Source organism: Bacteroidota bacterium (assembly GCA_019637975.1).
Taxonomy (GTDB): Bacteria; Bacteroidota; Ignavibacteria; order UBA10030; family UBA6906; genus CAADGV01.
In genome coordinates this window covers 1-54678 of sequence record JAHBUR010000025.1, presented here as the reverse complement: position 1 = coordinate 54678, position 54678 = coordinate 1, and the positions used below count along the sequence as shown (strand labels likewise).

Genomic DNA, 54678 nt, shown 5'->3' with positions numbered 1-54678 from the left:
CGTAGTCGATGGAACGGGCGGCCTTCATCAACACTATATCGAAGATTGCCAGATCTGCTGCAGGCCGAATGATCTGCACATTGAGGTTGATGAAGAAATGACCGAGGCCGATGTTCAAGCGGAAACAGCCTGAGTCACCGCAGATTCTGAACTCATGCTGAAGCGTCCGGATGGGCCATGGACTTCGAACATGAGACCCGCCTTGCGGTACTCATTCTGCAATTCAACGATATCCGAGAAAAACTTCGACCGGTTGATGATCGGAATTTCATATGACGCTTCAAGTATTGTCTTCCAATCTTCCGAGGTACCGTTTCCGATGTTGACAAGTAACGACACCTCGGATGAGAGGCTCACGCCTGTTAGCAGTGCATGAATTGACTCTGCTACGGTTCGCTCGTGCTGAAGGAGTTTTTCAAGCGTCTTCACATCCGACCGTTTTGACGGCCGTTTTTCCTCCCGCCCCCGCTCCTGAACCTTTGTCGCAGGAGCCACCCCTGAAATCACTTTGGTGACGCGTGCATCGTGAGCACGCAACCGGACGAGCCACGTACTCGATTTCCCTTCCGAGGAAATGCCGGGCCGCAACGCGGAGGCCAGAGAAGCAGCTTTCCGCTGGAGATCTTCCTTTCCCCGCACAACCGTCCCGAACTCAAAGGGGACAATCATCTCTTCGTTCCGGAGTCTGTTGATTATAACTTCATGTTCTTCCCGATAGTGAAGCGATCCCTCCTTATTCAGCAGAAGCATACCCGACCGGGTGACACTGAGTTCCTCTTTTTGCAGTTTACTCACATAGAGCCTGAGGCCATGAACATCGAAGGAAAACATCGGCCCGCTCGCGTCAATGCCTTGGATCGCATCGATCGGTACGATACGCGCGGTGTCGGTTGTTTCTTCAGCCAACGCTGCACCGTGGAGATACAGCAAATCCTCGTCCGAAAAATCCGGCGGGGAGGGCATTACAACTTCCGGTTGTTGAGGCTTCGCTTCTGCAGGCGGACGGAACACAACCGGCTTGCGCAGGACTTTCTGTACCGTTTTGAATTCTTCCGCACGCGTTTGCACGTCGCCTGATTTCGCCTCCCATTCCTTTTCGATTTCAGATTGGATGAGATGCTCCGCTTCATCCAATTGCTTGCGCAGGTGCTTCTTCCGTGTCTCATCTTCACGTTTGGCAACCAATTTTCTTGCTGCTTCATGCACATCTATGGATGGAACTTCGATCTTTATCGGCTTGATGTGCAGTAATTGCGGGTCACCCGTGGACGTAGCCGGAGTACTACCTCGTTCCGCCACGCTGTATGACAAGGAAGGAGTCTTCACCTTCTCCGATTCGATTCTGCGTACCTGCCCCGCAAACTCACTCCAGGAGGAGTAGCGGTCGATGACATACTCGAATTCTCTCACCAACGTATCAACGAGATTGTCCACAGGCAAATGCGATGTATCGGCAAGCAGGGCCTGCAGCCTTTTGTGTTTCGCAAGTCTGTCAATCAATTGCTCAAGTCGCATACCGTTCCTTCTCTTCTCCTTCGGGACTGTGACGCCCCTCAACACAAGAATCAACAACCATGCCTTTACCTGATTTCAGCGCTTCGGGGGGTTTTTGTTGATGGGAGATATTGGTTATACAGAACCGCGCGTTCGTTTCGCCAAATTACATTTGTGCAGCGACGTTGCAGACGAGACGGAGTTTTAGTAGGTTGATGCTGACACCTTTCACTTTTCACATCATCATATCAGTGAAAACAGTTCAGACGGCATCAGACGCTCAACTTGTACTCGAGGCAAAACGGGGAAACAAGGCCGCGTTTACATCCCTCGTCAAGCGCTACGAAGAGACAGTGTACCGATTCTCCTACAAAGTGTGCAGGGATAAGGAAAAAGCGGAAGAAGCATTGCAGGATACTTTTATCAGCATGTATCGCAGCCTCGACTCCTTCGACGGACGCTCGAAGCTGACGACATGGTTGTACAGGATCACGGCCAATCATTGTTTGATGAAGCGACGGCGCCGGAAGATGGATGCGGTGCTTGAATCGTACGACCATCCGCCGGTAACCGATGATGGGACACACAGGCATACCACCCCCCGGTGGGAAGAAACGCCCGCCGACACACTGCTAAAGCGTGAATTGAAAGACGTGCTGGACGATGCGATTCTTAAACTCCCTGTCGACTATCGTGTGGTGTTTGTGTTGAGAGATGTGGAAGGAAATACGAATGAGGAGACGGCGAAGATTCTCGGTATCTCGGTTGAAGCGACAAAATCACGGCTGCGAAGAGCTCGGGCGTTTCTGCGGGACCGGTTGAACCCGTATATGATTTCGGAGGAGACGTAACATGAAATGCAAAGGAGTGTACCAGTACATTTGTCTGAATCTGGATGCGGACATGAACAGCCCGAAATGCCGGGCGATCAAAAAACATCTCGACTCCTGCCCGAATTGTACTGCATATCTCGATTCTCTGAAGAAGACTATCCTTCTCTACAAGAAACAGGAAGGTCCGTCTATCCCGCTCAAAACACACCGGAAATTGCATAAGGTTATCGACCTTGCTATTCTCGAGGCCGCACACGGCAAACCTGGAGCGGGAAGAGGCCGTAAGTCATAGATTTCTTGACCCTTTCGGCGAGCCCTCGTCATCTTATCCGCAGAATTCACCCGGCGTTTGCCGGATCTCACCACCAGATTGGAGTAACAAATCATGCAAAAGAACATGGGAACAACTGACCGCATCCTACGTGTTGTTGCGGCTCTCATACTCGGATTCCTTCTTTTGAATGGAACCATCAGCGGCACGCTCGGCGTTGTACTTGGCATCTTGGCGATTATTCTTCTGGCGACAAGCGCCATCGGCTTCTGCCCGTTGTACATGCCGTTCAAGCTCTCTACAACCACGAAGAGCAAGTAGAATAAGGCTAAGCGATGGGAACCCTTGTTCATAAACCGCCCGACCCCCAGCAAGAACTGCTCAAACAGTATTGTGCCGAGGCAGAAACGATGCTGAGAACATCCACCTCGGAGGCCGACGCACGGAAAGTGGGCGAGACACTGTGCAGCAGATTTGAACAAGAGTGTTCGAGCGCCCTCGTTATGCAGGCAACGAGGGCGTATATTGGAGATGTCATCCGTCGTATGTTCGGAGAAGAACGTGACTCGCATAGAACGAACGATCAGCATTGAAGAGCTCATCGACCTGTTTCCCGGATCGGTGAAGTTTCTCATCAGCCGGAATCTCCCCTGTCTGGTTTGCGGCGAGCCGACATGGGGTACGTTGGAGGAACTTGCGCTTGATAAAGGGTGGACAAGCGAAGCTCTCGATGCCCTCGTTTATGAGATGAACAGAGAACTTGTTGAAAAGGAAATGGCATGAACATTTGGCTGAAACGTACACTCGTCGCGCTTCTCGGCGCCATCGGCGGGTACGCGTACTACTACTACATTGGGTGTCTCGGCGGCTCCTGCCCGATTACTTCCAACCCGTACATCAGCACGGGATACGGCGCATTGATCGGTGCGGTGGCCGGCTGGTCTTCCAAACCCAGAGACTCTGAAAAGCCGTCGGCATGACCGGCATATTCGCCATACTCACTACTCTCTTGTTGTTGCTCCTCGCTGTGCAACTCTATGCCCTCTGGAAATCAAAACGCAATACAGGAAAGAGGATTGAAGGCATCACGGGCCCGCTCGGAGAAGCGATAGCACGAGGCGAAAAAGTGTTGGCATACTTTTTCAGTCCGACATGCAGTCAATGCAAGAAGCTTACCCCTACTATTGACAGACTCAGGATGGAACTGCCGAATATATTCAAGGTAGATATTTCCAAAGACAAGCCGACGGCCAGTGCATTTGGAGTGATGGCTACACCCACAACGGTGATTGTGAGCGAAGGAGTTATCCGGCGGGTGCTTCTGGGAGTCAAAATGGAAAGCGAGCTGCGGAAACAGATGCTGTAGGGGCGACCGGAGCGTCGCCCCTACGCGCAACGCGATTCAATTACTCCGCCATTCTGTAGACCCGAATTTCATCTTTCTCGAGCATGTACAGGAACTTGTTATTCGGGGGAATGATCGGGGTGGCATCGTAATCATCCTCTTCCTTCCAGTGGATCTTCCCCGTTTTCTCATCCATCAATTGGATATCTTCCTTCACCATATACACAATCTTTCCGTTGTTCAGAAATTGAGGAGGCAGCGTGACCTTCTTGCCTGCCCACTTCCATTCCGTGCGCCACTGAACTTTGCCGTCCATGCTCACAGAAGCAACGCCATCCGGACCGAATACAACAATGTGATCGCCGCGAAGAACGGGATACAATACGTGCTGGGCAGTTGCTGAGTAGCTTGTTGTCGTCGTCGTGTAATTCCACCCAACGGAAGTTGATGAGGAGGATGTCCGGGTTACGGCATAACAGTCCTCGTGGTCAAGTTCCCCTACTTTCAGGTCTTTGTCAAAGTTCAGCGACCAGAGCTTCTTGCCGCCGGCATCCCGGGTGAGACGAACCGCAAACAAATGTTCCTCGTCGGCACCGATCATTGTTCGCGTAACAGGATCAATGCTGACCGAGCCACCCTTCATGGCAAGTCCCGGATCATACTTGAAATCTATCTTCCAGATTGTTTTGCCGTTTGATGCATCAATGGCATAGATGCGGTACGGATCTTTGTTCCACGATTTCTTCGCATCAATGTTTCCGCTTTTCGCATTAATGGAAATATCGAATGCCTGATACCCGACTTTGAGGTATATCGTGTTATCGATGATACCCCAATCAACGGGGAAGCCGAGATCGTCATCAATCTTCCAGTTTATTTTCCCTGTTTTCAGATTAGCAGAAACGACCCGCTCGGCACCCACAAGGTAGATGTTGTCCCCTGCAATTTCCGGTTCAGGCGCCGCGTTGATGTCGAAATTCGCCTTCGTCCAAAAGGAGCTTTCTTTGTTGAGCGGGAAGTAGGACCGGTAAGCCACCTTTCCGCTGTTGAGATTGATGCGCACAAGCCCTTCCCCATCTCCCTTGCGACTGAGAGGATCCGCCATATCGCCGGCCCCTTTTGTTCCACGAATCAGGAACACGACATCTCCGTCAACTTCGTATTCGGAGAAGACAAAACCATAGTCCGCTGCCTCAAATGCCTTCTTGCCTGTCAGCGCTTTTGAGAGGAAGTTGGCGAAGCCGGTGGCAGGAGCCCATTCCGTAAAGGCGATTTTCTCCTTGTAGTTCACCTTCCCTGTGGCAATTTCAATGTTGTAAAGAACCAGATAGGTGCCTCGTTCCTTCGGCGCATTCTTCTGTTTGAAGTAACACACAACATTCCTCCCGTCACCCATCACGCGATACTTGGTAAGGATGCCGACCAGTTGATCGGGTTTTGTTTCCCACGCAATTTGGCCTGTGGTAAGATTGATCATTGTTTGGGTATCGTCAAGCGAGAGCAGGAGGTAATCCGAGCCACCGGCGTTCTCAATGGTCGAATATCCTTCGATATCACCGATTTCCACCTTCCTCGTCCAAAGTTCCTTGCCCCCTTTCAGGTCGAGAAATCCAATCATATCATTATCGTACATCAACAGCGCTTTCGAGCCGTAGAAATTCACTGCATCAATCTCTTCTTTGTCCGAAAGCTCGCCGTCTTTTTCTTTCTTCCACAATTCTTTTCCTGTTTTTGCATCCAGCAATAGCATGCCGTCTCTTGTGGCAAAGAGGAATCTGTTCCCAATCTCATCCCCCCACGTGTACCACAGGGTCGACAAGCCTTTGTCGACACGATTCTTGTCAAATCGAATCTCGCGGCGCCAGAGTTCCTTTCCGCTGCTGAAATCAACACACAACGCCATATCGTCGTAATATAGAAGGGCGCCTGCCTTGGTGTTGTCCATGTCGTTGTAGTCATCCTGATCGATGTCGGTATACTTCTGTTGCCACTTCACTTTGCCTGTGTACACATCGTAGCAGACGAGTTCTTCGTTTTCATTGCTCACGATGTAATCCTTCTCATTCCAGAGCATGTGAAGGCCCGCCGGTTCGTAATCAGGAATCCGCAGCTTCCAGAGTTCCGTTCCGTTTTCTCCGTCAAAGAAATGCATCCAATCCTCCGCTCGAACAAAGAAGTACTTTCCGTCTTCCAAAAAGTACTTCGCCTCGACATCTTCTTTCGTCTCCAGAGTCCACACATTGTGGGGATTCTTGCCACCGTACGTGAGGCCGCTTATCAACAGAATGGAGAAAAGAAGTAGCGCCGGCAAGCACGCCATGCGTTGTCCTGCTTTCATAATGAATCCTTGGGATTGTTATTGGTACGGTGAATTGTGTCACGCGGAGCACGCTAAAACCCCATCGAAGAAAAGGGAGGAACATCACCCGCTGGTCCGACGGTTGACCCCTCCCCTCCGCTACGATGAGGTTTGCTGGAATTCTTCTGATAACCGACTATTGCAACGTAATCTGGTTAATGGCAACCGCCTCGCCGACGATCACCGCATCATTCGAATTCACAAGGTTGAAATTGTAGGTCAGCGCATACACCCAAGCCGTGCCCGCACTGAAGCCCGCAAGTTCGGCTGCCGAGAATGAACCCGAACCGTTGGCAACGCCATCCTTGAAAAGTGTGTGTCCCTGTGCATCAGCAATGAAAATCGCATGTCGGGAACCTGCACCGCCGCTGACTGTCCATGTTACATTCAGCGTGGCGTTGCGAGGCACGCTCGCATTGACAGCCGGTGCCGTCAGCGTCAACTGTCCCGGGACTGCGACCGTACCGTTGGGCGAAAGCGCATAATTTGCCACGGCAAAGGTTACCGCTTGAGCACTGCCACCCAGTGTGAGAATAGCCGTCGGGTTGGCCGGATCGGGGAAAATGTACGACACGGCTCCGCTTACAGTCAACTTTCCGAGTTGCGTAGCAGACCCGCCGACAGTGACGGTGACGTTGCCTTTGTCCGTTCCCGGACTTCCAAACACTGCCGTGGCGGCATTTGCGTCAACGGTAATTGTCCCGAGAACAGGAACCGTTTGCTGCGTGCTTGTCCGAACAACCGCCATCACATTGGTGGGCGACGTGCCGTTATACGACGTCGGAGTGGGTGCTGCCGGTTGTGTCGGCGTTGTGGTTCCAGGCCCTGCCGGATTGCCTTCATCCTTCTTGCACCCTGCAACTATGAAAAGAAATGTTGCAGAAAGAATAGTCAGAAATTTGAGTTGCTTCATGGGTTCCCCCTTTTAGTGGTTTGAATATGCTCATCCCCCTTGCGATGCGGACCATGCAGGGAATTATTGCTTGCCTCTGTTGGTAACAAATTTAGCATTGAGGGCTTCCTGCTCAATACCCCATCCGTGGTATTTTTACGGGACCTCGTGCCGACTGTGCATTGATTTTCCTACTCAATTTTGATATACTATGCACACATTTTTTCGGAACGAGATGGCAGAACCGGAAGAGGAAAAACTCGTCACCACAAATCGCAAAGCCCGACACGACTATACCATTCTCGACACCTACGAAGCAGGTCTTGTACTCAAAGGAACAGAAGTAAAATCGCTGCGACAGGGAAAAGCCAACCTCACCGACGGCTACGCAAGTCTCAAAAACGGGGAGATGTGGCTTTTTGGCATGCACATTTCCCCTTATGAACAGGGAAGCTATTCCAATGTTGATCCTGTGCGAACACGAAAGCTCTTGTTCCACAAGAGTGAAATTCGAAAACTTGTCGCAAAAATGCAGCAAAAGGGGCTTACACTCGTCCCCCTGAAAGTGTATTTCAAGAACAATGTGGCAAAAGTCCTTATCGGCGTTGCGCAAGGAAAGAAATCGTACGACAAGCGTGCAGATATTGCCGAACGTGAAGTAAAGCGTGATTTACGAAGAAAGTATGCAAGGTAACCTATAGTGTCTTTTCCCCCCCTCAATGAACAGATGGATATCATCCGGCGCGGTGCCGCCGAGGTAATCCCTGAAGAAGCTCTCGTCCAGAAAATCGAACACTCTCTCAAGACACAAGTTCCGCTCAGAGTAAAACTCGGTTGTGACCCGAGCCGGCCGGATTTGCATCTCGGGCATTCGGTGGTGCTTCGAAAACTCCGCCATTTTCAGGATATCGGGCATCAGGCAATTCTGATTGTCGGCGATTTTACGGGAATGATTGGCGATCCATCGGGACGGAACAAAACGCGTCCGACATTGACCCTTGAAGAGACGCGCAAGAATGGACAGAGCTACTTCGAGCAGGCAATGAAAATTCTCTCCACCAAGAAGGTGCAGATGCTCTACAACTCCGAGTGGCTCGGCAAGATGAGCTTCGCCGATGTTATTTCGCTGGCAAGCAAATATACCGTGGCGAGAATGCTGGAACGAGACGAATTTGAAAAGCGGTTCAAAGCTCAAGAGCCGATTAGTGTTCACGAGTTCCTCTACCCCCTCGCACAGGCAATGGACTCTGTTGCGGTTGCCGCGGATATTGAGTTGGGCGGAACCGACCAGAAGTTCAATCTTCTTGTCGGCAGAGATATTCAGCGTGAGTACGGATTGCACCCGCAAGTCGCTGTGACGTTACCGATCCTTCCCGGCACGGACGGGGTTGAGAAGATGAGCAAGTCGCTTGACAATTTTATTGGCATCAACGAACCGGCCAAAGAGATTTTCGGCAAAACCCTTTCCATCCCCGACAGCCTGATCTACGATTACTTTGTTCTTGCCACCGATGTCAGCTTGACCGAGCTCGGCGAAATCAGGTCGTTGCTCAGCAATCCGAAAACGAATCCGAGAGATGTGAAGAGGCGCCTCGCCAGAACGCTGGTTGCAATGTATCACAGCGAAGAAGCAGCCCAGAATGCCCAGGAGGAATTCGACCGGATTTTTGTGAAGAAGGATGTGCCGGATGAAATTCATGAAGCAACCATTCAGACAGAAAACGGATCGGTCGGGATACTCAAGCTCTTGACCGATACGAAGCTCGTCGCTTCCAACGGCGAGGCCCGGCGGATGATCGAACAAGGCGGCGTGAGTATCGACGGGGTGAGGATCGACAGCGACAAGGCGGTTGTCACGATTCGAACAGGCGTGATTGTTAAAGTTGGAAAAAGGAAGTTCCTCAAGGTAATCAAAGCAGAGTAATCAACTGCAATTCTATTTATTTACTATCAGAATGGAGATGAGAACGTGTACGTTCCGGGTAAGATGTTTTTCACGAAGGGAGTGGGCCGACACAAGGACTATTTGCAATCCTTCGAGCTTGCGTTGCGGGATGCCCGCATAGAGAAATGCAATCTGGTAACGGTTTCAAGCATCTATCCGCCGAACTGCAAACGCATTCCGGCTGATGATGGACTACGGCTGCTCCAGCCCGGTCAGATTACATTTGCCGTCATGGCCCGCAATGCGACAAATGAGCCGAACAGATTAATCGCGGCATCCATTGGCGTGGCCCAGCCGGCAGACCCAAACCAGTACGGATATCTTTCCGAACACCATCCCTTCGGCGAAACCGATGAACGGGCAGGCGACTATGCCGAAGACCTGGCGGCAACAATGCTGGCAACAACACTTGGAGTCGAGTTCGACCCCAACATTGCATGGGACGAACGTGAAAAGCAGTATAAAATGAGCGGCAAGATCGTCAAAACATACAACGTCACACAGTCGGCAGAAGGCCACAAGGATGGCATCTGGACGACGGTTCTTGCGTGCGCTATTCTCCTTCCGTAACTTCAGCCGAAGAGCAAAAAAAAGCGCCCGCTTTTGGCGGGCGCCTGCGCTTAGTACACTTCCTCTCTCGACTAATCCAATACCAAGCGATACTCGTCGTAATAGTTCATGATCTTCTCTACGTACGTTACCGTTTCCCGGTGTCCGCCAAACGAACCGGATTTCGGTCTCCTTTCAGGCCACACATTTTCGTGTAATGTGTAGTACCGGCTCGAAAGTAAGGGTAACGCGTCCCGTACCGACTGCCAGCGTGTCGGGTCACTGTTCAGATACCGTGCAACTTCTTGGGCATCGAAGACCCTTCCGGGACCGGCATTATATGCAGCGAGAGTGAGACGCAGCCGGTCGTTCTCGTCGGCATCCTCAAAGTACCTGTAGAGACGGCTCAGGTAGAAGATTCCCGCCCTGATGTTGTTCCGTGGTTCAACCGCATTGTCGATTTCGAGAACTCTCACAACGTATTCCTGCGTTCCGGGCATGATTTGCATCAAGCCCTGAGCCCCCTTCTCGCTTTCCGCAGAATCGATGAAGCTTGATTCGGCCTTCATAACCGACAAGGTCAAGCGCCAATCGAACCCGTAGCGCTCTGAGTACTTCTTGATGGTATCGCCGTAGCTCCGGATGATGTTTCGTGAAGCCCAGTCCAGCTTGGGTGTATTTGCCACGGATCCGGCGTCTGGTGACGCAACAACGTTTGCGAACCCCACTCCCACACCTTCTATTCCATCCACCACACCAGCTCGCTTCACCACGCTTTCTGTGGTCGGCGTACAACCGACCAACACTAAGGCGGCGAATGCCAGCAATATGTTGGAATGTCTTTCCATCAAAATCCCTTTTTTGCTGTTTCTGAATGCAACTTCCAAAGAACGTTCCAATTTGTTTTGAGTGAATTATTATCCAGCCCTAACTATGCCAAATAACTGCTTTCACTTGACGTGGTTCACATTCTGAAACCGTACCAAGATAAGAACTCTGGGAGAGTATAATCAAGTTAGCATTTGTTAACCATGTTACCCATCACAGGTGACATTCTGACAACAAAAAAAGGCCAGCCGGCGACTGACCTGAACAACCTCCAATGAAAATTCTTCAATTCCGCTTCAAGAATCGTGTCTCAACTTCATCAATTTTTTCCACCCTCTGCTTGTGTCTGCCACCTGAAAACCACGTTTCCAGCCAGATTTTGAGGATTTCCTTGCATACCTCGGAGCCAACAACTCGACTTCCCAGTGTCAGAACATTGGTATCGTTATGCTCCCGTGCATTGCGCGCAACGAACTCGTTATGGCAGCAGGCGGCTTTTACCCCTGGAACCTTGTTAGCTACAACACATGAACCAATACCAGCCCCGTCAATCATTACGCCCCTCCATGCCTCGCCGGAAGATACGGCCTGTGCAACGGCATAGGCGAAATCAGGGTAGTCGCAAGGCTCCTCATTAGATGTCCCCACATCCAGAACCTTGTAACCAAGCCCTTCGGCGTGTTTCTTCAGTTGTTCTTTGAGTTGGAAACCGCCGTGGTCACTACCAAACGCGACCACAGCGTTCTTTTTTGATGATGATTCCAGGGTAGGGCTGACGGATTCAGGCGTCTTGAAGGCCGGTTGGTGTTCTGCCGAAGAAGAGAATTCGATGCCCTTTGCCAATGCCAATTCTCTGGCGAGAGGGGTAATAATCGCCTCTTTCGGTACGTTCATCTTCTTCTCACCGGAAGAAATCGCCTGCCGAACCATTGCTTCCGTTATGAGGCTTTTCGCCATAGCGTATTATCTTCGGGTTGGAGGGCCGAGTTCAAGAATTTCAACTGTTACCGGGGCGGTTCCGTTTAGAATCAAGCCGATTTCTTTCGCTGCTTTGTATGAGAGATCAATAACACGCCCGCCTTTGAACGGTCCGCGATCATTGATCCGGACTTCGACATTTCTGTTGTTGTCGAGATTCGTCACTCGAACCCGTGTATTGAACGGCAAGGTCGGATGAGCCGCCGTCAGAGTGTTCATATCATAAATCTCGCCATTCGCGGTTGTGCGGCCATGAAAGTCATGAGCATAGTACGATGCAATACCCTGCTCGACGCCATCATCTTCTCGGGAAGAATATCCCGACGAGCACGATGAAAGGAAGAACGAAATCGAAAAAACGATACCGAAAACCGCAAAATTAAGCGCCGGCTTCATGGCTACAAGTACTCGTTCATTTGTTTTCGTTTCAGATAATCCGCAATATCCTTTACCTCCTGCGACATTCCTCGTTTGCAAATGAGCAAAGCGTCCCCTGTGTCAACCACGATCAAATCCTCAACACCCACAGTCGCAATGACCTTGTTTTGGGAGTAGATATAGCAATTTTGGGTGTCTTTCTGAATAACGCTGCCTGTAATGGAATTGCCCTGTTCATCCTTCCCCGACATCTTGAACACCTCATCCCAAGAGCCTATGTCACTCCAGCCGAAGTTGCCGGGAATGACATAGACATCTTTCGCCTTCTCCATAACGCCGTAATCTATTGAGATGCCGCGAATAATGCCATACACCTTTTCCAACGTTGCGTTGTATTGGGTCGTGCCGATTGTCTCATCGACTTTCATCAACTCTGCATAGAGATCGGGCAGGAATTCCTCTAATTTCTTGAGGATGAGATCTGCGCGCCACACAAATTGGCCGCTGTTCCACAGAAAATCGCCGCTGGCAAGAAATTTCTCGGCGACATGCAGGGTAGGCTTTTCGGCAAAAGTCTTTACCTTGAAAACTCCGCGGGAGAAGAACGGATTGTGCTCGCCTTCCTCGTTGAACATCTGAATATAGCCGTACCCCGTTTCGGGATATTGCGGTTTGATTCCGACCGTAATCAGATTGTCGGAATCCTGTGCAATTTCCACCGCCAGCCGGATTACCCGCTCATACTCAATTGTGTTCTCAATGAGATGATCGGCAGGCAGAACGATCATCACTCCGTTAGGGTCACGCCGACGTATATGCAAAGCCGCAAGCCCTATACACACGGCGGTGTTCCGGCCGACCGGCTCCGCAATAATCTGATCTTCCTTGATAAGTACTTCCTCCAGCTGCTTTGCAGCAAGTGTCTTCTGATTCCGGTTGGTAACAACAAGGATATTTCCCTTTGGAACGAAGTTGTTGAAGCGCTTCGCCGTGTTTTGAATCAGCGTTCCTTTGCCGATGATTTCAAGCAGTTGCTTCGGTGACTTTTCGCGGCTGCGGGGCCAGAACCGTGTTCCGATGCCGCCTGCCATGATAACCGGATAGATATTACTCATACGCTTCTCGCTTCCGTGTTCTCGAATTTTCCATTTACTAATGAGAAAAAGCCCCATCCCGCTTCGAACGGAATAGGGCTTCCTCGTCGTCTGTCTTTGTCTCTCATTAATCCTTTTGAGTGAGACGTAACCGGTTCGTTGCCCGGGCCAACGCCAGCCGAGCGCGCTCCAGGTCAACATCCATGTGCATCGACTTCAAGCGTTGCTGGGCCCGTTCTTTCGCAGCGTTCGCACGCTCGACGTCAATCTCGTCGCTTCGTTCGACAGCATCAGCCAGCACAACAACATGATTCTGCTTCACTTCAACAAAGCCGCCACTTGTTGCATAGGATACGTCGGAGCCGCTTTTGTCCTTCACCTTGATCTCGCCAACATCAAGCGCGGAAAGAAACGGAGCGTGATTGAAGAGTACCTGAAAGTTTCCGGCAGCACCCGGGGCGCTAAGGCTCGACGCCTCGTCCTTGAAAACGACTTTTCCGGGCGTCAGAATTTCCAACTGAAACAGTTTTTCGTACATGGCTAGTTCTGCATTGCCTTTGCTTTTTCCACGGCCTCCTCAATGCCCCCGACCATGTAGAACGCATTCTCAGGCAGGTGATCGTATTCGCCATTGATGATGCCCTTGAAGCTGCGGATCGTGTCCTCCAACTTCACATACCTGCCTTGGATGCCGGTAAACTGCTCGGCAACATGGAACGGCTGCGAGAGGAATTTCTGAATTCTGCGGGCGCGGGATACCGTGAGTTTGTCCTCATCCGAAAGTTCATCCATACCGAGGATATTGATAATATCCTGAAGGTCTTTGTACGTCTGAAGGATTTGCTTTACAGATTTGGCAACTGCATAGTGTTCCTCACCCACCACAAGCGGGTCGAGGATACGCGATGTAGAGTCGAGCGGATCGACTGCTGGATAAATGCCAAGGTCGGAAATCTGGCGGCTCAACACCGTAGTAGCATCAAGGTGGGAGAATGTGGTTGCCGGTGCCGGGTCGGTCAAGTCGTCAGCCGGCACATAGATTGCCTGCACCGACGTGATGGAGCCTTTCTTGGTTGAAGTAATGCGCTCCTGAAGTTCTCCCATTTCCGAACCGAGGGTCGGCTGGTATCCCACTGCAGAAGGCATACGCCCGAGCAGGGCCGAAACTTCAGAACCCGCCTGCACAAACCGGAAGATGTTGTCGATGAAGAGCAACACGTCCTTTCCTTCTTCTTCGCGGAAATACTCCGCGATGGTAAGCGCTGTCAACGCAACACGCGAGCGCGCTCCCGGAGGCTCATTCATCTGGCCAAACACCAACGCGGTTTTATTCAACACGCCAGACTCTTTCATTTCAAGCCAGAGGTCATTTCCTTCACGAGTACGCTCGCCAACGCCGCCAAACACAGAAAAGCCGCCGTGCTGCTTTGCAATATTGTTGATGAGCTCCATGATGATAACCGTCTTGCCGACACCGGCGCCGCCAAAGAGTCCTGTCTTCCCGCCTTTTGAATAGGGTTCGAGAAGATCAATAACCTTGATGCCGGTCTCGAACAACTCCTTCTTCGTGGAGAGATCTGAAAATTTCGGGGCGGGACGATGAATGGGATAGCGTTGCTTGGTATTGATCGGTCCCAACTCGTCAATGCCTTCGCCGGTTACGTTAATCAACCTGCCTAATGCTTCAGGACCAACAGGAACCGTAATCGGTCCGCCGATATCAATAGCCTTCTCGCCGCGCGCCAACCCGTCCGTGGAATCCATGGCAACCGTACGAACGATGTTATCGCCCAAATGTTGCTGCACTTCTACAATCAGATCTTCGGTTTTTCCATTTGAAACCGGCCGGGGAATTTTAAGTGCGTTCAGAATTGCGGGAAGTTTTCCGCCGGAGAAGTCGATATCAACCACCGGTCCGATAATCTGGACGATTTTGCCTTCGTTCATTCAGTTCCTTTCTCGTGGAGATAATGTGGGTTGGATGAATTTCTGGCGCACAAATTAGCCAAAAAGAGGGTCAGAATCAATGAGTGGTCGGATATTGCCGATGAGATCCTCTTGCAAGAATCACGCTTGGTTTTCGTGCTGTTTCGCAAGAATAGCCGAAACGATAACAGCGCCGTGCAGTCTGCCGTTCTCAACAAAAATCTTATTGTTGTTTCTCCCGGCGACAATTGAGCCGCAAACATAGAGTCCCGGCACATTAGTCTCCAGCGTGTTGGGAGTGTGAACCGGGGCAAGGTTGTCGGGATTGATCTCAACTCCGTACTTCTTGAGGTGCATTGTGCTCGGGTGGAAGCCAATTAGGACAAACACGAAATCACTCTTCAGTTCTTCGTATTTGTCAGATGTTTGCACTGTAATGCAATCTTGCCCGATTTCCTTTACGGTTGTATTGAAAAGAGCGCGAATCTCGCCATTCTTTATTCGATTTTCGATATCGGGAAGAATCCAGTATTTCACGCCGTTGCTGAGTTCAGGCCCGCGGTGAATCAATGTTACGCGGGCTCCATGCCGGTACAGATCAAGAGCCGCCTCGACAGCAGAATTCCTCCCGCCAACGACTGCAACATCCATCCCGAAGAACTCAAACGGCTCGCGATAATAATGCGCGACATTCGGCAATTCCTCGCCCGAAACTCCGAGCTTGTTGGGATTATCGTAGTAGCCGGTCGCAACCACGACATGCCTGGCTTCATACACCTTGCCGCGTTGTGTTGTGATGGTGAAGTGGGATTCTTGCTTCTGCACCTTCTCGACTCCATCGAGAGTTCGCACATCGAGACGATAGTGGAACACAACGCGTTGATAATAGTTAATGGTATCGACCCGTGTCGGACGTGTTGACGGAATGACGAAAGGAACATCGCCGATCTCCAGCAGCTCGGGGGTCGAGAACCAAATCAGACCGGTCGGGAAGCGACGGATAGCATCTACAACGCTGCCCTTGTCCAGCACAACCGCAGATAGGCCGGCCTTCTTGGCTTCTATTGCGCAAGCAAGTCCGGCGGGGCCTGCACCGATAATCACAATGTCGAACATATTCTCTTCTCCAAAAACACGTAGAGACGTTCATTCGAACGTCTCTACATTGAGATACAATACCTGAGCTGGCGGGCGGACTTGAACCGTCGACCTGCTGATTACGAATCAGCTGCTCTACCAACTGAGCTACGCCAGCGACTTTTCCGCACTCATTTTAATGAAAATCGGTAAGAGAATCAATGAATGCTGTTTTGTGTATTTGTTGCCAATTCAGCCGACTTCGACCTTGCTCCCCGGCAGAGGCAAAGGCCCTTTCTCAACAACTTCAATCCCTGATCCTCGAATCCACTCTGCATCAGGTAACACGGAACGCTCCGTCCATTCAACAGCGACCTGTAGCGCTTCACCGCTCGGAATCATCTCAATGGTTTCCCACGGGCAGTATTTCACGCACAACTTGCACCCGATACAAATATCCAAATCAATCTCGACAAGTTTCTTGTGCACGTCGTATTCCGGACCGGGGACAGTAAGCATGCAATCCACCGGGCAGAATTCGATGCAGACTTCGCATCCGGTACATCCCGCCTGGTTGATGACGGCAAGTTCACGCGGACGCTTCTTGGCTTTTGCAGGTGCTGACTGAGTTGTTGCGTCTGCCATAGTAAAACTCCTGAGGAAATAAGGAAAGAACAGTTGCACAATTCAATATAATCGAAAACTGTATCGAATTGCAATACCGCAAGTCAGTTCAAAATTTACGATTCGATAACACGGCGGGACTTGTTTTTGAGTTTTGGCTTGTGTAAGTTTCTGCAGCCTCAAGAAGCCAACCCTGAGGATCCATCCTGCACCACATCTGGTGCGATTCTTTGAAAAGCAAATCCAAAACCACAATTCACAAATCCATTAACTCATATAAGGAACTCCCCTATGAGGACTTCAAGTACAGTTTGTACGTTGATCCTCTTCCTTTGTGTGATGGCAACCCAAACCGCCTTGTCACAGGGCGTTACGACTGCTGCCATTAACGGGAAGGTAATTAGCAAAAGCGGCGAAGCGCTTCCGGGCGCAAACGTGGTCGCCGTTCACACTCCCAGCGGAACGACATACGGAACAAGCACACGTACCGACGGACGGTACGCATTGCCAAACCTGCGCGTCGGCGGACCCTATACGGTGACCGCGTCGCTGGTTGGATACCAAAAACAAGCTCAGGAACGCGTCTTTCTGCAGCTTTCTCAAGCATTCGATCTCGATTTCTCTCTCTCCGAAGAAGCAGTAACAGGCGAGGAAATTCTCGTTGTGGGCGAGCAATCCGCCATTTTGAATGCTTCGCGGACCGGCGCGGCCACTTCAGTTGCGAGGGAAGCGCTTGAAGCCCTGCCGACAATCAACAGAACGCTTGCCGACTATACACGCTTGACACCGCAAGCTTCGGGTACCTCCTTTGCTGGACAGGACAATCGCCTGAACAACGTAACAATCGACGGGTCGTATTTCAACAACTCGTTTGGTTTGGCAGGTTCACCGGGAGATCGGACAAATGTTGCTCCTGTTTCTCTGGATGCAATTGAGCAGGTTCAAGTCAATATCGCACCGTACGATGTTCGTCAGGGGAACTTTGTTGGCGCAGGCATCAATACTGTGACGAAGAGTGGAACAAATGAGTTTTCCGGTTCTGCTTACTACCTCTTCCGCCACCAAGGCTTGGTGGGACTGAAGGCGGGAGAGTTGTCGCGCGATCCGGGAACCTTCAAGTACAGACAAGTAGGCGCTCGCGTTGGCGGACCGATCATCGAGAACAAGCTCTTCTTCTTCGGAAGTTTTGAAGATGAATCGCTCACTCAACCGGGCACGACCTACAAGGCGAACAAAGGCGGCGAACCTGTGGGCGGCAACACAACACGTGTCCTCGCATCCGAACTGGATGCTTTGAGCAGTTATTTGAAGACGAATTTTAACTACGACACCGGACCTTATGAAGGATACGATTTCGAAACTCCCGCCCGGAGGATTATTGCAAAAATCGATTACAATCTTGATGAGAACAACAAGATCAGTCTCCGCTACAACCATTTGGATTCGGAAACCGATGTGCTGTTGTCAAATTCCTCCTCCTTAGGTGCTGGCGGAAGAAGAAGCACTACCAACGGGCTCAACTTCGCGAACTCGAACTACGGTATTCTCGAAAATATTCGATCGATCGTGGGTGAATGGAATGCTGTCGTCGGCGATAATATGGCCAACAACCTCATTGTCGGATATTCGCACCACGACGAAAGCCGTGCCACACGGGGCACGTTCTTCCCGATGGTTGATATTTTCTCGGGCAGCGCCGTTTACACTACTTTCGGCTTTGAGCCATTCACGCCAAACAATGAGCTGCGTTACAGCAGTTGGCAACTGCAGAACAACTTCACGATCTACAAACCCGACCATACTATTACGCTCGGATTAAGCGCGGAACGGTACGAATCGGAAAACGTCTTCTTCCCGGGATCGCAAAGTGTGTACGTCTACAACTCTCTGCAGGACTTCTACGATGATGCCAACGATTTCCTGGCTAACCCAAACCGAACGGTTTCTCCTGTCACTTTGAGAACCTTCCAAGTACGCTGGTCGAACATTCCGGGTTTGGAAAAACCGGTTCAGCCGCTGAAGGTGTTCTACGGCGGCTTGTATGCACAGGACGAATGGCAAGCAACGAATGACCTCAAGCTGACGCTGGGCCTGAGAATTGACGTACCGTTCTTCAGCAAAACAGGCTACGCGAATGCGAATGCCGATACGACAACATTCAGGGATGAAACCGGAGCCCCGGTCAAATACAAATCCGACAAGCTGCCCGATCCGAATGTACTTTTCTCCCCACGACTTGGCTTTAACTGGGATGTGATGGGCGATCGCAGCACGCAGATTCGCGGCGGAACGGGAGTTTTCACGGGCCGTCCAGCCTACGTCTGGATTTCCAATCAAATCGGAAACACCGGCGTGTTGACAGGTTTTTCGAGCGTTTCCAACACAACTGCACGGCCGTTCAATCCGAATCCCGATCACTACAAACCAACGAACGTTACCGGCGCACCGGCTACCTCATACGAACTCGCGCTAACCGACCCGAATTTCCGGTTCCCGCAACTCTGGAGAAGCAATCTTGCGGTTGACCAGAAACTTCCCTATGGCTTGATTGGAACTGCGGAAGTTCTTTACGGACGTGACGTAAACGGAGTATATTATATCAATGCCAATCTGCCCGCGGCACAAACCAACTTTACCGGCGTTGATAGTCGTCCGCGCTGGACTAATAACAGAATCAACAATGTGGCCGGCAATGCGATTTCGAATGCCACTGTATTGAAGAACCAGAATGTGGGATTCACGTGGAATCTCTCGGCTGCACTGGAAAAACCGTGGAGCGACAACTGGTTTGCAAAGGCTGCATACAGTTATGCAATCTCGAAGAACACGGTTGACCCCGGCTCGATTGCATTCGGATCATGGAGTTCAAACCCGATTTCCCGGGACCCGAATAATCCGGGTGTCGGATACTCAAGCGCTTTCGGTGGCGGCTCAACGGGACACAGGATTTTTGCAACGGCATCCTACCGCCTCGAATACTTCGACTTCGGAGCAACAACCATTTCGCTATTCTGGGAAGGAGTCCGGGCCACGTATTTGGGGTATGGAAACTTCAGCTTCACGTTCAGCAACGATATGAACGGCGACGGAGCCACCAATGACCTCATCTATATCCCGCGTGACGCAAGCGAGATGAATTTTGTGCAGTATACTGCAAGCGGCAGGACATTCACCGTGCAGGAGCAAATTGACGCGTTTAATTCATACATCAGCAACGACAAGTATCTCAGCAAGAACCGAGGAAAGTATGCCGAGCGCGGCGCAGCAATGCTACCGATGGTGTACAGGGCAGACTTGAGTATTGCGCAGGAAGTTTTCACCGATCTTCTTGAAAAGCGCAACACGCTTCAGTTCAGAATCGACCTTCTGAACGTCGGCAATCTGCTCAACAAGAAGTGGGGCGTCGGACAGCGATACAAGAACACCAATAACGCCACGGTACGTCCGCTAACATCCATGGCACCGCTTGCCGACGGCGCGGCGCGCTATACGTTGGCAAATATAGGAGGACAATTGTTAGACAATCCCCTCGAACAGACCACCGAACTTGCGGATGTGTTCAGGATTCAGTTGGGAGTGAGATACATCTTCAACTGAACAGGCGTCCGTGTAGCTCTTCGACAAGGCCCTGCAGCTACCTTCGCTGCGGGGCTTTGTGTTATCTTGATTTCGTGGTTCAACTTTCTTATATGAATACGAGAAAGGAGGCTTGAATGGAAGAACAGATCCTCAAAGAGATCCTTCAAGAAATGAAGGGTATGCGCGCCGAGCAAGAGGCTACCCGTGAGGAAATGAAGGGTATGCGCGCCGAGCAAGAGGCTACCCGCCAGGAAGTCCACGGAATGCGCCAAGAACTCGGCGAAACAAACTCGCGATTGCAGTCCCTTGAGCAGACGACTAACAAACGATTCGAATCTCTTGAGCAAACGACTAACAGACGATTCGAATCTCTCGAACAGACGACCAACAAGCGATTCCAATCTTTAGAGTCACGATTTGACGGCCTTCAAGCCTCCGTTCAGGTTCTCACGCAAGGATTCTCTGACGTGCGCTACGAGCTTGTTGAGATCAAGAAACTTCTCGCTACTCGAGTCATTTGGAACAATGACACGGTTTCATTTCAGGTGAGAGAGGGTGAGACGCTTTATGGTATTATCCGGAAGGAAGAGAAAAAGGAGTAGCCCGGCAATCATCGGCTGACGAGCCGTTTTCGCAACAGACCAAGGGTCTCCTCTGCTGCGTGATCCCAATCGAATTTTTTTGACCACTCAACTGCATTGCTTGCAAGCCGGCGTCTAAGCGCTTCATCTGTAAGAAGTTGCAGCATTTTCGAGGAAAGGTCGGCCACGTTTCCGAACTCATAAAGCAACCCTGTTTTACCGTTCTGTACGGCATCGCGCAGACCCTCGACATTGCTTGCTACAACCGGAGTGCCGCATGCATTCGCTTCGATTACCGTGAGCCCCCACCCTTCTTTCGATGATGTTGTGACTTTGAGCCACATGTGTTGCAACAGTGCTATTTTCCTCTCTTCCGAAACAAAGCCTGTAAACTCAACAGCCTTACTCAACCCCAGTTGCCTTGCCATTGCCTCGAGTCTTGGCCTGTCATCTCCTTCTCCGACGATTACCGCCTTGAGGTTCGGAACGTGATTCATCACGACAGGAAGTGACAACAGAAAATGATCAACGCTTTTGTACTTCTTCAACCTTCCGAAATACCCTATGAGAGGAGTCGGACTTTTGACCGCGCCTTTGAGATGATGTGTGGAATGATCAACACCGTAATGTATCAGGGACACCTCCTCTGCAGAAAAGCCGGCCTGCTTCAGTTCCCGTTCCGTACTTGGTGAACCCACGATAAAGGGGATGCGTCGATTCTTATATAGTGCAACGGCCGCCTGCTCCATCCCATACACATACGAAGCAAGCAGGAGATTCGTCTCAAGAAAAATACTCTTGCCGAATAAATGATGAGTTACGCCGTAAATCGGTTCTCGTACGAAGAGTGGGGTGAAGAACGGAATCTTGTTCATATCATCAACAACTATGTCGTACCGATCTTTCCGGAACCGCGTCAGGTATTCGAACACAAATCTGAAGTTGAACAAGAATCTCCCTCCCCTGCGGATAACGCGGATTCCGTTCAGACTCTCTTCAGAAGCGGCCCCGGGAAATGTCGAGCAGGCAAGAGTTACCCTGTGTCCCTTCGCCGCAATGCGCTCGAAAACTTCATGGAGATGGACTTCAGCGCCACCGGCTTGCGGATTCTTGATATCCTGCCAGTTGACAACGAGAATATTCATCGGGAGGGGGTAACACCGGATGCAGTTGGGCGGAGTTCGTTCATCCAATACATGTACGTATCGGCAATTGTCGTGCTCAGGGAAATTTCGGGCTTCCATCCGGTTGCAGCGTGCAACCGACCGTAGCTTGCCGACACAACAGCTACATCGTACGAACGAACTCGCTGTTGCTCCTGGACTATCTCGACCTGAAGACCGCTTGCTTCACGAAGCATCGCGAGTACATCACGAATCTCAACAGAATGGCCGGAGCAAACATTGAACGCAGTGTGATCGGACTGTTTATCAAACAACTTCCAATATGCCTTTACGACATCGCGAACGTCCGTGAAATCTCGCTTTGCTGAAATGTTACCGACGTGTAGCACAGGTCGGCGTTTCTTCAGCGAGATTTCTGCAAACTGTCGGGCAAAATCCGAAACAACGAATGAGGGGTTCTGTCTTGGTCCTGCATGGTTAAACGGGCGGACAATGACTACATCTACCCCGAAGGAGTATGCATATTGATGGGCAATAATATCCAGTGCGGCTTTGCTTGCAGCATAGGGAGTTGTCGGTGAGAATGGATGATCCTCCGTGATCGGCAGACGGTCCGGCGCCACCCGGCCGTACGTCTCGCCGCTCGTCACAACAAGAACAGAAGGCGAAGTTCCGGTGGCTACCTTCACTTTTCGTGCGGCATCAAGTATCGACAAACCTCCGATGAGATTCGCTTGAAACGTCTCCATGGGGTTGCTCATCGAAGCGGGCACAAAAGCCTGCCCGGCGATGTGGAGAATCCTTTCAGGACGAATTGACTGAACAAGTTCTTCGACTCGTCCGGGATTCGTTATGTCCGCTTGATGAAGTACAAGAGAGGGTTTGAGATGGGCAATATTCCGCAGCTCGTCGAAGCGAAGGATCGTTCCGTGTACTTCTGCACCCTCCGTCACCAACAGGTCGGCTGCATGGCTTCCTACAAATCCATCAATACCCGTAATCAGAACGCGCATTCGGCTACCGGACGCCTTTGCCGTTCTGCAGTCGGACAAGGTCCGCATCAACCATCATGCGAACGAGACCCTCGAAGTTTACGCGGGGCTTCCAGCCGAGGATCCTTTTTGCTTTATTCGGACTGCCGACAAGTTGGTCGACTTCCGCTGGACGGAAGAATTTCTTGTCCACTTTCACATACTTCTTCCAATTCAACCCGACATGATCAAAAGCAATCTGCGCAAACTCGCGTACGGAATGTGTTTCACCCGTGGCAATAACAAAATCCTGCGCTTCCTTTTGTTGAAGCATCAGCCACATCGCTTCCACGTAGTCGCCGGCAAAACCCCAGTCACGCTTCGCATCCAGGTTGCCGAGGCGAAGTTCCTTCGCCACACCGAGTTTGATGCGGGCAACCGCATCGGTGATCTTGCGCGTCACAAATTCCAGACCCCGACGCGGCGATTCATGATTGAACAGAATTCCCGACACAGCAAACATATTGTAGCTTTCCCGATAGTTCACGGTGATGAAATGTCCGTACACCTTCGCCACACCGTACGGACTGCGGGGATAGAAGGGCGTCTTTTCGGTTTGGGGGATTTCCAGAACCTTGCCGAACATTTCACTGCTGCTTGCCTGATAGAACTTGATCTTCCGGTTCATCAGGCGGATTGCTTCGAGCACCTTCGTAACGCCGAGGGCTGTAAATTCCCCCGTCAGCGCGGGTTGAATCCAGGATGTCGGCACGAACGACTGTGCAGCGAGATTGTAGATCTCATCGGGCTGTGCTTCTTCGATCAGATCGATCAGCGAAAGCTGGTCAAGCAAATCTGCCTGGGCAATCTTGATTTTTGCACGAAGATGTTCGATTCGCTCGAAGTTCTCCGTGCTTGCGCGACGAACCATCCCTGTCACATGGTAACCCTTCGAAAGCAGCAGTTCCGCCAGATAGGAACCGTCCTGACCGGTAACGCCGGTAATGAGGGCTCTTTTCATTTACTCTGTCCTAAGGTATCAGTCTTTTGTTGTGTGGATTGGAGCGCCTGTAATGCTGTTATTCTCTGAGAGATATTCGGGTCGCCCGGAAACATTGCCTGCAACCGGTTCAGAATATCAATCGCCTTGGCATACTCCCTTCTATTCTCATAAATCTCCAGCAACACGCGGAACGGATTGTAGTACGAGCTCATATTGTACTCACCCCGGTCGATGGCGCGCAACAATTCGGGCTCGATATCTGAAATCATTTTTTCATATGTCTCAGCTCTTCCGAGACGAAGATAGAATGCCGCAACATCGGACGACAACTCCCATCCCATAGGAATTTTCGACCGCGGAACAAGATACTCCATCCGATCCAATGCTGCCAACGCTTTTTCCGGGTTGTTCGTGACGTTGCCGTGATACAAGGCCATGCGAATGAACGCCGAACGATAATTAATCATCAACCGCGTTGTATTTTCGTTGTAGTATACGTTCGGATCGTTGATGCCGCGGAACTTGTACCCGTACTGATGCGTCTTGGAGAATCCTTCGGGTTCATTGAAGAGATTTGTTTCAAGAATCTCCGGATTGATGCCGGCATCCTGGCTGGGAATCTTGTGCGGCTCCAACCTCCACGCCAATCCGTTGAACCATAGATATTCATCCAAGCCAATCTTACTGTCGGGCGAGCAGGTCACTGCAAAGTAAACCGGCCGCTCCCATTTGTTCGTCATGATGATATCCTGGACGAGAATATCTTGAACACGGATCGCCGAGACTTCGCCAAAGCGCAAAGTCGGACGCATCGTGAATTCAATCCTCCCCTTGTTCACCCAAGCAGTATCCGTTACGCCGAACCTGGAATACACGTCTGCGGAAACGGGAAGCGACATGGCTCTGGCTTCGAATTGAATGGGCTGGATGGCCTCAATCTGACGATCGGACAGACTTATGGGTACCGCCTTCGCCTCGGTGTAGTACGGCTTATTCTTCATCTGTTGAATATACCAGGGAGTATTCACGAGGCTCAGATTGACGATCCGGACGTCGCGCCGGATGCCCTCGACATCCTGCAAATACCAGAGCGGAAATGTGTCGTTATCCCCGTTCGTGAAGAGAATTGCATCCGGCTCACAGGTTTGCAGAATATTGTACGAATAATCCCACGCAACATAGTCTCCTCTGCGGTCATGCGACTCGAAGTTCACACGAATGAGGTTCGCCGGGATCGCGCCAAGAAAAAGGATAACACTTGCAGCCGCAATGGCGGTTGCCGAAATCGGGATTTTCCTGCGTAACGTATCGATGATCCCCACAAGGCCGATTGCTATCCAGACTGAAAAAATGTAGTACGCCCCGACGTAGAAATAATCACGCTCGCGTGGCTGCGGCTCTTGCTGATTCTGATACAGCGCGAGTATCGGGCCAAGGATAATAAATGCGGCCAGCAGCGTTAAACCCATTTTCCAGTCACGCCTGAAGTGATAGTAGAATCCGAACAACCCTATGAGTAGCGGAATGGCAAACGTATCCTTTGCGGCCACGCCTGCATCCTGATAGTCTCCGGCACTGCCAACAAAGTTCCAGCCCATGTACCGGAAGAACATGTGATTCAGCTGATAGCGAATCAGGAAATCCATGTCGCTTGTGTAATTGGTGTAGATTCCCTGATGCTGGGGTTCCTGGCTGTACCGCCGCTTGACAAACGGCGCATCGCCGTATTGTTCACGACCAAGGTAAGAAGTCAACCGCGCAAGATTGCTCGGATCGTTTTCATTCATAGGCGGATTTTCATTCGCCCTGATGATGACACTCGTGTAGGTCGTATATCCGAAGAAAATCATCACGCCGGAGAGTAATGCAATGTGCAGCGTTTTCTTCTTATGAACATACGAGTAGTAAATGCCGTACATGCTGCCCCCCAACAACAGCCAGGGCAGAAATTCCCACACGGCACTTCTCTGCCCTTGAAACTCGCCATCCATCATTCCGGGCATCCACTTCACGATTCCGGGATACACAACAAAGAACACCGCAACGGCAACCGCGCCAAACTTGATAAAGCTGTTGAGCGAGTATTCATACCGCTGAAAGTAGATGATCATCAACACAGGGAAGATTGCAAGCAGGGCCAGCAAATGAACGCCCAACGACAAGCCGATCAGATACGCGATCAGAAGAATATACTTCTCGTTTCCTTCGTTGTTCGCACGTTCCAGCCACCGCATAACAAGCCACAGGATTGTAGTAAGGAAGAACATACTTGCGCCGTACACTTCGGCCTCAATGGAGTTATCCCAGTATGTTGTTGTAAACGCAAGCGTCATGGCGCCGATAAACGAAGTCCCGTAAGTGGTGATCTTATCCGCAAGCGTTTCAGCGGAACCCCTGATCTTGATGATCACGCGTACCATGAACAGGTACGCAAACATGATTGCCAGAGCGCTCAAGCATGCAGAAAGCAGATGTGCGCGCACGGCAAGATCCTCCGCAATCGGAAACATCATGCCTACGCGGGTAAGAATCAGGAACAACGGCGCACCCGGCGGATGCGGCACTTGCATCATGTAGGCGGCAGCAATAAACTCACCTACATCCCAAAACACGACGGTGGGAGCGATGGTAAAGGCATACATGACCATCGGAACAAGGAATGCCAGCGCGCCGATGATACGATTCAACGTCTTGTGCGTCATAGACCCTCGATTATTCGGACAAAACAACAGATTTGGTGAGTAACAAGTGTAACCAAGATAGGCGAAAAACGGTTGAGTTTCAATGAAAATCAGGGGATGCGCTACATGAGGCGAGCACAGATTTCGTCACAGATCAGATAGCCCTTTTGCGTGAGACGAAGGATATTGCCGTCGAATGTTGCCGAACCTGCCTCAACCAAATCGGGAATCATGCGAATATGCGGGTTTGCAGAAGATGGAAATTCAGCGTCCAACCGCCTCACGTCCAATCCATCGCTCCGCAAACCAAGCAAAATTCTCTCGGTGCGGAGTTGGCGTGACGAGAGCATCTCTTCAGTCAGCAGCGGAAGCTTTCCCTCGTGCAATGCAGAACAGTAGTGCGAAAGGTTTGCAATATTGAACCAACGTTTCGATTCGCCGGCCTCCCTCCAGAATGAATGTGCAGAAGGCCCGAAGCTGAGGTAGTTTTCGTGCTTCCAGTAGTTGTAGTTGTGGCGCGAGCGGAAGCCGGGCTTTGCATAATTCGAGACTTCGTAATGTTCAAATCCATGCGCTTCAAGAAACGACATCGTCATTTCGTAGAATTCAGCCTCCTCGTCCGAAGGCTTCGGCGACACGAGCCGCGAGCTTACCATTCTCGACAACGGCGTATTATCCTCCACAATCAAACCGTACGCGGAAATATGATCGGGAGAAAGCGCTACCGCCTTTTGCAGGTTTGCTTCCCAACGTTCTTTTGTCTGATCAGGCAGAGCATAAATCAAATCGATACTCAGATTGTCGAACCCTGCTTCACGGGCAAAACTGATGCAGTCAAACGCTTGAGCGCTGTTGTGAATCCTGCTTAGGAACCGCAGTTCATCCTCGTGAAACGATTGCACGCCAATGCTCAGCCTGTTCACTCCCAGTGAGTGATACGCAAAGAGTTTTTCCTTCGTTACTGTTCCGGGATTGGTTTCAACCGTAATTTCAGCATCCGATTCGATGGAGTATGTACGATGAAGATGCGAGAGGATCGATTCCAATTGTTTCGGCCCGAGAAGCGATGGCGTTCCTCCGCCGAAGAAGATCGTCTCAAATGATTCCTTCTTGCCAAATCCGGCATACGCATCAATCTCGACATGCAAAGCAGCAAGAAAATCCTCCATCGGGGAAAAATTCTCGATTGAATAGAAGTCACAATAGATGCACTTCTTTTCACAGAACGGAATATGCAGATATAGCGAAGCCATTGCCATGCTACCGGATAATCATCCCTAATCTCTCCCAACGGACATTATTGAGGCGGGACCAAAACGAGCTGCCAGCACTTCCTTCATTCCAAGACCAGTAGATGAGAAACGCCTTTCCAATGATGCAATCCTCCGGAACAAACCCCCAAAACCGGCTGTCGAGCGAGTTGTCCCGATTGTCGCCGATGACAAAGTAATAGTTCTTCCGCACGACATACCGGTCCTGTACAATACCGTCAACCGTGACACGGCCTTCCGGGTCCAGCCGGATTTCATGCCCTTCGTGCTCAACTACACCCTTCGCGGCCATAAACGTATCATGATCAAGATGTAATGTGTCGCCCTGCTTCGGCACAACGAGGGCGCCGTAGTTGTCTTCGTTGTATTTGGAACCCTTGGGAAAAATCCGTGAATCGCCGTACCCCTCGGGGAAAATGCTGCGTGTTCCTTTCTTCGCGGACTGCGGCGGTGCAATGGCAGCGCCGTTTACCGTCACCTTCCTGTTCACGATTGAAATCGTGTCGCCCGGCAATGCGATGCACCGCTTGACGTAGCTTGTCGAAAAAGATGAGTATCGTTCCTGCGCATCCTCCGGAAGCCTGAACACAAGAATATCGCCCCTGCGCGGTGACGTGATGGCAGGAAACCGAAGTTGGGGAAGTTCGATACGAGTGAAGGGAACATACTGCGGCGATTGCGCACCGTAGATAAATTTGTTGGCGAGAAGGAAGTCCCCGACAAGCAATGTATTCTCCATCGATGCCGAGGGAATACGATACGCCTCCACAACACATGTTTTAAGAAATACGGCAATCAGAATGGTGAGGATGAGGATCTGGATATAGTCCCGTGTGCGCAAGGAGGGCACTTCTACTTCGGGCGAAGCACCCTCGTTCATGCCGGACACAGTGTGCATTATTTGATCAGCATCCCGATTCTGTTGAACCGGATGGTGGTCAGCTTGCCAATCAGATCGGAGAAGATTGAGAAGTCGGGATTCCACGACCAATACACAATCAACGGCGAGCCGACGATACTCTCCTTCGGAATGAAGCCCCAGAATCGTCCGTCGAGACTATTGTCGCGGTTGTCTCCCATTCCGAAGGCATAGTCACGCTTCACAACGTAGCGTTGCGTGGGTGTTCCATCAATCGTCATTTTTCCTTCCCCGTCGAAACCAACCTTGCTTCCCTCCCGCTCGATAAACGTCTTCCAACGATCAAGCGTCGCCTGTGAAAGCGTTATGACGTCGCCTTTCGAAGGGATGACCACGGGTCCCCAGTTGTCTTCGTTGAATGCTTCGCCTTTGGGGAAAATCCGCGGATCTGCAACTCCTGCAGGAATAATGCGAGGACTGTTGAACTTGACATTTCTCGGAAAATCAACATGCTTTCCGTTTACATAGATATGCCTGTCACGGATAAGTACTGTATCCCCGCTCAATGCAATGCAACGCTTCAGGTAGAACATGAATTCCGGTGATTCCGCCTCATCGCGCTGTCCCGGAAACTCGAAGACAATCACGTCGCCGCGCTCAACGTCCCGCCATTTGAGAAATGGAAGAACATCCGTTACGCGAAACCACGGAACCCGGATATTAGTGAGAGGAATTGTCCGTGGCGTGCTGCCGCCGTAAATGAACTTGTTGACAAAGAGAAAATCCCCAGCCATGATTTCGTTTTCCATCGAGCCGGTCGGCACTTCGAAAGCGGCCAGTACCATGCTGTTCAGGACAAGAAAAGCGCCGACAACGAACACGAAATCCTTGAAGAAATCCTTTGCCTTGCCGACTGCGGTTGATGCAGATGCCTTGCTCTTGTCGGTTACTTCTTTTGCCATACGTTATTCCTTTTTAGTAATACGGTTGCTGATCTCCGAATGTCGGGAGGATCATAACTACTCTTCATCCATCGAAAGAACTGCAAGAAATGCTTCCTGCGGTATTTCGACGCGGCCCACCTGCTTCATACGTCTCTTACCCTCTTTCTGTTTCTCAAGCAGCTTGCGTTTGCGGGAAATATCGCCGCCGTAACACTTTGCCAGAACGTTCTTTCGCATGGCAGAAATAGACTCGCGGGCAACCACTTTGCTTCCGATTGCCGCCTGAATCGCCACTTCAAACATTTGACGGGGAATGAGTTTCCGCAGTTTAACGCACAACTTCTTTCCCCATTCATGAGCTTTGTCACGGTGAACAATGGTTGAAAAAGCATCAACGGATTCCCCATTCAGCAGGATGTCAAGCTTGACCAAGTCCGATTCGCGGAAGTCGAGAATATCGTAATCGAACGAAGCATATCCGCGGCTTGTGGATTTCAGCTTGTCGTAGAAATCAAAGATGATCTCAGAAAGAGGCATTTCGTAGTGGATATCCGCACGGGTCGGATCGAGGTACGTTGTATTTTTGTAGATGCCGCGGCGATCCATGCACAGCTTCATGATGTTGCCAACATACTCCGTCGGGACAATAATTTGCGCTTTGATAAACGGTTCTTCGACTTTCTCAATCTCGCCGAGGCTGGGCATGTACGACGGATTGTCGACCAGAACAACTTCCCCATTCGTCTTTGTGACGCGGTATTCGACGTTGGGAACAGTATTGATGATGTTCTGATTGTACTCGCGCTCAAGGCGTTCCTGCACAATTTCCATATGCAGTAACCCGAGAAACCCGCACCGGAAACCGAAGCCCAATGCAGTAGAAGATTCCGGCTCGAAAATCAGGGCCGAGTCATTCAATTGTAGTTTCCCGATCGCTGTACGCAAATCTTCAAAATCCTCTGCTTGCGTCGGATACACTCCGCTGAACACCATCGGCTTCACTTCCTTGTAGCCGGGCAAGGGTTCCGCAGCAGGGTTTGCCGCCGTCGTTATGGTATCGCCCACTTTTGTGTCGTGAACATCACGGATTCCGGCGATCAGGTAGCCTACATTGCCGGCAGTCAGAACTCCCGTCCTGGATTTCTTCAAGCCAAGCGTGCCGACTTCCTCCGCTTCATAGACTTTTCCGTTGTGGAAGAATTTGACCTTTTCTCCTTCTTTCAACGTTCCGTCCACAACACGCAGATACACAATGGAGCCGCGATAAATATCAAACACCGAATCGAAGATGAGGGCACGCAGCGGCTCACTCGCGTCCCCTTTCGGAGGGCCAATGCGCCGAACAACTGCCTCGAGAATCTCATCGACTCCGATGTTTGCTTTGGCGCTTGCCAGAATAATCTCATCGTCACTGCAGCCGATAAGGTCTTTCAGCTGATGCTTCACGGTATCGATCATCGCACTCGGCAGATCGATTTTGTTGAGAACAGGAATAATCTCCAATCCTGCGTCAATCGCCAAATACAGATTGCTGATTGTCTGTGCCTCAACTCCCTGCGACGCATCAACGACAAGCAATGCTCCCTCGCATGCCGCCAGCGAGCGGGAGACTTCGTAAGAAAAATCCACGTGGCCGGGAGTATCAATGAGGTTCAGTGTGTATGCGCTGCCATCCTTCGCGTTGTACAGCATTTGAATGGCGTGCAGCTTGATGGTGATGCCGCGTTCCTGTTCCAGGTCCATATCGTCAAGAACTTGATTGAACTTCATTTCGCGGGCGGTAATGGTGCCCGTCCGTTCAAGCAAACGGTCGGCAATAGTGGATTTGCCGTGATCGATATGCGCAATGATGCAAAAATTGCGGATTTGATTCATCAGAACTGCTTGGCTCCTGCCCTTCGGAATTCACAGGCCAGTAATACAAAAGCCCGACGCCGCACCGACTCTGTCGGGACGGGACGGACTTGACTCGGCTCTTGGTATAAATCGCTGAATAATATACTGCTTTGGCAAACGAGTTGCAATCCGACGTTTGCTCCTGTTTCTGCCTCTTTGTATCTTGGATGCACCAAATCCCCTTTACTGACCTTATCAACATGCCGATTGATTTCTCCCCTGATCTTCAGGAGTTTGTGAGAGAAGCAGCGTCCAACACCGGATCATACAGGCCCGTTGCCGTCTTTGATTGTGACGGCACGATCATCAAAGGTGACATCGGCGAGGCGATGTTCTATTATCAAATCGAACATTTCCTGCTACGCGTCAACCCGGCAAACATCTGGCTCGACCACCCGAAGCGCGAAGAACTCGACACTCTCTACACACTTCTCTCCTCCCTTCCCTCTGAACGAAGAACGCAGGATCGCCGTTATCTGTCGTTCGCCGAGATGTTGCTGGAATGGTATTTTGATCAGCTTGCAGAAGGAAGAACCGAGAAGGCGTGCAGCGATATTGTGAAACTTCTGGGCAAATTCTCGGAGGCTGAAGTCCGGCAGATTGCCCTCGCAACGTACAACGAAGAGCTTGCCGCGCCGCTCAGTGTAAGAAAATTCGGCAAGATCACGGTCCCGAGGGGAATCCGCTACATCAGCGAGTCTGTTGCCCTGCTCAAAGAACTGCAACAACTAGATTTTGACATCTGGGCGATTTCGGGCAGCAACAAATGGAGTGTACAACCCGTGTTTCAGCAGCTTGGAATTCAGAGAGATCACATCATCGGGATTGACTTGCACACAACAGGCAATACACTCAGTCCGAAAGTGCAAACGCCGGTTCCCGTTTTGAACGGAAAAGTAGAGACACTGCAGGCCCTCATTTCGGATCCACCTCTGGTTGTCGTCAGCGATTCGATGTATGACGCCCCCCTCTTTGAATATGCCGTCGGCAAGAAGGTACTGATCAACTCCCGCATGGAAACATCATACACATTCTTCAAGGTCACGGGCTTTGTCAAAGACGAATCGTGGGTTGTGGTCGAGAAACCAACGATTGATACACTGGAGCAGGTGTCATGGCCGACGCAGCAGTAACAATTATTGGTGGTGGAGTTGTCGGGCTTGCCATTGCGGCGGAGCTTTCTGCTCATTACTCTCCCCTCTTTCTTCTTGAACGACATCCAAGGTACGGAACAGAAACCTCAAGCCGCAACAGCGAAGTGATTCATGCGGGCATCTACTACCTTCACGGTTCATTGAAAGCGGAATTGTGCGTTGAAGGCAGAGATATGCTGTATAGTTTTTGCGAGAAACATGGGATTCCTTTCAGAAGAATCACGAAAATCATCACTGCGACAAGAAAGGAATACCTTCCGGATCTCGAGCGTTTGTATCAGCACGGCACCGGCAACGGCGTACCCCTTGAGATGATGACGGCAGAGCAAGTCCACGCCCTTGAGCCGCATATAGCGTCAGCAGGAGGAATTCTCTCACCGACAACAGGTATTATCAGTGCGCACAGGCTAATGGATTTCTTCTACCATTCTGCAAAGAAGAACGGGGCGGAAATACTGACACATTGTGAAGTAGTAGGATTGAAGAAGGAGAGCGCAGACTTCAACGTAACAATTGATGAAAGCGGAAACCGCTCGACATTTACATCTGAGATCGTCATCAACGCGGCGGGACTCGAAAGCGATACAGTTGCCGCAATGGCGGGAATCGATGTTGATGCCGCAGGCTACCGCCTCCATCACTGCAAGGGAAGCTACTTTGCAGTCAGCAATTCAAAGCGCAACCTCATTTCACGTCTCGTCTATCCGACGCCGACAACAGAATCACTCGGTGTACATGCATTGATTGATTTAGGGGGGAGATTGAAGTTCGGTCCCGATGTGGAATATCTTTCAGAACGAACCTACGACTATTCTGTTGACGGAGGCAAACGTCATGCGTTTGCCGAATCGGTTCGCGCCATTCTTCCATCAATCAAGGACGAAGACTTGTCGCCCGACTACAGCGGCATCAGAGCGAAGCTGCAAGCCAAAGGCGAACCTGTTCGTGACTATATCATCCGGCACGAATCAGATCGCGGCTTGAGCGGATTGATTAATCTGATTGGCATTGAATCGCCGGGGCTGACGGCCTCGCCGGCAATTGCGCGGTACGTTCACGACTTGTTGAGATCATAAACTCCCTACTTCCTCTCATAATATCCCGTGATCGACAGTTCCGCAATCACTTTCCCTTCGGTGACATTCAAAAACTGCCGCAACGAAGTACTGACGCCGAGTTTTATTGATTCAACATTCAACGCATACAATGTCGCAACGTATGGATGTTGGCCTGACCCGCGAGGCGGGGCGGGTCCGCCATAGCCCATTTCGTTGAAACTGTTGATGAGTTCCTTTGCGCCCGGGGGAAGAGACTTGCTGCGTGAGGCTCCCTCAACAAGCCTTCTTTCGTAAAACGGAATGTTGATGAGAAACCAATGCATCCAGTTCTTCGCTACCGGGTGAGGATCAACGATCGTGAGCGCAAAGGACTTTGTTGCGACCGGCGGATCACTCCACGCAAAGCCGGGAGAAATATTTCTTCCCCCGACTACCGACGTGTGGCAGAATTTTGTCGGCATCAACTCCTTGTCCTTGTACGAAAGACACTCCAACGTAAACATTGTCGCCTCATTGGTATTATTCTCCTAAAATGTAACGTCATGCAGCGGGGATGTCAACACCAATGCCGCATTGGGAAGCTGATATTTTAGAGTGACTTACAGATAGAGAAAAATCTGCGAGGAGAGCGGTGTTGCATCACATACAGGGATTGAAATTCCGCACCAAATCCGACCTATATCAATCCCGTGCCTAAAAGTGCGGCAATGATAAACAGCAATACAGCAACAGTCGCCTGTACTGCTTTCATCGTCACTTTCTTCAGAAGTCTGTTCCCGGCATACGCGCCGATAAATGCGCTCAGCGTTGCAGCAATCAACAACACAGTGTTTTCTTGAATGCCGTCCGCAACAATGTGCTGTGCATAGACACTCAAACGGCTCACGTCAATCAGGCAGGCAATCACTACGCCTGTTGCGATGAACGCTTCTTTCGAAAGCCCCGCCCGAATGAGAAACGCGCTGCGCAGCGCCCCTTGATGTCCCGAAAGCCCGCCGAAGAACCCGCTGAACACTCCGCCGAGAGGGAGATATTTCATGTCGAACGAAAGTGAGTTTGCGGCAGGTATCAACTCAAGTATTGCGAACGTGGCGATCAATAATGCCATCAACAACTTGACGGAAGTGATTGCGAACGTCGTGCCGCCGATTGTGTATGTCGTCAGCGGTTCAACAGTGGAGACGAGGTGAAGCAGGGCGGCCCCTCCGATTGCTGCAACGATGGCCGGGATGCCGAATCCCATCACGACTTTCCAGTTCGCATTGCGGCCAAGCAGTGCAAGCTTGAAGAGATTGTTGAGAAAATGCACGATCGCAGTCATCGCCACGGCTATTTCAGCAGGAAAGAAAAGGACAAACGCAGGCAGCAGAATCGTACCGAGGCCGAACCCCGAAAACAATGTCAGCCCGGAAGCAAGCAACGCAACAATAGAAACGACGATGTATTCCACTACGTCACAACTCTGATAAGCCAGCGAACGAGCGGCATAATATCGAGCAGAAGGTGAGCGGTTGTTTGCTCGAACTTCTTCGATAAGACTATCGACTCATCTTCCCATTCTTTTCCGACAAACCATTGTTTGTGCTTGAGATGCTCAATCATCGGATGATCTTTGGGAAAGCCGAGCGGCGCCTTCAGCAAATTCTCCCCCATGATTCCGCCGAACACTTTCTTGAAATGCTTGTCGTTCACAACGGCGAGAAATTCATCGGGATGTTCGACAATGGACTTTCTGATTTTCTTCAACTGATCGCCGCCCGGCATGTACATCCCTCCACCCACGAAGACGGAACCGGGTTCAATCCCCACATACAAACCGGGCGTATCCGTTGTCTTCTTCTTCCCTTTCAACTCAAACGATGCGGCGATGTTGGTTTTGTACGGGACTTTGTTCTTGCTGAATCGAACATCACGATAAATCCGGAAGATCGAGCGCTTCGGATTGAAGTCCAGCTCCGGAATCTCGTCACGCAACCTGTGGCGCAAGCCTGCAATCAGGCATTGCATCGGGAACTTCACGTTCTCGTCATACTTGTCTTTGTGTTTCTGAAACCACTCCCGGTTGTTGTTCTTTTTCAGTCGTTTCAGAAAAACGATGCCCGATTTCGGGAAGCCTTCAAAAGGCGGGTAGAAGTCTTCTTCAACAGGAATTCCTTTTGCCATAGCCTTTCCTTTGTGCGCTGCTATTTCGAGTCGAAGATGAGATTGCGGACCATCTTCGTCATGTCGTACGGGGCAGGATCGCCGCCGAGATATTTGTGGAACCAATCGAGATGCGCGTTGTAGTACAGCGGCATCGACTTGACATGACTCGGCCAGTGCCCGTCGTTCTTGAACACAATCAGCCTTGAAGGAACGCCCATCTTCTGCAATCCGGTAAAGAATTCGAGACTCATCGTATACGGTACGCGATAATCACGCTCGCCGGTGATGACGAGACACGGAGTTTTGAAGTTCGGTACGAAATTGTGCGGCGAATGCTTCTCGTACAAATCGGATGTCCACGGCGTTCCGCCCAAGTCATACTCCGGAAACCAGAGTTCTTCCGTCGCGCCGTACATCGCCGTCAGATTGTACACTCCCATCATGCACGCAATGGCCTTAAACCGATCGGTATGTCCCTGCATCCACATCATCATGTAACCGCCGTACGACCAGCCCATCGCCCCCATCCTGTTCTTGTCAACGAACGGCAAATTCTCCAGCGAATCGGCAACGGCCATCACGTCCTGATAGACTTTGCCGTTCCAATCCTTCGAGATTGCATTCGTAAATTCCTGTCCGTACGCTGTTGAACCGTGCGGATTCGGGAACGCCACAACATAGCCGGCACCCGGATACACCTGCCAGTCGCCGCGGAATGCATCAGCCCATTGCGATTGCGGCCCGCCGTGGACATTGAGAATGAGGGGATATTTTTTGTTGGGATCGAAATTGTGCGGCTTCACAATGAACGTGTGGATTTTCTTTCCGGTTGGTGAAGGGATCCACAACTCTTCCGCAGGACGGATATCAACTTCATCCGCAAGCTCTTTCGTGAAGAATGTGAGCCGCTTCAAATTCTTTCCATCCGAATCAACGCGCCAGAGTTCCCTGGGCTCGCCAACCGAGCGGCGCAACAGAACGATGGACTTCCCGTCGGGCGAAACGTCAAACGCATCAATGGTCTTTACGTTGACAATCTCGGTAATCTTCTTTGCGGCGATATCGACACGGAACAACGGCACATGACCACGGACTTGTCCGGTGAAATAGATGCTTCGGGAATCCGGCGACCATTGAAAACTCTCAACCCAATTATCAAACGCATCGGTCAACACCGTAATGGCGCCCGTTCGTCTGTCATATAATACAAGCCTGAAACGATCAGCCTCAAATGTGGGGATTGTCTGCATCTTGAATGCGATGTACTTGCCGTCGGGGGAATATCCCGGCTCGCCATCGTATGCCGTGTTGGAGGCGGTGATATTCTTCGGCGTGCCGCCGGATGCAGGAATGATCCAGAGATCCTTGTTGGTTGTCGAGGCTTCATCAGGGTCGTGGTTGGAGGTGACGCACAACTCGTCACCATTAGGCGAGAACGCAAATCCGCCGCCGCCTGTTGAAAATGAAGGCCAATCATAGTCGCCCGGCGTCAGATCGAGATATGACTTCTTCTCAATATCGTACACAAACGTATGCGCCCGCTTTCCGTCTTTCCAAAACGTCCAATGTCTGTACAGAAGTTTGTCCGCCATGTGAGCCTGCACGGGACCGTCACTGAGTCCGTCTTCGTTCTTCGCATTGCAATCATTATCAGCGCCGCATTCGGGGAAGACAAGAGCCGTGAATGTGATAAGCTTGCCGCCCGGCACCCAATCGAGATTGTCGACTTCCATCTTGAACGACGTCAACTGTCTTGCCTCTCCCCCGTCGAGCGGAAGCAGCCACGCCTGCGAGCCATCTTTCCGGTTTGATGTGAAGAGAATGGATTTGCCGTCGGGCGACCAACGGGGCCGCGTGTCGGCGGCGGGGTTGTCCGTTAGCTTCCGGATGCTGCTGCCGTCGGCGTTCATCATGTAGATTTCGGCGTTGCTTTTTCCTTTCTCAAGAATATCCTCTCGCACCGTAAACACAATCTTCTTTCCGTCGGGAGAAAACTGCGGACTGTCCACCATTTTTATTCTGTAGAGATCGGCGATTGTGAAGGCTCGTTTCTGGGCAAGACACGGATTGATAAATAGAAATGACAATAGTATTGAGATGTAGAACTTCATTGATTTCTCCTTGACAGATATAGCATAATGTTGATTACAAACAGAACAGACCCACAAGATGAATAGCTTACCAAAAAATGGTCGGAATGATTATGACTTCGCAGCAAAAGAACAATGAAAACTATGGAACTCGTTCGAGCCGGGCTTCAAGGCGGACGGTGATAACGTGGCATTCATCTTTGTTGACGACAACGTCCGGGCGAATCCAGTCCACATAACCGGATTTTGTGATGATAATCGTATAGATGCCGGGCCGTTCATACGCCCCCGAGACTGTCAACGAATCAGCGAGAAGAATCCCGCGCAATGTATCGATATAGGTATTGTGCTGGACAACTACGGTCGCTCCAATCGCCGCGGGCTGGCCGCTAAGGGAGTCACGAATATCAATTTGAATCCCTGCCCGCGCCTCTGTCGTGCAGATTATCCCGTTGTTGATTCCTGTTTCCATGCAGCCGGGAGCAACCAGTGTGAGCGTAAGACATCCGATGAAGATCCCCGCCTTCATTGCTTATTGTACTTCGCCTTCAAGTCGTCCAAAGTGAAGTGCGGTTCATTCTTTGGTTCCTGCTTGTGCATTTTCATCTCGGACTTCTTCTTGTTTTTTGTATCACGCTTCTTCTCAGCATTCTTTTCGGATTTTGGTTTTGGATGAGGCGCGTCAGGAGATTTCATGGTGAGCGAAATGCGTTTCAACTTTTCATTCACTTCAAGCACCCGGACCTTGACAATCTGCCCGACCTTCACAACCTTCATCGGATCTTGGACATACCTGTTGGCGAGCTGGGACACATGCACAAGTCCGTCGTGATGAACGCCGATATCGACAAACGCTCCGAAGTTTGCAACGTTCGTGACCACACCTTCAAGCTGCATACCCGGCTTGAGATCTTTGATCTCCTTCACGCCCTCTTGAAAATGTGCGTACTTGAATTCTGCCCGCGGGTCGCGGCCGGGCTTTTGCAGCTCTTTGATAATGTCACGCAGCGTCGGTTCGCCAATTGAATCATTGATGTACTTCTTGAGGTCAAGAGATTTCAGTTTATCGACAGCTTTTGGCACCTCGTTCAGCGTTACGCCCAAGTCTCTCACGATTGCTTCGGCAATCTCATAGCTTTCGGGATGTACGGCCGAGTTGTCGAGCGGATTTTCCCCGTTGCGGATGCGCAAAAAGCCCGCCGCTTGCTCGAATGCCTTCGGGCCGAACTTTGGCACGTCATTCAGTTGATGACGATTCCGAAAAGCGCCGTTATCTTCACGATACTTGACGATGTTCTTTGCCACAGTCCGGTTCAAGCCGGACACATACTTCAGCAACTCCGCCGAAGCGAGATTCAGATCGACACCGACGTAGTTGACGCAACTCTGAACCGTTTCCTCCAATTTCTTTTTCAACAGTTTCTGATCAACGTCGTGTTGGTACTGTCCCACGCCGATGGATTTCGGATCAATCTTGACAAGCTCGGCAAGCGGGTCCTGCAAACGTCGGCCGATACTGATGGCACCGCGTACCGTAACGTCGAGTTCCGGAAATTCCTCTTTCGCAACATGACTTGCCGAGTAGACTGAAGCGCCGGATTCGTTGACGATGACTTTGACGGGGGGCTTTTCGAGGTTCTTGATGACTTCAGCAACAAATTCATCCGTTTCCCTTCCGGCTGTTCCGTTACCGATTGCGACAAGCTCGATGTTATTCTTGTTGATAAGATCGAGAAGAATCTGTGCCGCCTTCTCCCGCTGCGCTTCGGATTGATGGGGAAAGATGGCTTCATAGTGCAGGAACTTGCCGGTCTCGCTGATCACGCATACTTTGCAGCCCGTTCTGAAACCCGGGTCGACGCCCATTGTCGGTTTCATTCCTGCCGGACTCGACAGCAGCAGTTCTCGCAAGTTCTCCTCGAATGTCCTGATGGAGACTTCATCGGCTTGGATTTTCTTTTCAACCCGAACATCCGTTTCGAGTGAGAAACGCATCAAACGCTCGAATGCATCTTTCACCATTGCCCTGTAGTAATCGACAACGTTCCGGGCCTTTGTGTGGATTTCCTTGCCTTCGAGATAGCTCAGCACAACGGCCTCGTCGAATTGAAGTTCAAATGTCAGCACACCTTCATGTTCGCCCCGACGAAGAGCCAACATGTTGTGGGGATGTATATCCTTGACGCGTATTTTGTACTCACGATACATCTCAAACTTCGTTGTCCCAGCCGGAAATTCATCCTTCACCTTCGAGACAAATACTCCCTCTTTAAGGAAGTATTCGCGGCTATGTGCCCGCAACTCGGCCTTTTCCGACGCTTCCTCCGCAAGAATGTCCGATGCCCCGGCGAGAGCCTCGCCCGCGGTTGCAACACCTTTTTCCCCGGAAACATACTTCGCCGCCTCGTCATCGAGAGATGCTTGCGGTGATTCCGGAATGTTGAGCGATTTTATGAACTCCGCCAGCGGTTCAAGTCCTTTTTCCCTTGCCACCGTCGCGCGTGTCCGTTTCTTCGGTTTGTAGGGGAGGTACAAATCCTCCAGCTCGGTTTTCTGAAGAGTCGCTTCGATTTTTGCGCGAAGCTCGTCCGTAAGCTTTCCCTGTTCTTCAATAGACTTAAGAACGGTTGCTTTACGATCTTCGAGTTCGGTGAGATAGACAAATCGATCGAAGAGGTTGCGGAGCTGTGTTTCATCCATCTCCCCCGTCCGTTCTTTTCGATAGCGGGCGATAAACGGAATCGTGCCTCCCTCAATATGAAGCTGGAGGGCATTCTGAACGTTGGTGAGTTTGAGGGAAAACTCTTTGGAAAGAAGTTCGGGGATGTTAAGCATATGATGCAACTATGAATGGAACAAACGCTGAATAATGTACACAAAAAAAATGATTCGATTCAAACATTGTTCACCCCTCTCTTTTTCCTTATATTCTTCCGCCACAGAGTCACAGGGACACAGAGGATTCCTCTTCATGAAGCCTCCGTGACTTGGTGTCTCCCGCCGAAGGCGTCCCTTCGGGAGTGGCAATTCTTTTTGTTGGATTGAAGAACACTTGCATGGGCATCAAAGAAGAAATCTCAAAACGGCGCACATTCGCCATCATCTCCCATCCGGATGCCGGGAAAACCACGCTTACCGAGAAGTTTCTGCTCTACGGCGGCGCAGTACAACTTGCCGGCTCGGTGACAGCAAAGAAGCAACAGCGGCAAACGACAAGCGATTGGATGGAACTTGAGCGCAAGCGAGGCATTTCCATTAGCTCGACTGTGCTGCAATTCGAATACAGCGGATACAGAATCAACTTGCTGGATACACCGGGGCATCAGGATTTCTCCGAAGATACGTATCGCGTCCTCACCGCCGTCGACGGTGTCATTATGGTGATTGATGCGGGCAAAGGCATTGAAACCCAAACGAAGAAGCTGTTTGAAGTCTGCCGTCGTCGGCACATTCCCATCTTCACCTTCATGAACAAATGCGACCGGCCGACACTCGATCCGCTTGCCTTGATAGATGAGTTGGAAGAGGTTCTCGGCATCGGCGCCTTTGCGATGAACTACCCGCTCGGCACGGGCGAAGAATTCCGCGGCGTGTACGACCGGCAAACACGGGAGGTTCATTTTTACGAAAGAACCGTCGGCGGCATGTACCGTGCCCCGGAGGCAATCGCGTCTCTCAACGATCCAAACGTGAAAGATAAGTTGAGCGACAACACACATACCCGCCTTCTCGAAGAAATTGAAATGCTGGAAATCGCCGGTTCGACCTATAACTCGAATGCTGTTTTGAACGGAAAGATCACGCCCGTCTTTTTCGGCAGCGCGAAGAATAACTTCGGCGTACAACTGCTGCTGGATGGGTTTCTGGAACACGCCGCCCCTCCGGCCCCGCATGTTTCGGGTGAGCAGTTCATTCAGCCGGATGACGAGCGGTTTTCCGGATTTATCTTCAAAATACAGGCCAATATGGATCCGCGACACCGCGACCGAATCGCGTTCCTGCGGGTCTGTTCGGGGCGATTTGAAAGGGATATGTTCGTCACGCACGCACGCACTGCTAAGAAAGTCCGGCTGGCAAACTCCCAGAAAATGTTCGGTCAATCACGCGAAACAATCGACGAGGCGTTTGCAGGCGATATCGTCGGCTTCATCGGCCAATCGGAGTTTCACATTGGCGATACGTTGACGGAGGATCCTACTATCGTCTATGATGAGATTCCCCGTTTCCCTCCCGAACATTTCGTCATGCTGCACAATCCGAGTCCGGCGAACTACAAGAAATTCCGTGACGGCGTCGACCAGTTGACGCAGGAGGGTGTCGTTCAGGTATTCTATCGGTTCAATTCCGGGTCACGCATACCGATCCTGGCAGCCGTCGGCCCGCTGCAGTTTGAAGTCGTTCAATATAGATTGGAAAGTGAGTACGGTGCCCCATCGCGCATGGAGCAAACAGAATGGAAATTTCTGCGATGGCTCTCTCCCGAAACGCCGGAAGAGAAGATCAAATCAATGATGATTCCGAGCGGTGCCGCGCTTGCCGAGGACTCACACGGACAGCTTGCCATCCTCTTCCCCGGTGATTGGGCGCTGAACTATTTTCTTGACAAGAATGAAGGGATGGAGTTGAGCGAACTGCCGTTTAAGATCTTGCTGGAAAAAGACTAACCTCGAAGACGCGAAGGCACAAAGTGTTCTGATCAAACATCAATGTTAGTTTTCACAATCGCCCAGGCAGCGATTGTCATTCCGTCCCAAATCTCGCCATTCCGAATCTTCGTATCAATTTCGTCAGCTGTAAGAGGAAGCAATTCAAACTCTTCCGTCTCATCGGGTGTGCCGCCGACATGCTGCAACTCCCGCGCAATGTAGACTTTGCAGATCTCGTTGGTGACGCCGTTGTAGGGATTGAATTCTCCGGCAAGAAAGAACCTGCTCGATGAGTAGCCCGTCTCTTCCGCCAACTCACGCCACGCCGTTTCATCGTGCGACATTCCATCCTTGACACTGCCGCAGGGAAACTCGAGACTTTCCTTTTCGTTCAAGTAGCGGTACTGATTAACGAGCAACACTCTTCCATCTTTCATAATAGGAACAACCATCGCCGAGCCGCCGATGTGGACGTAGTTGTACTCCCCGACCTTGCCGTTGGGAAGTTCAAATGTATCCCGCTTGTACGTCCACCAGTTGTTCTTGAAGAGAGTCTCTTCGGAGATTTTCTTCCAGCGCTTGAGTGACATTATTCCCTCTAAATGGGTAGAGACGTTCAATTGAACGTCTCTACCGGGTGACTTACTACATTTGACTTTGCCTACACAAGTTCGTGTTCGCCGAAGAAGAACGCCACTTCAATTCTCCCGTTCTCAGCCGAATCGGAGCCGTGAACAATATTCTCCCCCTTGTTATCGGCATAGAGTTTCCGGATTGTGCCTTCTGCTGCATCTTTCGGATCGGTTGCGCCGATGAGTGTGCGGTAATCAGTGACGGCGTCTTCTTTCTCCAACGCAATCGGGACGACCGGCCCGCTGGTCATAAACTCGACGAGTCCGTCGTAGAACGGCCTGCCTTTGTGCACGGCGTAGAAGGCTCCCGCCATTTCTTTTGTGAGACGGATTTGCTTCATGCCGAGAATCTTGAATCCCGCTTTCTGAATCCGCATGATCACTTCGCCTTGAAGATTCTTCCTGACACAATCCGGTTTGAGAATTGCAAGTGTACGTTCAACTGCCATGTTTGTCCTTTGACTTAGTTTATAGAGTTGTGAGAGTTCATAGAGTGTGTAGAGTTGTGTTGAGAGTGAAGCTCAGAGTGGAGAGCCTGGAGCAAAGCAACTCTACACACTCTCAACTCTATAAATTCTACGCACTCGTCTTACTTCTTCCCATCCACCATGAAAGCCAGAAACCTCCGAGCAACCAACCGACGACGTGATCGGTGATTTCGCCCGAGAGATAGTGCCACGGCGTTTCCCACCAGTTCGCCATCATGAGGGAACTTTGAAACACAAGGAAAACAATGAACCCGACAGCCAGCATGAATCGTGATCCAAAGGAAGCGAACTTTTCCCCGCCCGCCGACATGACGTACGCCATCACAAACGCGGCCACAAGATTCAAAAGAAAACCATATACCATTTGGTGATGCCGCCATGCCGCTACAATTCGCATGATACTGAACAAACTGCCCACGGCTTGCCTACTATGCTTTGATCGAATGCCTGACGTTCTTCATTCGAGCTGCCGGGCGGCAGATTGGGAATTGCATACAAACCGCTTTCCTGAAGGTTCTCCGACAACGCCGCGAGCACGGCCTCCTGTTGCGGAGTGTATTTCATCGAATTGTCATGGATTCCCAGAACCATCCACGACATGAACTGGAATACGAAGATGATGACGGCTGCGACGAGCGAACCGATCAGAGCGTTTTTCATTGATGCACCTTTATGTTGTTGGGGATATGGGTTTCCTCCCTCTTCATCCGACAACTCGTGCCGATATAGGAACTACCGCTTCTTTCGTTTCACGACTTTCTTGACTGATTTCATTTTCGACTTCAGCGGATTTGTCTTCTTTTTTGATTTTGCTGCGCCGTTTGATTTTGCTTTGATCTTTCCTGCTTTGATAAGAGCTTTCAGCATGGTTTCGCCTAATAAAGCGGGAGTGTCAACGACATGAATTCCCGCCTTCTTCATCGCCGCCATCTTTTCCTGTGCAGTTCCTTTTCCACCGGCAATGATTGCCCCGGCGTGTCCCATGCGCCGTCCGGGAGGGGCAGTACGTCCGGCAATGAATCCGACGACAGGTTTATTCACATGCTTCTTGATATAGGCGGCAGCTTCTTCTTCCGCCGTTCCGCCAATCTCTCCGATCATGATCACGGCGTCGGTGCCGCTGTCTTCGTTGAACAGCTTGATGGCATCAATGAACCGCGTCCCGATCACCGGATCGCCGCCGATACCGATGCACGTTGACTGTCCGATGCCGAGCGCGGTGAGTTGCCCGACGGCCTCATAGGTCAGAGTCCCGCTGCGCGAGATAACGCCAACACGTCCCTTCTTGTGAATGAAGCCCGGCATAATGCCCACCTTGCATTCACCCGGCGTGATGATGCCGGGACAATTGGGGCCGATCAGAACGGTGCCGTTCTTCTTCACGAATTCATACGCTTTCACCATATCCTTTGCAGGGATGCCTTCGGTAATGCAGACAACCACCTTGATGCCTGCTGATGTCGCTTCCATGATTGCATCAGCCGCGAACGCCGCGGGGACAAAAATCACGGAGCAATCGGCTCCGGTAGCATTCACCGCATCGGCCACGGTGTTAAAGACGGGAACTTCGCGGTTGAATTGATCCTTCTCGTTGCCTTTGTACTTCGTGCCGCCTTTGCCGGGCGTAACGCCTGCAACGACGTTCGTTCCGTACGCCAGCATCTGCGACGCGTGAAATGTACCCTCGCCTCCGGTAATCCCCTGCACAACGACTTTTGTTTTTTGTTGACGAGTACGCTCATTCTTATTGTCCTTTAAGTTGAAAAATGAATTCAAGATTCAGGTTTGCAGAAAATCCCCCACTCTCAAAATCGTCCCTTCATCGAATTGTTTGCCGAGAAGTTGTACGCCGATAGGCAAGCCCCTACTGTCAACACCGCACGGAACGCTGATCGCGGGAATACCCGCAAGATTGGCCGAGACCGTATACACATCCGAGAGATACATCGCCAACGGGTCATCAACTTTTTCTCCAACACTGAACGCCGTTGTGGGAGCCGTTGGCATCAGGATACAGTCCACTATCTTGAAAGCATTCAGGAAATCATTCTGAATCAAACGCCGCACTTTCTGTGCCTTGCGATAATAGGCATCATAGTATCCCGCCGAGAGAACATACGTCCCCAACATGATGCGACGCGTCACTTCAGCGCCCAGCCCTTCACTTCTCGAATTCACATACATCTCTGTCAAATCCTTGACTCCAGGCGAGCGATAGCCGTATCGGGCTCCGTCGTAGCGGGCAAGATTGGACGATGCTTCCGCCGTCATGAGAATATAGTATGTTGAGATGGTGTATTCCGAATGCGGCAAACCAACTTCAACAATCTCAGCACCGCCGCCTCTCAGCGAGTCGATAGCTTTTTCGATTGAGGAACGAACCTCTTCATTCAATCCTTCACCGAACGCTTCTCGCGGTAATCCGATTTTCATTCCCTTCACATCTTTCGTGAGAGAGGAAAGATAATCGGGAACCGGCACGTCGGCTGAAGTTGAATCCGACTCATCATGGCCGGCAATCACTTGCAGAACGCTCGCCGCGTCCGCAACGGTGTGTGCAAACGGCCCAATCTGATCGAATGATGACGCGAGGGCAACCATTCCGTACCGCGACACTCTTCCGTACGTCGGTTTCAAGCCGACAACGCCGCAGAACGACGCGGGCTGGCGGATCGAACCGCCGGTATCGGTGCCAAGCGCCGTATGCGACATGCCCGCTGCCACGGCAACACACGAGCCACCACTTGAGCCGCCGGGTACTTTGGATTCATCCAGAGGATTCAGAACAGAACCGTAGGCCGAATTCTCGGTCGACGATCCCATTGCAAACTCATCAAGGTTCGTTTTACCGACAATCACGGCATCGGCATCAAGCAGACGCTTGAGTGCGGTTGCGTCGTACGGCGAGACGAAGTTCTGCAACATCTTCGAGCCGCACGTGACGACTTCGCCTTTCATGCAGAGAATATCTTTCACAGCAACGACCATCCCCGCAAGCGTGCCCGCCCGGCCTTCGGCGATTTTCTTATCGACGTTGCGAGCGCGTACGAGAGCCTTCTCGTGAAAGACGGAAAGAAACGCATTCAAGCGTTTCCTCCTCCCGATCTCTTCCAGAAATTCTCCGGTGACACGCTCGACCGTAGTCGTTCCCGTTTCGAGTGCCTTGCGTGTGACATCGAATGTGGACTTCCCGTTCACGATCACTTCGGTGATACACTCTTGAGGATAAACATAAAGCCGCCGAATTGCCCAGCGGCTTTCTCTAAACGTACAACCCGAACGAACCGATCACAGGCTTGGACTACTTCTTGTTCAGGTCATCGATTTTCGTAGCGTTTTCGATATCCGATTGGATTCCGCGCATAGCTTTCCGAAACTCACCCATTCCCCTCCCTAATCCTTTACCGATCTCGGGGAGCTTTTTCGGACCGAAGAAGATAAAGATCACAAGCAGAACAACGAGGAGTTCAGTGCCGCCGATATTCTCAAGCATGGCTCAACCTAACACGTTACTTCTTTACGCTCTCGTCAATCTTCTTTACTTCCTCGTCAACGCCTTCAGAAACATCCTTTGTGGCCTTCTTGAATTCGCGGATACCTTGTCCGAGGCCTTTGGCCAGTTCAGGAATCTTCTTCGCTCCGAAGAACACCAGAATCACCAATACAATCAGAATAATTTCGGTTGCGCCTAAATTGCCCATTCTCTTATCTCCTTCCTGACTCAGCAAGCACCGGTTCGCGTTCGCCTATCAGGTAATGTTCTATGATTGACTGAAACAACCTTTGTCCATCCGTGTGCCGCAGCAGCGGGTCGGCGGCACGTTCGGGATGCGGCATCATGCCCAGCACATTTCCGCTTTCATTGATGATGCCGGCGATGTTTGAGAGGGAGCCGTTCGGGTTCGCCTCGTCCGTCACTTCTCCATCCCGTGTACAATATCGGAAAATTATTTGATTGTTGCCTTCAAGTCTCAGAAGAGTTTCAGTGTCCGTGAAGTAGTTGCCCTCGCCATGGGCAATTGGGATGTGCAGAACATCTCCCGTCCGGCACCGGTTTGTGAAGCGGGTGTCGGCGTTTTCGACGCGAAGATGCACGAATTTGCAAGCGAATCGCAGAGATGAATTTCTCAGTAAAACGCCCGGCAAAAGTCCCGCCTCAACCAGTATCTGAAAGCCGTTGCAAATCCCCAGCACGGTTCCACCCCGCTCCGCAAACCGGACGACTTCCTTCATCACAGGGGAGAACCGGGCAATCGCGCCGCAACGCAGATAGTCACCGTACGAAAACCCTCCCGGCAGAATAACAACATCCACTCCTTTCAAATCCGCTTCCTTGTGCCAGAGAAACTCGGCATTCTGCTGCATCACGTGCTTGGACACGTGATATGCGTCGTGATCACAGTTGGAACCCGGAAACACGACGATGCCGAACTTCACTTTGCTGCTCATGCCTTTTCGAGCTCGATATGATAATCTTCCATCACAGGATTTGCCAACAGTTTCTTGCAGACTTCTTCTGTTGCCGAGCGGGCAGCCGCTTCATCAGGTGCATCCACCTTCATTTCGATGAACTTGCCGACGCGAACATTATGAATTGTGCCGGTATTAAGAGTGCCGATGGCGTGCTCGACAGCTTTCCCTTGCGGGTCGAGGATTGATTTGCGCAACGTTATTCGAACTCTCGCATTGTACATGTTCAGATATCCGCGTTCGTGGGTTCAATGGCGTCTTCGTCATCGAGTTTCTCTTCGTGACGCATCAGATGTTTGAGTGTCGTAAAAAGATACCGGATGATACCGAGGAGAATAAACAAGCCGAATAACGGAAGAATAGCCGTGCCACCTGTTATTGCAATGACGATAATGGCCAAAACGGCGAACACAAATTTCCAGGGTTCTTTCTTGATTGCCCGGGCAGAGATCTTCGGCAGCGTATCGTACTTGACTTTGCTGACCATGAGAAGCGCAAGAATCACACAGATCCATGGCAGAAACTTCGCCGCCGTCGGGTCGAGACCCGAAATCGGGCTCCAATAATTGATGACGAACGCCGCCACGGTAAGTCCGCTTGCGGGAATCGGCAATCCCACAAAATGATCCTTGTCGAACCCGACAAGCTGTGTATTGAATCGCGCAAGCCGCAGACCGCCGAATACCATCAGCAGTGAACTGATGAGAATACCCGCCGTCTCCATTGTGTACAACGACATGTTATAGACGAGAAATGCCGGCGCAGCTCCGAAAGAAATCACGTCGGAAAGGGAATCGATTTCAACACCAAATTCGGATGAGGATTTTGTAAGACGGGCCATCACGCCGTCAAGCGAGTCAAATGCCGCCGCAAGGAAAATCAGCCAAGCTGCCGCTACGAATTCTTCTCGTGCCGCATAGAGAATGGAATTGAATCCGCAAAACATATTGAGGACGGTGAACAGACTCGGAACAACAGCGCGTGTAATTCTCATGCTATCATGATCCGTTAGTTAGGAAACCACTGCAATCACCGTTTCGCCGGCGGCGGTTGTGTCGCCCACCTTCACCTTGATTTCCGAACTTTTCGGAACAAAGACATCCACACGCGAACCGAACTTGATCATGCCGAAGCGTTCCCCCGCAATGGCTTCATCGCCGACTTGAATCGGAGCCACGATGCGTCGCGCCACAAATCCGGCAATTTGTTTGAAGAATACTTTGAGGCCCCCGTTCTCGACTCCGATATGCGTCCGTTCGTTTCTGAGAGATGACTTTTCTTCGTACGCAACAAGATATTCGCCGGGGATGTGCTTGAAGTAGGCAACCTTTCCGTTGATCGGATAGCGGTTGACGTGAACGTTGAGAGGCGACATGAAAATGGAAATCTGAATAGCCTCGCTCTTCAGGAACTCATCTTCAAAGACTTCCTTCACTACAACGACCTTGCCGTCAGCCGGAGAGATGATAAGGTCTTCGCCCTGAGGAGTTGTTCGGTCAGGGTCTCGGAAGAAATTCAGGGTGAAAAGAAAAAAGGCGAGCAGGATGCCAATAAGCCCGAACCGAAGTGGTTTCAGTTCAATCAAATACCAACTCAACAAACAGCCGATGATGACAACTGCGGTAATGGTGAAAAAGACATCATAGCCGTATTTCGTGATCAACAGGCGAATTCCTTAGGGAAATGAGGGGAAAACACGCACAAAGTTACCAAAACATGGTCTGAAAGTCAACGAAGCACAGGGCGGCCTTCCTACATTCGTTCACACCAGAAGTGATGTTAAGATCAGTCGTCTGCATTGTCGGTCGGACAATATGTGTCGGGAGAGTTGCATTTCGGCACAACGTTCCCAATCCTGCGACTTTCTCTCATTTTTTCGAATAGAACCATCTCACCCTGTAATTTAATCTGTAAATGCTTACAGAAATGGCACTTCCGGCTGGCATACAGTGTGCACCTCAACGTAAATGGATCATCATGTGACTCACTGATAGAACTCCTCATGGCCACCCTCGTAACTGGACTCAGGTGTCTTGTGTGCGGCGCGACTTACCCCCGCAAGAACATACTCACATGCCCGCATTGCGGCGAGCAAGGCATTCTCGATGTTGAGTACAATTTCGATCGTCTCGCGGGCCGGTTCACGCAAACCGGGAAACACGCATCACAGTATGACATCTGGCGCTACCGTGACTTTCTTCCCGTTGCGCCCGACCTTCCTCTTCCGCCTTTGCATATCGGCTGGACTCCAATCTACGATGTACCGCGACTCGCACAAGCAGTCGGCATCTCGAAGTTGTACTTGAAAGATGATGGCAGAAATCCAACCAACTCGTTCAAAGATCGGGCAAGCGCTGTCGGGGTGATGAAAGCGATGGAATTTGGATTCACGACTATCGCGTGTGCATCAACGGGCAATGCAGCATCATCCCTTGCCGGACTCTCGGCCGCAGTCGGATTGCAGAGCTACATTTTCGTCCCGCAGCGGGCCCCCGAGCCGAAAGTAACGCAGCTTCTGATCTTTGGCGCAACCGTTCTGAAGGTGCTGGGAACGTACGAGCAAGCATTTGATCTCTGCACACAAGCGTGTAGAGAGTTCAGTTGGTATAATCGCAGCAGCGGCGTCAATCCATTTCTGGTTGAGGGAAAGAAAACAGCCGGACTCGAACTTGCAGAACAGTTTGGAAACAATATGCCCCACTGGGTTGTCGTTTCCGTTGGAGATGGATGCACAATCGGCGGCATCGGAAAGGGCTTGCAGGAAATGAAGCAGCTCGGCATTATTGATCGAGTTCCACGATTGCTTGGTGTCCAGGCGGAAGGAGCAAAGCCTGTTCTGGAAGCATTCAGAAGCGGAAAGGAATTAGCTCCCACCGGAACCGACACAGTTGCCGACAGCATCGCCGTCGGCACGCCGAGAAATTGGCGCCGAGCGATCCGTCAAATCAAAGCATCGCACGGCGACATGATTTCCGTTTCAGATGAGGAGATTCTTGACGCGATGCGAATCACCGCCCGCCTCGGCGGCGTATTCGGCGAGCCAGCCGGAGTTGCAGGCGTTGCGGGACTGAAGAAGGCCATCTCCACAGGAATTGTAAAGCCAGCCGAATCGGCGGTTGCGGTGATTACAGGCAACGGCCTGAAGGACATTCATTCGGCGAAGAAAGCTGCGGGGCAAGCGATTGTTGTTGAGCCGGAGCTGGAAGCCCTGCAAAAGGTGTTGCGCAAATAGAAGAAAACCACGAAGACACGAAAATTTTCTTGAGATGCTGCTCAAAAACGGAATAGCTCTCATTCTCTCTCCTTCCCGCATTGAACGCGTGGATTTGCGCGTTCTTGACGGAAGCATCGTAGCAAAAGCGAACATACTTCGTCCGCTGAAAGGAGAAGAAATAGTTGACCTTTCGGGCAAGTTCATCATGCCGGGGATGGTGAATGCGCACACACATTTGTATTCAGCGTTGGCAAGAGGAATGTCTGCTCCAAGACAATCTCCCAAAAACTTTCTTGACATTCTCAGGAAGATCTGGTGGAAGTTGGATGAATCGTTGGATGAGGAAAGCATTTACTATAGCGCCCTTGTCGGAAGCATCGAAGCAATTAAACACGGAACGACAACCCTCATCGACCATCATGCTTCGCCGAACGAGATCGTCGGCTCCCTGGATGTCATCAAAAAGGCGATGAGCGAAACCGGATTGCGGGGTGTTTTGTGCTACGAAACGACTGATCGAGGAGGACGCAGAAGAAGAGACGCCGGACTCGATGAGAACGAACGTTTTGCGTCGGAGAATCTCCATAATCCAATGGTCCGTGGAACGATCGGCGCCCATGCATCCTTCACTCTGAATGATGATACGATGCAGGCGCTCGGTCATTTGTCGCGAATGTATGAGTGCGGCGTGCACATTCATGTTGCCGAAGACAAAGCCGATGTTCGTGATTCGGTGAAACAACGGGGCGCAAACCTCGTGAGGAGACTGGAGAAGTCCGGCATTCTTTCACACAAATCAATTCTTGCCCACGGTGTGCATCTTGCCAAATCCGAATTGGGGAGAGTTGAAGCTTCCGGCGCGTGGCTCGTTCACAATCCCCGTTCAAATATGAATAACGCCGTCGGCCATGCACCGTTGCAATGGTTCAGTGCAAGCTCTGCACTCGGCACGGACGGTTTTCCAGCCGATATGTTTGAGGAATGCAAGCTCGGTTTCTTCCGCAATCAAGAGTCGGACCACCGGGTGGCTTTCGCCCGACTCCCGGACATGCTTCAGGCCGGACAACGTCTCGCAGGATCCTTCTTTCAGCAAGAATTCGGAACTCTCGCTGTCGGTTCGGCAGCGGATTTGATTGTGCTCGACTATTCTCCCCCTACTCCTTTAACCAAGACAAATCTCATCGGACATTTTCTGTTCGGAATGAATTCAGGGATGGTCGCTCACACTATGGTCCACGGGAAATGGAGGATGTTCAATCGTCAATCGGTTGGAACTAACGAAGCGGCAATAACGGGTGAGGCTGCAAAAGTTGCGGCGAGGCTTTGGAAAAGAGTTATGAAACGGTAGTGGAAAAAGAACACAACATAGTGGGCACTCAACAACGTCGCGTTGACGCATGGGGCAAAGTAACAGGCAGGGCGAAGTTCGCCGAAGATTACAACGTTGCACATCAACTGTACGGCAAAGTGCTGCGTGCAAAGTATCCGCATGCCAACATCCTGCGTATCGATACAACAAAGGCCGAACAACTGCCCGGCGTTGAGGCGGTGTTGACGGCAAAGGACATTCCCGGCAGCAAGGTGTTCGGCATTGTTGTGAAGAACCAGGCGATTCTGGCCGAAGAGAGGGTTCGTTATCTTGGCGACGGCGTTGCCCTTGTTGCCGCAGTCTCAAAAGAGATCGCTGAGGAGGCTATCGCCCTTATTGATGTTGACTACGAGCCGCTCCCGGTTCTGAGCGACCCTGAGGCTGCGATGCAGCCCGACTCACCCGGCATTCATGACGATTCTCCCGAATACGAATTCAGCAACACCTTCGTTCATCACAAAGTCCGAAAGGGAGATACTGAAAAGGGATTTGCCGAAGCTGATTTCATCATCGAAAGGAAGTTCAAGACTCAGTTCATTGAACACTCGTACCTCGAGCCGGAAGCCGTCCTTGCAGAACCTTCCGAACATGGCGGCGTGAGAATTACCGGATCAATACAGAATCTCTTCTCGTCACGCCGGTCGGTTGCCGCAGCGATGAATCTCGACCTCAACAAAGTCCAGCTTATTCAAGCAACGCTCGGCGGTTCATTCGGCGGCAAGGACGAAGTAATGACGGCAATGTCTTGCAGGGCGGCGTTGCTGGCATTGAAAACCGGCAGACCCGTCAAAATGATGAACTCCCGTGAAGAGTCAATGCTCGAAAGCTACAAGCGGCATCTGTACATCATGTACTACAAATGGGGAGCGAAGAAGGACGGAAGCATCACGGCTATGGAACAACGCTGTATTGCGGATGGCGGCGCCTATGCTTCGATGAGCCCGTTTGTTACGTGGCGTTCGGTCGTGCAGGCAACAGGACCGTACTATTGCGGGAACGTGAAGACGGACGTCTACGCCGTGTACACAAACAACAACTACACAGGCGCCATGCGCGGCTTCGGCTCGCCGCAAATCAACTTCGCCATCGAGTCGATGATGGATGAGCTTGCAGAGAAGGTCGGTAAGAACCCTCTTGAAATTCGCTTGCAGAATGGATTCGCGGAGGGGGCCGTTACTGCAACGGGACAGAAACTCGAGCACAACGTCAGTCTGAAAGAAGCACTAACGAAAGCTGCGGATACAAGTGACTTCCAAAGAAAATGGAATGAATTCCGCCATCAACACTCATCCCCAACAAAGAAAGGCATCGGTCTCGCGTGCAGCTACCGCGGCGTGTCTCTCGGCGCCGAAGGAACTGATGCAGCAGGCACCATCGTCTCAGTACAAACCGATGGCAGTGTCATTGTCTCATCCGGCATCACCGATATGGGACAAGGCGCCCAGTCTTCAATGTCGCACATCGTCGCTGAGGTTTTGGGAATTACGCTCGACCGGATTCAGTTTCTCAACACCAACACAAGCCGCGTTCCCGATTCAGGACCCACAGTGGCTTCCCGGGGAACAATTATGGGAGGTTCGGCGGCAAAGCGTGCAGCGGAGATTGTTCGGGCAACACTACTGGATGTTGGAGCGAAGATGACGCGTATACCTGCGGACGAGTTGGATTTGAGAGAGAATTATTTAGTTCACACGTTGTGCGGGACTCCCGTCCCGCCGGGAGTCGAGTCGGGAGACTCGACCAACAAGCGCTGTCAGCGGCTCGCATCATTCACCGAACTCGCCGCCGAAACCTTCAAACGCGGTAAGCCGATGTTCGGCTTCGGCTGGTTCAAATCTCCCAAAACATCTTGGGATGAACAAAAGGGACAAGGCGAAGCGTATTTCACGTACGTCTACGGTTGCAACGTT

The 54678-nt window shown here is 51.2% G+C and carries 55 protein-coding genes and 1 tRNA gene; 18 read left to right on the top strand and 38 right to left on the bottom strand.

The window, feature by feature from the left end; all coding sequences use genetic code 11:
- Positions 1–133 (top strand): CPXCG motif-containing cysteine-rich protein (locus tag KF749_13600; protein MBX2992185.1); only part of this gene is annotated, 133 nt, incomplete at its 5' end.
- On the opposite strand, the gene KF749_13595 is transcribed toward KF749_13600, so the two are convergent.
- Positions 115–1515 carry a GvpL/GvpF family gas vesicle protein gene (locus KF749_13595; protein ID MBX2992184.1) on the bottom strand — a complete coding sequence of 467 codons (1401 nt, stop codon included), beginning with the start codon at positions 1513–1515 and terminating at the stop codon, positions 115–117. The two genes, KF749_13600 and KF749_13595, sit on opposite strands and share 19 nt — an antisense overlap.
- A 194-nt stretch (positions 1516–1709) precedes the next feature.
- Between KF749_13595 and KF749_13590 the strand changes: the two genes are divergently transcribed.
- The 6 genes from KF749_13590 to KF749_13565 all read left to right on the top strand — a co-directional run bounded on the left by KF749_13590 (position 1710) and on the right by KF749_13565 (position 3964).
- A complete protein-coding gene (locus tag KF749_13590) occupies positions 1710–2345 on the top strand; it encodes a sigma-70 family RNA polymerase sigma factor (protein ID MBX2992183.1) in 636 nt (211 codons plus the stop codon).
- Position 2346: 1 nt separating this feature from the next.
- Positions 2347–2619 carry a hypothetical protein gene (locus tag KF749_13585; protein ID MBX2992182.1) on the top strand — a complete coding sequence of 91 codons (273 nt, stop codon included), beginning with the start codon at positions 2347–2349 and terminating at the stop codon, positions 2617–2619.
- A 93-nt stretch (positions 2620–2712) separates the two neighbouring features.
- Entirely contained in the window at positions 2713–2919 is a 207-nt protein-coding gene (locus KF749_13580; GenBank protein ID MBX2992181.1) for a DUF2892 domain-containing protein, read from the top strand.
- 240 nt (positions 2920–3159) lie between these two features.
- Entirely contained in the window at positions 3160–3381 is a 222-nt protein-coding gene (locus KF749_13575) for a DUF1858 domain-containing protein (protein ID MBX2992180.1), read from the top strand.
- Entirely contained in the window at positions 3378–3578 is a 201-nt protein-coding gene (locus KF749_13570) for a hypothetical protein (protein MBX2992179.1), read from the top strand. Before KF749_13575 ends, KF749_13570 begins: the two co-directional genes overlap by 4 nt.
- On the top strand, positions 3575–3964 hold the full coding sequence (locus tag KF749_13565) for a thioredoxin family protein (GenBank protein MBX2992178.1): 390 nt from the start codon (positions 3575–3577) through the stop codon (positions 3962–3964). The genes KF749_13570 and KF749_13565 overlap by 4 nt, the downstream gene beginning before the upstream one ends.
- A gap of 40 nt (positions 3965–4004) precedes the next feature.
- On the opposite strand, the gene KF749_13560 is transcribed toward KF749_13565, so the two are convergent.
- Together KF749_13560 and KF749_13555 are read right to left on the bottom strand one after the other, a co-directional pair.
- The gene (locus tag KF749_13560; GenBank protein MBX2992177.1) at positions 4005–6281 is read right to left on the bottom strand and encodes a PQQ-binding-like beta-propeller repeat protein; all 2277 of its coding nucleotides are present in this window, start codon (positions 6279–6281) and stop codon (positions 4005–4007) included.
- Positions 6282–6438: 157 nt separating this feature from the next.
- Positions 6439–7215 (bottom strand): hypothetical protein, encoded by a 777-nt coding sequence (locus KF749_13555; GenBank protein ID MBX2992176.1) that lies wholly within the window; start codon positions 7213–7215, stop codon positions 6439–6441.
- Between the two features lie 214 nt (positions 7216–7429).
- Here KF749_13555 and smpB point away from each other — a divergent pair, with 214 nt between their 5' ends.
- The 3 genes from smpB (at position 7430) to KF749_13540 (ending at position 9709) form a co-directional block, all read left to right on the top strand.
- Positions 7430–7888, top strand: coding sequence for an SsrA-binding protein SmpB (gene smpB, locus KF749_13550; GenBank protein ID MBX2992175.1), 459 nt, complete (start codon positions 7430–7432; stop codon positions 7886–7888).
- A 33-nt stretch (positions 7889–7921) separates the two neighbouring features.
- Positions 7922–9118: a tyrosine--tRNA ligase gene (locus tag KF749_13545; GenBank protein ID MBX2992174.1), complete on the top strand. Its 1197-nt coding sequence runs from the start codon at positions 7922–7924 to the stop codon at positions 9116–9118.
- A 63-nt stretch (positions 9119–9181) separates the two neighbouring features.
- Positions 9182–9709, top strand: coding sequence for an arginine decarboxylase, pyruvoyl-dependent (locus KF749_13540; protein ID MBX2992173.1), 528 nt, complete (start codon positions 9182–9184; stop codon positions 9707–9709).
- Positions 9710–9780: 71 nt separating this feature from the next.
- Here the strand turns inward: KF749_13540 and KF749_13535 are convergent, their stop codons facing one another.
- The 9 genes from KF749_13535 to KF749_13495 all read right to left on the bottom strand — a co-directional run bounded on the left by KF749_13535 (position 9781) and on the right by KF749_13495 (position 16614).
- Entirely contained in the window at positions 9781–10536 is a 756-nt protein-coding gene (locus KF749_13535; protein ID MBX2992172.1) for a transglycosylase SLT domain-containing protein, read from the bottom strand.
- A 265-nt stretch (positions 10537–10801) separates the two neighbouring features.
- Positions 10802–11410, bottom strand: a complete 609-nt coding sequence (gene rpiB, locus KF749_13530; protein ID MBX2992171.1) for a ribose 5-phosphate isomerase B — start codon at positions 11408–11410, stop codon at positions 10802–10804.
- Between the two features lie 69 nt (positions 11411–11479).
- The gene (locus tag KF749_13525; protein MBX2992170.1) at positions 11480–11890 is read right to left on the bottom strand and encodes a septal ring lytic transglycosylase RlpA family protein; all 411 of its coding nucleotides are present in this window, start codon (positions 11888–11890) and stop codon (positions 11480–11482) included.
- Between the two features lie 2 nt (positions 11891–11892).
- On the bottom strand, positions 11893–12987 hold the full coding sequence (locus tag KF749_13520) for a mannose-1-phosphate guanylyltransferase (protein ID MBX2992169.1): 1095 nt from the start codon (positions 12985–12987) through the stop codon (positions 11893–11895).
- A gap of 106 nt (positions 12988–13093) precedes the next feature.
- Positions 13094–13504 carry a F0F1 ATP synthase subunit epsilon gene (locus KF749_13515; protein ID MBX2992168.1) on the bottom strand — a complete coding sequence of 137 codons (411 nt, stop codon included), beginning with the start codon at positions 13502–13504 and terminating at the stop codon, positions 13094–13096.
- 2 nt (positions 13505–13506) lie between these two features.
- Positions 13507–14913 (bottom strand): F0F1 ATP synthase subunit beta, encoded by a 1407-nt coding sequence (atpD, locus tag KF749_13510; protein MBX2992167.1) that lies wholly within the window; start codon positions 14911–14913, stop codon positions 13507–13509.
- Between the two features lie 120 nt (positions 14914–15033).
- Positions 15034–16008 carry a YpdA family putative bacillithiol disulfide reductase gene (locus tag KF749_13505; protein MBX2992166.1) on the bottom strand — a complete coding sequence of 325 codons (975 nt, stop codon included), beginning with the start codon at positions 16006–16008 and terminating at the stop codon, positions 15034–15036.
- Between the two features lie 66 nt (positions 16009–16074).
- Positions 16075–16147, bottom strand: a tRNA-Thr gene (locus KF749_13500).
- Between the two features lie 74 nt (positions 16148–16221).
- Positions 16222–16614, bottom strand: a complete 393-nt coding sequence (locus tag KF749_13495) for a 4Fe-4S dicluster domain-containing protein (protein ID MBX2992165.1) — start codon at positions 16612–16614, stop codon at positions 16222–16224.
- A gap of 270 nt (positions 16615–16884) precedes the next feature.
- Between KF749_13495 and KF749_13490 the strand changes: the two genes are divergently transcribed.
- The gene (locus KF749_13490) at positions 16885–20190 is read left to right on the top strand and encodes a TonB-dependent receptor (GenBank protein MBX2992164.1); all 3306 of its coding nucleotides are present in this window, start codon (positions 16885–16887) and stop codon (positions 20188–20190) included.
- Between the two features lie 116 nt (positions 20191–20306).
- The gene (locus KF749_13485; protein ID MBX2992163.1) at positions 20307–20774 is read left to right on the top strand and encodes a hypothetical protein; all 468 of its coding nucleotides are present in this window, start codon (positions 20307–20309) and stop codon (positions 20772–20774) included.
- 8 nt (positions 20775–20782) lie between these two features.
- Here the strand turns inward: KF749_13485 and KF749_13480 are convergent, their stop codons facing one another.
- The 8 genes from KF749_13480 to lepA form a co-directional block, all read right to left on the bottom strand.
- Entirely contained in the window at positions 20783–21898 is a 1116-nt protein-coding gene (locus KF749_13480) for a glycosyltransferase family 4 protein (protein ID MBX2992162.1), read from the bottom strand.
- Positions 21895–22890 carry a GDP-mannose 4,6-dehydratase gene (locus KF749_13475; protein ID MBX2992161.1) on the bottom strand — a complete coding sequence of 332 codons (996 nt, stop codon included), beginning with the start codon at positions 22888–22890 and terminating at the stop codon, positions 21895–21897. Before KF749_13475 ends, KF749_13480 begins: the two co-directional genes overlap by 4 nt.
- A gap of 4 nt (positions 22891–22894) precedes the next feature.
- Positions 22895–23869, bottom strand: a complete 975-nt coding sequence (gene gmd, locus KF749_13470; GenBank protein MBX2992160.1) for a GDP-mannose 4,6-dehydratase — start codon at positions 23867–23869, stop codon at positions 22895–22897.
- Positions 23866–26553 (bottom strand): DUF2723 domain-containing protein, encoded by a 2688-nt coding sequence (locus KF749_13465; GenBank protein ID MBX2992159.1) that lies wholly within the window; start codon positions 26551–26553, stop codon positions 23866–23868. Before KF749_13465 ends, gmd begins: the two co-directional genes overlap by 4 nt.
- A 101-nt stretch (positions 26554–26654) precedes the next feature.
- The gene (hemW, locus tag KF749_13460; protein MBX2992158.1) at positions 26655–27785 is read right to left on the bottom strand and encodes a radical SAM family heme chaperone HemW; all 1131 of its coding nucleotides are present in this window, start codon (positions 27783–27785) and stop codon (positions 26655–26657) included.
- Between the two features lie 7 nt (positions 27786–27792).
- On the bottom strand, positions 27793–28701 hold the full coding sequence (gene lepB, locus KF749_13455; protein ID MBX2992157.1) for a signal peptidase I: 909 nt from the start codon (positions 28699–28701) through the stop codon (positions 27793–27795).
- Positions 28701–29624 carry a signal peptidase I gene (gene lepB, locus KF749_13450; GenBank protein MBX2992156.1) on the bottom strand — a complete coding sequence of 308 codons (924 nt, stop codon included), beginning with the start codon at positions 29622–29624 and terminating at the stop codon, positions 28701–28703. The genes lepB (KF749_13455) and lepB (KF749_13450) overlap by 1 nt, the downstream gene beginning before the upstream one ends.
- 57 nt (positions 29625–29681) lie before the next feature.
- Positions 29682–31481: a translation elongation factor 4 gene (gene lepA, locus KF749_13445; protein ID MBX2992155.1), complete on the bottom strand. Its 1800-nt coding sequence runs from the start codon at positions 31479–31481 to the stop codon at positions 29682–29684.
- A 188-nt stretch (positions 31482–31669) separates the two neighbouring features.
- Here lepA and KF749_13440 point away from each other — a divergent pair, with 188 nt between their 5' ends.
- Both KF749_13440 and KF749_13435 read left to right on the top strand, forming a co-directional pair.
- Complete coding sequence (locus KF749_13440) at positions 31670–32635, top strand: haloacid dehalogenase-like hydrolase (GenBank protein MBX2992154.1); 966 nt, start codon at positions 31670–31672, stop codon at positions 32633–32635.
- The gene (locus KF749_13435; protein MBX2992153.1) at positions 32617–33732 is read left to right on the top strand and encodes an NAD(P)/FAD-dependent oxidoreductase; all 1116 of its coding nucleotides are present in this window, start codon (positions 32617–32619) and stop codon (positions 33730–33732) included. Before KF749_13440 ends, KF749_13435 begins: the two co-directional genes overlap by 19 nt.
- A gap of 5 nt (positions 33733–33737) precedes the next feature.
- On the opposite strand, the gene KF749_13430 is transcribed toward KF749_13435, so the two are convergent.
- The 6 genes from KF749_13430 to KF749_13405 form a co-directional block, all read right to left on the bottom strand.
- Entirely contained in the window at positions 33738–34217 is a 480-nt protein-coding gene (locus KF749_13430) for a YbhB/YbcL family Raf kinase inhibitor-like protein (GenBank protein MBX2992152.1), read from the bottom strand.
- Between the two features lie 173 nt (positions 34218–34390).
- Positions 34391–35164 carry a TSUP family transporter gene (locus KF749_13425; GenBank protein MBX2992151.1) on the bottom strand — a complete coding sequence of 258 codons (774 nt, stop codon included), beginning with the start codon at positions 35162–35164 and terminating at the stop codon, positions 34391–34393.
- The gene (locus KF749_13420; GenBank protein MBX2992150.1) at positions 35164–35877 is read right to left on the bottom strand and encodes a DUF2461 domain-containing protein; all 714 of its coding nucleotides are present in this window, start codon (positions 35875–35877) and stop codon (positions 35164–35166) included. The genes KF749_13425 and KF749_13420 overlap by 1 nt, the downstream gene beginning before the upstream one ends.
- Positions 35878–35897: 20 nt before the next feature.
- Positions 35898–37970 (bottom strand): S9 family peptidase, encoded by a 2073-nt coding sequence (locus KF749_13415; GenBank protein MBX2992149.1) that lies wholly within the window; start codon positions 37968–37970, stop codon positions 35898–35900.
- Positions 37971–38091: 121 nt separating this feature from the next.
- Positions 38092–38478 (bottom strand): carboxypeptidase regulatory-like domain-containing protein, encoded by a 387-nt coding sequence (locus KF749_13410; GenBank protein ID MBX2992148.1) that lies wholly within the window; start codon positions 38476–38478, stop codon positions 38092–38094.
- On the bottom strand, positions 38475–40784 hold the full coding sequence (locus KF749_13405) for an RNA-binding transcriptional accessory protein (protein MBX2992147.1): 2310 nt from the start codon (positions 40782–40784) through the stop codon (positions 38475–38477). Before KF749_13405 ends, KF749_13410 begins: the two co-directional genes overlap by 4 nt.
- 221 nt (positions 40785–41005) lie before the next feature.
- Here KF749_13405 and KF749_13400 point away from each other — a divergent pair, with 221 nt between their 5' ends.
- Positions 41006–42613, top strand: coding sequence for a peptide chain release factor 3 (locus KF749_13400; GenBank protein ID MBX2992146.1), 1608 nt, complete (start codon positions 41006–41008; stop codon positions 42611–42613).
- A 32-nt stretch (positions 42614–42645) separates the two neighbouring features.
- Here the strand turns inward: KF749_13400 and KF749_13395 are convergent, their stop codons facing one another.
- The 12 genes from KF749_13395 to KF749_13340 form a co-directional block, all read right to left on the bottom strand.
- Positions 42646–43185 (bottom strand): NUDIX hydrolase, encoded by a 540-nt coding sequence (locus KF749_13395; protein MBX2992145.1) that lies wholly within the window; start codon positions 43183–43185, stop codon positions 42646–42648.
- Between the two features lie 71 nt (positions 43186–43256).
- Positions 43257–43676, bottom strand: coding sequence for a nucleoside-diphosphate kinase (gene ndk / locus KF749_13390; protein ID MBX2992144.1), 420 nt, complete (start codon positions 43674–43676; stop codon positions 43257–43259).
- A gap of 127 nt (positions 43677–43803) precedes the next feature.
- Positions 43804–44112, bottom strand: coding sequence for a hypothetical protein (locus KF749_13385; protein MBX2992143.1), 309 nt, complete (start codon positions 44110–44112; stop codon positions 43804–43806).
- Positions 44100–44375 (bottom strand): hypothetical protein, encoded by a 276-nt coding sequence (locus tag KF749_13380; GenBank protein ID MBX2992142.1) that lies wholly within the window; start codon positions 44373–44375, stop codon positions 44100–44102. Before KF749_13380 ends, KF749_13385 begins: the two co-directional genes overlap by 13 nt.
- Before the next feature lie 72 nt (positions 44376–44447).
- Complete coding sequence (sucD, locus tag KF749_13375; GenBank protein ID MBX2992141.1) at positions 44448–45491, bottom strand: succinate--CoA ligase subunit alpha; 1044 nt, start codon at positions 45489–45491, stop codon at positions 44448–44450.
- 3 nt (positions 45492–45494) lie between these two features.
- Positions 45495–46913 carry an Asp-tRNA(Asn)/Glu-tRNA(Gln) amidotransferase subunit GatA gene (gene gatA, locus KF749_13370; protein ID MBX2992140.1) on the bottom strand — a complete coding sequence of 473 codons (1419 nt, stop codon included), beginning with the start codon at positions 46911–46913 and terminating at the stop codon, positions 45495–45497.
- Positions 46914–47016: 103 nt separating this feature from the next.
- Positions 47017–47208 carry a twin-arginine translocase TatA/TatE family subunit gene (locus KF749_13365; protein MBX2992139.1) on the bottom strand — a complete coding sequence of 64 codons (192 nt, stop codon included), beginning with the start codon at positions 47206–47208 and terminating at the stop codon, positions 47017–47019.
- Positions 47209–47224: 16 nt separating this feature from the next.
- Complete coding sequence (tatA, locus tag KF749_13360) at positions 47225–47416, bottom strand: twin-arginine translocase TatA/TatE family subunit (protein MBX2992138.1); 192 nt, start codon at positions 47414–47416, stop codon at positions 47225–47227.
- Positions 47417–47420: 4 nt separating this feature from the next.
- On the bottom strand, positions 47421–48152 hold the full coding sequence (gene purQ, locus KF749_13355; GenBank protein MBX2992137.1) for a phosphoribosylformylglycinamidine synthase subunit PurQ: 732 nt from the start codon (positions 48150–48152) through the stop codon (positions 47421–47423).
- A gap of 8 nt (positions 48153–48160) precedes the next feature.
- Positions 48161–48409: a phosphoribosylformylglycinamidine synthase subunit PurS gene (gene purS / locus KF749_13350; GenBank protein MBX2992136.1), complete on the bottom strand. Its 249-nt coding sequence runs from the start codon at positions 48407–48409 to the stop codon at positions 48161–48163.
- A gap of 2 nt (positions 48410–48411) precedes the next feature.
- Positions 48412–49179, bottom strand: a complete 768-nt coding sequence (gene pssA / locus KF749_13345) for a CDP-diacylglycerol--serine O-phosphatidyltransferase (protein MBX2992135.1) — start codon at positions 49177–49179, stop codon at positions 48412–48414.
- 18 nt (positions 49180–49197) lie between these two features.
- A complete protein-coding gene (locus KF749_13340; protein ID MBX2992134.1) occupies positions 49198–49848 on the bottom strand; it encodes a phosphatidylserine decarboxylase family protein in 651 nt (216 codons plus the stop codon).
- Between the two features lie 339 nt (positions 49849–50187).
- Between KF749_13340 and thrC the strand changes: the two genes are divergently transcribed.
- The 3 genes from thrC to KF749_13325 all read left to right on the top strand — a co-directional run.
- Positions 50188–51417 (top strand): threonine synthase, encoded by a 1230-nt coding sequence (thrC, locus tag KF749_13335; GenBank protein MBX2992133.1) that lies wholly within the window; start codon positions 50188–50190, stop codon positions 51415–51417.
- A 34-nt stretch (positions 51418–51451) separates the two neighbouring features.
- Entirely contained in the window at positions 51452–52747 is a 1296-nt protein-coding gene (ssnA, locus tag KF749_13330; protein MBX2992132.1) for a putative aminohydrolase SsnA, read from the top strand.
- The coding region (locus KF749_13325; GenBank protein MBX2992131.1) for a xanthine dehydrogenase family protein at positions 52747–54678 on the top strand (1932 nt) is incomplete at its 3' end. The genes ssnA and KF749_13325, both read left to right, overlap by 1 nt.

Bases quoted from the DNA above. Each gene is read 5' to 3' on its own strand.
- KF749_13490 (MBX2992164.1), top strand. From the start codon at position 16,885: ATGAGGACTTCAAGTACAGTTTGTACGTTGATCCTCTTCCTTTGTGTG.
- KF749_13495 (MBX2992165.1), bottom strand. From the start codon at position 16,614: ATGGCAGACGCAACAACTCAGTCAGCACCTGCAAAAGCCAAGAAGCGT.
- rpiB (MBX2992171.1), bottom strand. From the start codon at position 11,410: ATGAACGTACCGAAAGAGGCGATTATTACCCCTCTCGCCAGAGAATTG.
- KF749_13580 (MBX2992181.1), top strand. From the start codon at position 2,713: ATGCAAAAGAACATGGGAACAACTGACCGCATCCTACGTGTTGTTGCG.
- thrC (MBX2992133.1), top strand. From the start codon at position 50,188: ATGGCCACCCTCGTAACTGGACTCAGGTGTCTTGTGTGCGGCGCGACT.
- KF749_13515 (MBX2992168.1), bottom strand. From the start codon at position 13,504: ATGTACGAAAAACTGTTTCAGTTGGAAATTCTGACGCCCGGAAAAGTC.
- ssnA (MBX2992132.1), top strand. From the start codon at position 51,452: ATGCTGCTCAAAAACGGAATAGCTCTCATTCTCTCTCCTTCCCGCATT.
- KF749_13545 (MBX2992174.1), top strand. From the start codon at position 7,922: ATGGATATCATCCGGCGCGGTGCCGCCGAGGTAATCCCTGAAGAAGCT.
- hemW (MBX2992158.1), bottom strand. From the start codon at position 27,785: ATGGCTTCGCTATATCTGCATATTCCGTTCTGTGAAAAGAAGTGCATC.
- KF749_13505 (MBX2992166.1), bottom strand. From the start codon at position 16,008: ATGTTCGACATTGTGATTATCGGTGCAGGCCCCGCCGGACTTGCTTGC.
- tatA (MBX2992138.1), bottom strand. From the start codon at position 47,416: ATGGGCAATTTAGGCGCAACCGAAATTATTCTGATTGTATTGGTGATT.
- KF749_13560 (MBX2992177.1), bottom strand. From the start codon at position 6,281: ATGAAAGCAGGACAACGCATGGCGTGCTTGCCGGCGCTACTTCTTTTC.
- KF749_13475 (MBX2992161.1), bottom strand. From the start codon at position 22,890: ATGCGCGTTCTGATTACGGGTATTGATGGATTTGTAGGAAGCCATGCA.
- KF749_13485 (MBX2992163.1), top strand. From the start codon at position 20,307: ATGGAAGAACAGATCCTCAAAGAGATCCTTCAAGAAATGAAGGGTATG.
- gmd (MBX2992160.1), bottom strand. From the start codon at position 23,869: ATGAAAAGAGCCCTCATTACCGGCGTTACCGGTCAGGACGGTTCCTAT.
- KF749_13395 (MBX2992145.1), bottom strand. From the start codon at position 43,185: ATGTCACTCAAGCGCTGGAAGAAAATCTCCGAAGAGACTCTCTTCAAG.
- KF749_13465 (MBX2992159.1), bottom strand. From the start codon at position 26,553: ATGACGCACAAGACGTTGAATCGTATCATCGGCGCGCTGGCATTCCTT.
- KF749_13540 (MBX2992173.1), top strand. From the start codon at position 9,182: ATGTTTTTCACGAAGGGAGTGGGCCGACACAAGGACTATTTGCAATCC.
- KF749_13380 (MBX2992142.1), bottom strand. From the start codon at position 44,375: ATGAAAAACGCTCTGATCGGTTCGCTCGTCGCAGCCGTCATCATCTTC.
- KF749_13520 (MBX2992169.1), bottom strand. From the start codon at position 12,987: ATGAGTAATATCTATCCGGTTATCATGGCAGGCGGCATCGGAACACGG.
- KF749_13400 (MBX2992146.1), top strand. From the start codon at position 41,006: ATGGGCATCAAAGAAGAAATCTCAAAACGGCGCACATTCGCCATCATC.
- KF749_13570 (MBX2992179.1), top strand. From the start codon at position 3,378: ATGAACATTTGGCTGAAACGTACACTCGTCGCGCTTCTCGGCGCCATC.
- KF749_13365 (MBX2992139.1), bottom strand. From the start codon at position 47,208: ATGCTTGAGAATATCGGCGGCACTGAACTCCTCGTTGTTCTGCTTGTG.
- KF749_13430 (MBX2992152.1), bottom strand. From the start codon at position 34,217: ATGTTTACGTTGGAGTGTCTTTCGTACAAGGACAAGGAGTTGATGCCG.
- KF749_13415 (MBX2992149.1), bottom strand. From the start codon at position 37,970: ATGAAGTTCTACATCTCAATACTATTGTCATTTCTATTTATCAATCCG.
- lepB (MBX2992157.1), bottom strand. From the start codon at position 28,701: ATGCACACTGTGTCCGGCATGAACGAGGGTGCTTCGCCCGAAGTAGAA.
- smpB (MBX2992175.1), top strand. From the start codon at position 7,430: ATGGCAGAACCGGAAGAGGAAAAACTCGTCACCACAAATCGCAAAGCC.
- purS (MBX2992136.1), bottom strand. From the start codon at position 48,409: ATGTACAATGCGAGAGTTCGAATAACGTTGCGCAAATCAATCCTCGAC.
- KF749_13410 (MBX2992148.1), bottom strand. From the start codon at position 38,478: ATGAAGGCGGGGATCTTCATCGGATGTCTTACGCTCACACTGGTTGCT.
- KF749_13590 (MBX2992183.1), top strand. From the start codon at position 1,710: ATGCTGACACCTTTCACTTTTCACATCATCATATCAGTGAAAACAGTT.
- KF749_13565 (MBX2992178.1), top strand. From the start codon at position 3,575: ATGACCGGCATATTCGCCATACTCACTACTCTCTTGTTGTTGCTCCTC.
- KF749_13440 (MBX2992154.1), top strand. From the start codon at position 31,670: ATGCACCAAATCCCCTTTACTGACCTTATCAACATGCCGATTGATTTC.
- KF749_13385 (MBX2992143.1), bottom strand. From the start codon at position 44,112: ATGCGAATTGTAGCGGCATGGCGGCATCACCAAATGGTATATGGTTTT.
- KF749_13585 (MBX2992182.1), top strand. From the start codon at position 2,347: ATGAAATGCAAAGGAGTGTACCAGTACATTTGTCTGAATCTGGATGCG.
- KF749_13435 (MBX2992153.1), top strand. From the start codon at position 32,617: ATGGCCGACGCAGCAGTAACAATTATTGGTGGTGGAGTTGTCGGGCTT.
- pssA (MBX2992135.1), bottom strand. From the start codon at position 49,179: ATGAGAATTACACGCGCTGTTGTTCCGAGTCTGTTCACCGTCCTCAAT.
- KF749_13480 (MBX2992162.1), bottom strand. From the start codon at position 21,898: ATGAATATTCTCGTTGTCAACTGGCAGGATATCAAGAATCCGCAAGCC.
- ndk (MBX2992144.1), bottom strand. From the start codon at position 43,676: ATGGCAGTTGAACGTACACTTGCAATTCTCAAACCGGATTGTGTCAGG.
- KF749_13420 (MBX2992150.1), bottom strand. From the start codon at position 35,877: ATGGCAAAAGGAATTCCTGTTGAAGAAGACTTCTACCCGCCTTTTGAA.
- lepB (MBX2992156.1), bottom strand. From the start codon at position 29,624: ATGGCAAAAGAAGTAACCGACAAGAGCAAGGCATCTGCATCAACCGCA.
- lepA (MBX2992155.1), bottom strand. From the start codon at position 31,481: ATGAATCAAATCCGCAATTTTTGCATCATTGCGCATATCGATCACGGC.
- atpD (MBX2992167.1), bottom strand. From the start codon at position 14,913: ATGAACGAAGGCAAAATCGTCCAGATTATCGGACCGGTGGTTGATATC.
- KF749_13595 (MBX2992184.1), bottom strand. From the start codon at position 1,515: ATGCGACTTGAGCAATTGATTGACAGACTTGCGAAACACAAAAGGCTG.
- KF749_13405 (MBX2992147.1), bottom strand. From the start codon at position 40,784: ATGCTTAACATCCCCGAACTTCTTTCCAAAGAGTTTTCCCTCAAACTC.
- KF749_13555 (MBX2992176.1), bottom strand. From the start codon at position 7,215: ATGAAGCAACTCAAATTTCTGACTATTCTTTCTGCAACATTTCTTTTC.
- KF749_13525 (MBX2992170.1), bottom strand. From the start codon at position 11,890: ATGAAGCCGGCGCTTAATTTTGCGGTTTTCGGTATCGTTTTTTCGATT.
- KF749_13535 (MBX2992172.1), bottom strand. From the start codon at position 10,536: ATGGAAAGACATTCCAACATATTGCTGGCATTCGCCGCCTTAGTGTTG.